This window comes from Burkholderia sp. HAN2018 (assembly GCF_024704855.1).
Lineage (GTDB): Bacteria > Pseudomonadota > Gammaproteobacteria > Burkholderiales > Burkholderiaceae > Burkholderia > Burkholderia cepacia.
The window spans coordinates 1-46,162 of the sequence record NZ_QOBB01000053.1 but is presented as its reverse complement, the minus strand read 5'-3'; the positions used below and the strand labels follow the sequence as shown (position 1 = coordinate 46,162).

At 64.5% G+C, this 46,162-nt stretch carries 43 protein-coding genes and 1 pseudogene; 19 read left to right on the top strand and 25 right to left on the bottom strand.

What is annotated here, in order from left to right:
- Together DPV74_RS16210 and DPV74_RS16205 are read left to right on the top strand one after the other, a co-directional pair.
- A pseudogene (locus tag DPV74_RS16210) lies at positions 1 to 922 on the top strand (RND transporter); the annotation flags it as partial.
- Complete coding sequence (locus DPV74_RS16205; RefSeq protein WP_059693247.1) at positions 915 to 1,874, top strand: VacJ family lipoprotein; 960 nt, start codon at positions 915 to 917, stop codon at positions 1,872 to 1,874. The pseudogene DPV74_RS16210 and the gene DPV74_RS16205, both read left to right, overlap by 8 nt.
- 138 nt (positions 1,875 to 2,012) lie before the next feature.
- Here DPV74_RS16205 and DPV74_RS16200 read toward each other — a convergent pair whose 3' ends face one another.
- The 5 genes from DPV74_RS16200 to DPV74_RS16180 all read right to left on the bottom strand — a co-directional run bounded on the left by DPV74_RS16200 (position 2,013) and on the right by DPV74_RS16180 (position 7,417).
- Positions 2,013 to 2,696, bottom strand: coding sequence for a phosphorylase (locus DPV74_RS16200; RefSeq protein WP_119337568.1), 684 nt, complete (start codon positions 2,694 to 2,696; stop codon positions 2,013 to 2,015).
- Between the two features lie 24 nt (positions 2,697 to 2,720).
- Positions 2,721 to 4,694 (bottom strand): squalene--hopene cyclase, encoded by a 1,974-nt coding sequence (gene shc, locus DPV74_RS16195; RefSeq protein WP_021161397.1) that lies wholly within the window; start codon positions 4,692 to 4,694, stop codon positions 2,721 to 2,723.
- A gap of 15 nt (positions 4,695 to 4,709) precedes the next feature.
- Positions 4,710 to 5,963, bottom strand: a complete 1,254-nt coding sequence (gene hpnE / locus DPV74_RS16190) for a hydroxysqualene dehydroxylase HpnE (RefSeq protein WP_060083902.1) — start codon at positions 5,961 to 5,963, stop codon at positions 4,710 to 4,712.
- Positions 5,964 to 5,976: 13 nt separating this feature from the next.
- A complete protein-coding gene (hpnD, locus tag DPV74_RS16185) occupies positions 5,977 to 6,825 on the bottom strand; it encodes a presqualene diphosphate synthase HpnD (RefSeq protein WP_119337567.1) in 849 nt (282 codons plus the stop codon).
- 259 nt (positions 6,826 to 7,084) lie between these two features.
- Entirely contained in the window at positions 7,085 to 7,417 is a 333-nt protein-coding gene (locus tag DPV74_RS16180; RefSeq protein ID WP_027790205.1) for a hypothetical protein, read from the bottom strand.
- 175 nt (positions 7,418 to 7,592) lie between these two features.
- Between DPV74_RS16180 and DPV74_RS16175 the strand changes: the two genes are divergently transcribed.
- Positions 7,593 to 8,477 (top strand): alpha/beta fold hydrolase, encoded by an 885-nt coding sequence (locus tag DPV74_RS16175; protein ID WP_060194173.1) that lies wholly within the window; start codon positions 7,593 to 7,595, stop codon positions 8,475 to 8,477.
- Between the two features lie 56 nt (positions 8,478 to 8,533).
- Here DPV74_RS16175 and DPV74_RS16170 read toward each other — a convergent pair whose 3' ends face one another.
- Genes DPV74_RS16170 through DPV74_RS16160 form a run of 3 tightly spaced genes read right to left on the bottom strand, consistent with a single transcriptional unit; the run spans position 8,534 to position 10,456 of the window.
- A complete protein-coding gene (locus DPV74_RS16170; RefSeq protein ID WP_060083904.1) occupies positions 8,534 to 9,472 on the bottom strand; it encodes a GGDEF domain-containing protein in 939 nt (312 codons plus the stop codon).
- Complete coding sequence (locus tag DPV74_RS16165) at positions 9,469 to 10,095, bottom strand: chemotaxis protein CheC (RefSeq protein WP_021161391.1); 627 nt, start codon at positions 10,093 to 10,095, stop codon at positions 9,469 to 9,471. The genes DPV74_RS16170 and DPV74_RS16165 overlap by 4 nt, the downstream gene beginning before the upstream one ends.
- The gene (locus DPV74_RS16160) at positions 10,088 to 10,456 is read right to left on the bottom strand and encodes a response regulator (protein ID WP_021161390.1); all 369 of its coding nucleotides are present in this window, start codon (positions 10,454 to 10,456) and stop codon (positions 10,088 to 10,090) included. The genes DPV74_RS16165 and DPV74_RS16160 overlap by 8 nt, the downstream gene beginning before the upstream one ends.
- Positions 10,457 to 10,927: 471 nt before the next feature.
- Here DPV74_RS16160 and DPV74_RS16155 point away from each other — a divergent pair, with 471 nt between their 5' ends.
- On the top strand, positions 10,928 to 13,186 hold the full coding sequence (locus DPV74_RS16155; RefSeq protein WP_059693255.1) for a hybrid sensor histidine kinase/response regulator: 2,259 nt from the start codon (positions 10,928 to 10,930) through the stop codon (positions 13,184 to 13,186).
- A 45-nt stretch (positions 13,187 to 13,231) separates the two neighbouring features.
- On the opposite strand, the gene DPV74_RS16150 is transcribed toward DPV74_RS16155, so the two are convergent.
- Positions 13,232 to 13,786: an NADPH-dependent FMN reductase gene (locus DPV74_RS16150; protein WP_011353625.1), complete on the bottom strand. Its 555-nt coding sequence runs from the start codon at positions 13,784 to 13,786 to the stop codon at positions 13,232 to 13,234.
- 366 nt (positions 13,787 to 14,152) lie between these two features.
- On the opposite strand from DPV74_RS16150, the gene DPV74_RS16145 reads away from it, so the two are divergent.
- Both DPV74_RS16145 and DPV74_RS16140 read left to right on the top strand, forming a co-directional pair.
- On the top strand, positions 14,153 to 14,752 hold the full coding sequence (locus DPV74_RS16145; protein WP_042976293.1) for an RNA polymerase factor sigma-70: 600 nt from the start codon (positions 14,153 to 14,155) through the stop codon (positions 14,750 to 14,752).
- On the top strand, positions 14,730 to 14,945 hold the full coding sequence (locus tag DPV74_RS16140; RefSeq protein WP_059495285.1) for a zf-HC2 domain-containing protein: 216 nt from the start codon (positions 14,730 to 14,732) through the stop codon (positions 14,943 to 14,945). The genes DPV74_RS16145 and DPV74_RS16140 overlap by 23 nt, the downstream gene beginning before the upstream one ends.
- Positions 14,946 to 15,067: 122 nt before the next feature.
- Here DPV74_RS16140 and arsC read toward each other — a convergent pair whose 3' ends face one another.
- Positions 15,068 to 15,427: an arsenate reductase (glutaredoxin) gene (gene arsC / locus DPV74_RS16135; protein WP_059523093.1), complete on the bottom strand. Its 360-nt coding sequence runs from the start codon at positions 15,425 to 15,427 to the stop codon at positions 15,068 to 15,070.
- Positions 15,428 to 16,436: 1,009 nt separating this feature from the next.
- On the opposite strand from arsC, the gene parA reads away from it, so the two are divergent.
- Positions 16,437 to 17,099: a ParA family partition ATPase gene (parA, locus tag DPV74_RS16130; protein ID WP_027790199.1), complete on the top strand. Its 663-nt coding sequence runs from the start codon at positions 16,437 to 16,439 to the stop codon at positions 17,097 to 17,099.
- A 23-nt stretch (positions 17,100 to 17,122) separates the two neighbouring features.
- Positions 17,123 to 18,184 carry a ParB/RepB/Spo0J family partition protein gene (locus DPV74_RS16125; RefSeq protein ID WP_021163724.1) on the top strand — a complete coding sequence of 354 codons (1,062 nt, stop codon included), beginning with the start codon at positions 17,123 to 17,125 and terminating at the stop codon, positions 18,182 to 18,184.
- Positions 18,185 to 18,274: 90 nt separating this feature from the next.
- Here the strand turns inward: DPV74_RS16125 and DPV74_RS16120 are convergent, their stop codons facing one another.
- A complete protein-coding gene (locus DPV74_RS16120) occupies positions 18,275 to 19,642 on the bottom strand; it encodes a replication initiation protein (protein WP_021163723.1) in 1,368 nt (455 codons plus the stop codon).
- Positions 19,643 to 21,464: 1,822 nt separating this feature from the next.
- Between DPV74_RS16120 and DPV74_RS16115 the strand changes: the two genes are divergently transcribed.
- Positions 21,465 to 22,646: a DNA-binding protein gene (locus DPV74_RS16115; protein WP_060083907.1), complete on the top strand. Its 1,182-nt coding sequence runs from the start codon at positions 21,465 to 21,467 to the stop codon at positions 22,644 to 22,646.
- Positions 22,647 to 22,782: 136 nt separating this feature from the next.
- Here the strand turns inward: DPV74_RS16115 and DPV74_RS16110 are convergent, their stop codons facing one another.
- From DPV74_RS16110 to DPV74_RS16100, 3 genes are all read right to left on the bottom strand, one after another.
- On the bottom strand, positions 22,783 to 23,808 hold the full coding sequence (locus DPV74_RS16110) for a tyrosine-type recombinase/integrase (RefSeq protein WP_060083908.1): 1,026 nt from the start codon (positions 23,806 to 23,808) through the stop codon (positions 22,783 to 22,785).
- A 108-nt stretch (positions 23,809 to 23,916) separates the two neighbouring features.
- A complete protein-coding gene (locus tag DPV74_RS16105) occupies positions 23,917 to 24,294 on the bottom strand; it encodes a DUF2471 family protein (RefSeq protein ID WP_021163720.1) in 378 nt (125 codons plus the stop codon).
- Positions 24,295 to 24,434: 140 nt separating this feature from the next.
- Complete coding sequence (locus DPV74_RS16100) at positions 24,435 to 25,046, bottom strand: helix-turn-helix domain-containing protein (protein WP_021163719.1); 612 nt, start codon at positions 25,044 to 25,046, stop codon at positions 24,435 to 24,437.
- Between the two features lie 161 nt (positions 25,047 to 25,207).
- Between DPV74_RS16100 and DPV74_RS16095 the strand changes: the two genes are divergently transcribed.
- On the top strand, positions 25,208 to 26,407 hold the full coding sequence (locus DPV74_RS16095) for a glycine C-acetyltransferase (RefSeq protein ID WP_021163718.1): 1,200 nt from the start codon (positions 25,208 to 25,210) through the stop codon (positions 26,405 to 26,407).
- A gap of 13 nt (positions 26,408 to 26,420) precedes the next feature.
- Positions 26,421 to 27,449: an L-threonine 3-dehydrogenase gene (gene tdh / locus DPV74_RS16090; RefSeq protein WP_021163717.1), complete on the top strand. Its 1,029-nt coding sequence runs from the start codon at positions 26,421 to 26,423 to the stop codon at positions 27,447 to 27,449.
- 396 nt (positions 27,450 to 27,845) lie between these two features.
- Here the strand turns inward: tdh and DPV74_RS16085 are convergent, their stop codons facing one another.
- The gene (locus DPV74_RS16085) at positions 27,846 to 28,262 is read right to left on the bottom strand and encodes a hypothetical protein (protein WP_027790195.1); all 417 of its coding nucleotides are present in this window, start codon (positions 28,260 to 28,262) and stop codon (positions 27,846 to 27,848) included.
- Complete coding sequence (locus tag DPV74_RS16080; protein ID WP_119337565.1) at positions 28,259 to 28,897, bottom strand: GNAT family N-acetyltransferase; 639 nt, start codon at positions 28,895 to 28,897, stop codon at positions 28,259 to 28,261. Before DPV74_RS16080 ends, DPV74_RS16085 begins: the two co-directional genes overlap by 4 nt.
- A gap of 183 nt (positions 28,898 to 29,080) precedes the next feature.
- Between DPV74_RS16080 and DPV74_RS16075 the strand changes: the two genes are divergently transcribed.
- Both DPV74_RS16075 and DPV74_RS16070 read left to right on the top strand, forming a co-directional pair.
- Positions 29,081 to 29,686: a TetR/AcrR family transcriptional regulator gene (locus DPV74_RS16075; RefSeq protein WP_059495295.1), complete on the top strand. Its 606-nt coding sequence runs from the start codon at positions 29,081 to 29,083 to the stop codon at positions 29,684 to 29,686.
- A gap of 63 nt (positions 29,687 to 29,749) precedes the next feature.
- Positions 29,750 to 30,229, top strand: coding sequence for a nuclear transport factor 2 family protein (locus DPV74_RS16070; RefSeq protein WP_119337564.1), 480 nt, complete (start codon positions 29,750 to 29,752; stop codon positions 30,227 to 30,229).
- Positions 30,230 to 30,726: 497 nt separating this feature from the next.
- On the opposite strand, the gene DPV74_RS16065 is transcribed toward DPV74_RS16070, so the two are convergent.
- On the bottom strand, positions 30,727 to 31,812 hold the full coding sequence (locus DPV74_RS16065) for a tartrate dehydrogenase (RefSeq protein ID WP_060194179.1): 1,086 nt from the start codon (positions 31,810 to 31,812) through the stop codon (positions 30,727 to 30,729).
- Between the two features lie 117 nt (positions 31,813 to 31,929).
- On the opposite strand from DPV74_RS16065, the gene DPV74_RS16060 reads away from it, so the two are divergent.
- Complete coding sequence (locus DPV74_RS16060) at positions 31,930 to 32,853, top strand: LysR substrate-binding domain-containing protein (RefSeq protein WP_059693273.1); 924 nt, start codon at positions 31,930 to 31,932, stop codon at positions 32,851 to 32,853.
- Between the two features lie 158 nt (positions 32,854 to 33,011).
- Here DPV74_RS16060 and argC read toward each other — a convergent pair whose 3' ends face one another.
- Entirely contained in the window at positions 33,012 to 33,959 is a 948-nt protein-coding gene (gene argC / locus DPV74_RS16055; protein WP_119337563.1) for an N-acetyl-gamma-glutamyl-phosphate reductase, read from the bottom strand.
- Positions 33,960 to 34,079: 120 nt separating this feature from the next.
- On the opposite strand from argC, the gene DPV74_RS16050 reads away from it, so the two are divergent.
- Positions 34,080 to 34,964, top strand: coding sequence for a LysR family transcriptional regulator (locus DPV74_RS16050; RefSeq protein ID WP_059693277.1), 885 nt, complete (start codon positions 34,080 to 34,082; stop codon positions 34,962 to 34,964).
- A 75-nt stretch (positions 34,965 to 35,039) separates the two neighbouring features.
- Here the strand turns inward: DPV74_RS16050 and DPV74_RS16045 are convergent, their stop codons facing one another.
- Genes DPV74_RS16045 through DPV74_RS16030 form a run of 4 tightly spaced genes read right to left on the bottom strand, consistent with a single transcriptional unit; the run spans position 35,040 to position 38,357 of the window.
- The gene (locus DPV74_RS16045; RefSeq protein ID WP_027790187.1) at positions 35,040 to 35,504 is read right to left on the bottom strand and encodes a hypothetical protein; all 465 of its coding nucleotides are present in this window, start codon (positions 35,502 to 35,504) and stop codon (positions 35,040 to 35,042) included.
- Between the two features lie 60 nt (positions 35,505 to 35,564).
- On the bottom strand, positions 35,565 to 36,782 hold the full coding sequence (locus DPV74_RS16040; protein ID WP_027790186.1) for a patatin-like phospholipase family protein: 1,218 nt from the start codon (positions 36,780 to 36,782) through the stop codon (positions 35,565 to 35,567).
- Positions 36,779 to 37,564 carry a 3-hydroxybutyrate dehydrogenase gene (locus DPV74_RS16035; protein ID WP_048021178.1) on the bottom strand — a complete coding sequence of 262 codons (786 nt, stop codon included), beginning with the start codon at positions 37,562 to 37,564 and terminating at the stop codon, positions 36,779 to 36,781. The genes DPV74_RS16040 and DPV74_RS16035 overlap by 4 nt, the downstream gene beginning before the upstream one ends.
- Before the next feature lie 52 nt (positions 37,565 to 37,616).
- Positions 37,617 to 38,357 (bottom strand): acetoacetate decarboxylase, encoded by a 741-nt coding sequence (locus DPV74_RS16030; RefSeq protein WP_021157498.1) that lies wholly within the window; start codon positions 38,355 to 38,357, stop codon positions 37,617 to 37,619.
- A gap of 443 nt (positions 38,358 to 38,800) precedes the next feature.
- Between DPV74_RS16030 and DPV74_RS16025 the strand changes: the two genes are divergently transcribed.
- On the top strand, positions 38,801 to 39,382 hold the full coding sequence (locus DPV74_RS16025; RefSeq protein ID WP_021157499.1) for an undecaprenyl-diphosphatase: 582 nt from the start codon (positions 38,801 to 38,803) through the stop codon (positions 39,380 to 39,382).
- 25 nt (positions 39,383 to 39,407) lie between these two features.
- On the opposite strand, the gene DPV74_RS16020 is transcribed toward DPV74_RS16025, so the two are convergent.
- From DPV74_RS16020 to DPV74_RS16010, 3 genes are all read right to left on the bottom strand, one after another.
- On the bottom strand, positions 39,408 to 39,632 hold the full coding sequence (locus DPV74_RS16020) for a hypothetical protein (protein WP_027790184.1): 225 nt from the start codon (positions 39,630 to 39,632) through the stop codon (positions 39,408 to 39,410).
- 167 nt (positions 39,633 to 39,799) lie between these two features.
- Entirely contained in the window at positions 39,800 to 40,621 is an 822-nt protein-coding gene (locus tag DPV74_RS16015; protein ID WP_119337562.1) for a siderophore-interacting protein, read from the bottom strand.
- Between the two features lie 37 nt (positions 40,622 to 40,658).
- On the bottom strand, positions 40,659 to 41,372 hold the full coding sequence (locus DPV74_RS16010; protein ID WP_027790182.1) for a PadR family transcriptional regulator: 714 nt from the start codon (positions 41,370 to 41,372) through the stop codon (positions 40,659 to 40,661).
- 504 nt (positions 41,373 to 41,876) lie between these two features.
- Here DPV74_RS16010 and DPV74_RS16005 point away from each other — a divergent pair.
- The 3 genes from DPV74_RS16005 (at position 41,877) to DPV74_RS15995 (ending at position 46,075) form a co-directional block, all read left to right on the top strand.
- Entirely contained in the window at positions 41,877 to 43,583 is a 1,707-nt protein-coding gene (locus DPV74_RS16005) for a DDE-type integrase/transposase/recombinase (RefSeq protein WP_162923057.1), read from the top strand.
- On the top strand, positions 43,576 to 44,598 hold the full coding sequence (locus tag DPV74_RS16000) for a TniB family NTP-binding protein (protein WP_119337560.1): 1,023 nt from the start codon (positions 43,576 to 43,578) through the stop codon (positions 44,596 to 44,598). The genes DPV74_RS16005 and DPV74_RS16000 overlap by 8 nt, the downstream gene beginning before the upstream one ends.
- 523 nt (positions 44,599 to 45,121) lie before the next feature.
- Positions 45,122 to 46,075: a hypothetical protein gene (locus tag DPV74_RS15995; RefSeq protein ID WP_240439988.1), complete on the top strand. Its 954-nt coding sequence runs from the start codon at positions 45,122 to 45,124 to the stop codon at positions 46,073 to 46,075.
- Positions 46,076 to 46,162: the final 87 nt, after the last annotated feature.

Genomic DNA, 46,162 nt, shown 5'->3' with positions numbered 1-46,162 from the left:
CGCGCTTGCCGCGCAGCGCGTCGCCGCGCTCAAGCGCGTGTCGGACCTGCTGAGCTACGCGGCCGAAGATCATCCGGGCCCGGGCGCGGCCGCCGCGCAGCACCTGTCGGCCTCGCTCGCGAAACTCGCCGCCGCGGACGCCGCGACGCGCGACCGCGCCGAGCGTGCGTTCTCCGACACGCTGCGCATCGCGCTCAACCAGCTCGCCTCGCTGCTGCAGCCGCAGGACATCACGCGCGAATCGCTGCCGCCGCAGCTCGTGCGCGACTGGGTCGCACCGGACGGCCACGCACTCGTGCAGATTTCGCCGAAGGTGCCGAAGGGCGTCGACCCGAACGACGACACGATGCTGCGCCGCTTCGCGAAGACCGTGAAGGCCGCGGAGCCGGGCGCGACCGGCGGGCCGATCTCGATCCTGCATTCGGCCGACACGATCATCAACGCGTTCCTGCATGCGGCACTGTGGTCGATCATCTCGATCACGATCCTGCTGTGGGTCACGCTGCGCCGCTTCGGCGACGTGCTGCGCACGCTGGTGCCGCTGCTCGTGTCGGGCATCGTGACGCTCGAACTGTGCGTCGTGCTCGGCATGTCGCTCAACTTCGCGAACATCATCGCGCTGCCGCTGATGCTCGGCGTCGGCGTCGCGTTCAAGGTGTATTTCGTGATGGCGTGGCGCGGGGGGCAAACCGGGCTGCTGCACTCGAGCCTCACGCACGCCGTCCTGTTCAGCGCCGCGACGACGGCGACCGCATTCGGCAGCCTGTGGCTGTCGCACCACCCGGGCACGTCGAGCATGGGCAAGCTGCTCGCGCTGGCCCTGACCTGCACGCTGATCGGCGCCGTGGTGTTCCAGCCCGTCCTGATGGGCAAACCGCGCGTCAAACGCGCCAAGAACCAATCGCAAGGAATCAATGAATAAGGTGCGAATCATTGCGGCGACCGTTGCCGCCAGCGCAGTGCTGACCGGCTGCGCGACGGGACCGAACCGCAACCCCAACGACCCGCTCGAGCCGATGAACCGGGCGATGTACAAGTTCAACGACACCGTCGACACGAACATCGCCCAGCCGATCGCGAAGGGTTACCAGAAGGTCACGCCGACGCCCGTGCGCACCGCGATCAGCAACTTCTTCTCGAACCTCGGCGACCTCGGCAACATCGCGAACAACCTGCTGCAGTTGCGCATCACCGACGCGACGCAGGACTTGATGCGCGTCGCGATGAACTCGCTGTTCGGCGTCGCCGGCCTGATCGACATCGCGACGCCGGCCGGGCTGCCGAAGCATCACCAGGATTTCGGCCTGACGATGGCGCGCTGGGGCGTGCCGTCGGGCCCGTACCTCGTGCTGCCCGTGTTCGGGCCGAGCACGTTCCGCGACGGCGTCGGCCGCGCGGTGGACGTGCGCTTCAACCTGCTCAACTACATCGAGCCGGCCGCGCGCAACCCGATGTACATCGCGCAGTTCATCAGCGCGCGCTCGGACCTGCTCGGCGCGACCGACCTGCTGAAGCAGGCCGCGCTCGATCCGTATTCGTTCGTGCGCGACGCGTACCTGCAGCAGCGCAAGTCGCTGACGTATCGCAGCCAGTCGTCGTCCGCGACGCTGCCGACCTACAACGAACCGGGTGAATCGGGCGCCGTGCCGGCCGCGACGCCTGCCGTGCCGGGGTTGCCGAACTACGAGGATCCGGGCGAGTCGGGCGGTACACCGGGCGCTGCGCCGAACAATGCACCGGCCGCGCCGGGGCTGCCGCAGTACGACGATCCGGGTGCGGACGGTGCGATGCCGGCGAGCACGCCGGCTGCTGCGCCTGCCGCGGCATCGGCAACCGCGCCGGCAACGCCTGCGAGCAGTCCGGCCGCGCAGTAACGCTGCAACGGTTACCGCCGCAAGGAAAAAGAGCGCTGCAGTTCAAATCTGCAGCGCTCTTTTTTTGTCCGCGATTTGTCCGCGAGAACCGGAAGGAAAGCCGGGAAGGGAGGGGGTGAGAAAAGCGGCGAACGCCGCTCAGACGATCCGCATCGCGCCCGCACGCTCGAATGCGTGCCGCGCCTGGATCAGCGTCGTGCGCGCCGCGCGCGCGTCGCTGGCCACCTGCAGCAGCGGGCCGAGCTGCGACGGCTGCTTCAGCAGCTCACGCAGGATCGGCAGGATTGCCGTGCTGCCGTCGTCGCGCAGGCCGGCCGTCGCCGCGCTGGGCAACGTGCGCCACGCCGGATCGACGATCGCGCGGCACACCGCGAACGGCACACCGCGCGCCGCCGCGAAGGCCGCCGCGATATGCGACTCCATGTCGACGGCGAGCGCGCCCTTCGCGCGATGCAGCGACGTCTTTTCCTGTTCGCTGACGACCGGTGCGCTCACCGCCGCGATCGTGCCGCGCGTGACGCGCGCCCACACCGGCGTGTCGTGCAGCGCGGCGACGAGCCGCGTGCTCCAGCGCGTATCGGTTTCGACGCGACCGAACGGCCCGTCGATCGCGTTCGCGATCACGAGCGCGCCGGGCGCCAGGTCGGGCGCGAGCCCGCCCGCGGTGCCGAAGCTCACGATGCCCGCGCAACCGCGCGCGGTCGCCTCGGTCAGCGCGCGTTCGAGCCGGTCGGCGCGCGCGGCGAAGACCGCTTCGACGCCGTCGCCGCGCGCAATGCGCGCCTCGAACGCCATCCCCGTCACGGCGATGACGGGCAGCATGCCGGTGGATTGCGTCGCCACGCGTTACAGCCCGAACGTGACGCGCGTCGTGTTGTCGCGCTTCAGGTTGCGATAGCGCGCGAGCGCCCACAGCGGGAAGAACTTGCGATAGCCGTGGTAGCGCAGGTAGAACACGCGCGGAAAACCCGTCGCCGTGAAGCGCGCCTCGTCCCACAGGCCTTCTTCGTTCTGGTTGGCGATCAGGTAGTCGACACCGCGCGCCACCGCCGGGTTGTTCACCTCGCCGGCCGCCATCAGGCCGAGCAGCGCCCAGGCCGTCTGCGACGCCGTGCTCGGCGCCTGTTCGAAGCCGCGATAGTTCAGCTTGTAGCTGTCGCCGTCCTCGCCCCAGCCGCCGTCCTTGTTCTGGATCGACAGCAGCCACTGCGCGCCGCGCTTCATGCGCGGATCGTCCGGCGTCAGGCCGGCCGCGTTCAGCGAGCACAGTGCCGTCCACGTGCCGTACACGTAATTCATCCCCCAGCGGCCGTACCAGCTGCCGTCCGGTTCCTGCTCCTTGAGCATGTAGTCGAGCGCGCGGCGCGCCGGCTCGCTGTTCAGCGGCGTCTCGCCGAGCTGCGCCAGCATCGACAGGCAGCGGCCCGACACGTCGGCCGTCGGCGGATCGAGCAGCGCGCCGTGATCCGAGAACGGGATGTTGTTCAGGTAGTACTGCGTGTTTTCCGGTTCGAACGCGCCCCAGCCGCCGTCGCTGCTCTGCATCCCGACGACCCACTCTCGCGCGCGTGCGATCGAATCGCGATACGCGTCGTTCTGCCGGAGTTTCTGCGCGCGATCCATCGCCACCGCGACCACCGCCGTATCGTCGACGTCCGGGTAGTGCGCGTTCGCGTACTGGAAAGCCCAGCCGCCGGGCCGCACGTGCGGGCGGCGCGAGATCCAGTCGCCGCGTACATCGAGGATCTGCAGCGGGCGCAGCCATTCGAGGCCGCGCAGCACGGCTTCCTCGGCACGCGCGTCGCCCGTCTCGAGCAGCGCATGTGCGGCGAGCGACGTGTCCCACACCGGCGACAGGCACGGCTGGCAATACGCTTCGTCGTCGTGCACGACGAGCAGCTTCTCGATCGACTTGCGTGCGATCGCGCGGTTCGGATGATCTTCCGCGTAGCCGAGCACGTCGTACATCATCACCGCGTTGGCCATCGCCGGATAGATCGCGCCGAGGCCGTCCTCGCCGTTCAGGCGCTCGTCGACGAACGAGACGGCCTGGCGGATCGCGCGTTCGCGCGTGTAGTTCGGGAACAGGCCGTCAGCCGCGCGCAGCGCATGGTCGACCACGCGGAAGAACGCGAACCAGCCGGGGCTCTGGTGACCCTGGCGCGGCAGCAGGCCGGCGTTGACGGGCGGATCGATGAACAGCTCGTCGATGCGCACGCCGCGCGGGTTCTTCGCGAGCGGGCGCTTCGCGTTCAGCACGAGCAGCGGCACGATCACGGTGCGCGCCCAGTACGACACCTTCGACAGGTGGAACGGGAACCACTGCGGCAGCAGCATGATCTCGACCGGCATCATCGGCACCGCGCGCCACGGAATCGCGCCGTACAGCGCGAGCTGGATGCGCGTGAACACGTTCGACATCTCGGCGCCGCCCATCGCGTGGATCGCGCGGCGCGCACGCTGCATGTGCTCGGCGTTCTCGTCGTCGCCGATCACCTTCAGCGCGAAATACGCCTTCACGCTCGCGCTGATGTTCGGCGCGCCGTCGGTGAACAGCGGCCAGCCGCCGTCGGCCTGCTGGATGCGGCGCAGATACTTGCCGATCTTCTGTTCGAGCTCGACGTTCGGCGTCTCGCCGAGATAGTGGACGAGCAGCACGTATTCGGCGGGAATCGTCGAATCGGCTTCGAGTTCGTAGACCCAGTGGCCGTCCGCGTTCTGCGCGGCCAGCAGCGCGTCGGTCGCACGCGCGACGGCCGCATCGACGCCGGCCGGCACGGTGCCGGCGGACAAGGTAGCCATTTCGGTGAGATCGTTCATCGGTCCCTCTGTTGCTTACTGTGTCTGGAGCACGTCCGCGGCCAGCTGGCCGGAGCGGATCGCGCCCTCGATCGTGGCGGGCAAGCCGGTGGCAATCCAGTCGCCCGCCAGCACGAGATTGGTCCAGCGCGTACGCACGGCCGGACGCTTCATTTCCTGCGACGGCACCGCCGCAAAGCCCGCGCGCGGCTCGACGACGAGCTGCCACGCGGGGATGGTTTCCGGGTTCGCGCCCGTCACGCGCGCGACGTCTTCCCAGATGCGCCGCGCAAGCGTGTCGCGCGGCGTGTCGAGCCAGCGGCCGGCGTCGCGGATCGTCGCCGCGAGCTGGCCGCCGCCGGTGCGCACCGCATCGACGACACCGTTCACGACCGCCGTCTGCAACGGCGTGCCGGCCGGCGCCTCGATCGCGAAGTACGCGGTCACGACCGCGCTGAACGTGTCGGGTGCGGTGAGCTCGGGCACGAGCGGCTGCGCGACCTCGGGCGGCACGGCCAGCACGACGGCGTCGCCCGGTGCGAGATCGATCCGCTCGCCGCCGACCGAGATCGCATCGACCGCATTGCCGTGCGCGCCGAATTCGAGCGCGTCGAGCCGCGAGTTCAGCCGGATCTGCGCGCCGCCGTGCTGCAGCATCCGCAGCGCCGGTTCGACGAATGCGCTGCCGAGACCATCGCGCGCGACGAGCGGACGGCAGCCGGGGCCGCCCGCGGCAAACGTGCCGCACAGCGCCGCACGCGCGAGTTCGGCGCTCGCATGGCGCGGCTCGACGTTCAGCACACCGAGGAAATACGGCCGCAGCCAACGTTCCCACAGCATGCCGTCGCATCGCATCGTCTGTGCGAGTGAGCGGCCCATGCGCGCGAACGCGAGCGGGGCGAGCGCCAGGTAGTCGAGCGGCGTCGTGCCCGGCGCACGCGACGCGGCATCGAACAGCCACGACGGCCAGCGCCCGTCGCCGAAGCGCAGCGTCCAGCGCTGCTGCGACGCGACGTCGACGACCGGGAATTCAGGCAGCGCGGGCCCCGCGAGCCGGTCGGCCGCGCCGATCGCGCGCAGGTAGCGCTGCGTCGCGGGCTGTCCCGCGAACACCGTGTGCAGCCCGCTGTCGAGCGTCGTGTTCAGCGTCCCGTCGAACCATGAGCGGCAGCGGCCGCCCGCATGCGCGTGCGCGTCGTGCAGCACGATGCGCCGCCCGCGGCGTTGCAGCTCGACCGCGGCCGACAGGCCGGCAAGGCCGGCGCCGATCACGTGGACGGTCCTGGGCATCGACTCGGTCGACTCAGAACAGCGCGTAGCGCGCGGCGATCATCAGCATGCGCGCCTTCGGCTTGCGCAGCGGCGCGCGCGGGAAGGCGAAGCCGCGTGCGATCGCGGCTTCGAGAATGCAGCGATACGCCCCCGACATGATGCGCGGCGCCTTCACCTGCGCACGCGGGCACGTATCCATCACCGCGTCGGCCTGGCGGAAATGCTCGAGCGCGCGCTCGACGAGCGTCGCGCACACGCGCGGCAGCGCCGGATCGCGCACGATCGTCGCCGGGTCGGTAATCGCGATGCCTTCGCGCGCGAGCAGCTCGCGCGGCAGGTAGCAGCGGTTGATCGCCGCATCGTCGTCGATGTCGCGCAGGATGTTGGTCAGTTGCAGCGCGCGGCCGAGGTGATGCGACAGCTTGATCCCTTCGGCTTCAGGCATCCCGAAAATCCTCACCGACAGACGGCCGGCCGCGCTCGCCACGCGATCGCAGAAGAGGTCGAGCGTCGGCTCGTCGGGCGCGCAGATGTCTTCGACCGCATCCATCGCCATCCCGTCGATCATCGCGTGGAAATCGTCGCGCTGCAGGTTGAATGCACGGATCTCGCGGTCGAGCGCGGCGAGATAGCGCGGCGGGCGGCCGGCGTAGCATGCGTCGATGTCGGCGCGCCAGCGATCGAGGCCCGCATTGCGCTCGGCGCGCGGCAGGTCGCTGTCGGCGATGTCGTCGACCGCGCGGCAAAACGCATAGACCTGGAACATCGCATCGCGCTGCACGGCCGGCAGGATGCGCATCGCAAGATAGAAAGAACTGCCCGATGTGACGGCAGCGGCGTCGGTTTCTTGTTCGTCCACGACGGAATTGGAAACGGCCAAGACAAGCTCCACGGAGACACCCACGCGGGGCGATTGAAGAAGCCATGCCCGGCTGGGATGGTCAGGGCGTCAAATGCGTGCGAGATATGCGAACGATCGACGCAGACAGGCACAAATTACCGGCCGGAAGCCGGAATTGGGCGAAAGTATAGCAATCTTTGAAGTTCGATGGCGGACACTCGCCGCATGCGGCGGCATGCCGGAGGCCGTTGGCCGGCAAGGGCGCCCGGCCCGGGCAGGAACCTGCACCGGCGGTGCGTCAGCCGTAGACGATGTCGCGCTGCAGGTCGAGCGCAATGAGCCCCATTTCGCGCGTGAGCTGCAACATCGAGCGACGCTCGAGGCGCGAGCCCATGAAACTCGTCACGTGGCCGTCGGGCTCCGCGGTGAACTGGAACACCGCGCCGCCCGTGCCGAACCACGCACCCGGCACGTCGGGCGATTCCTGCCAGTCGATCTGCGCGAAAACACGCGCGATGCCCGCGCGTATCAGGTCGCCCGGACCGATCGGCGGCGCGATGTCGCCCAGGTCGTCGAGCGAATAGGGGCCGGGTTTGTTCGGCTTCCGATAGAAGAGATAGTCGACGTTCATGGGGCGCAATCGCGGGCAAAGCAACAAATTAGCGCGCTTCGGGATAAATTCATATCGGATACGGACGAAATGTGGCCTGTACGAGACAAGAGGGACAGATCGAAAGCGGCCCGTCTGGGTGCGCGCGGGTTCGTCTAAGATGACACCTTTCTCAAAATCTGAAGACCCGGACACCATGGAGACGAACGCAAGCGCCACCCCGCAGTCCGATCATCCCGTTTTCGTGCTCGTGCACGGCGCCTGGCACGGCGCGTGGTGCTATGCGCACGTTGCGGCCGCGCTGGCCGAGCGCGGCCACCTGTCGATCGCGCGCGACCTGCCCGCGCACGGCATCAACGCCCGCTTTCCGGCTTCCTACTTCTCCCGCCCGCTCGACAAGGATGCGTTCGGCGCCGAGCCGTCGCCGGTCGCGAACACGACGCTCGACGATTACGCGACGCAGGTCATGCAGGCGGTCGACGACGCGTACGCGCTCGGCCACGGCAAGGTCGTGCTCGTCGGGCACAGCATGGGCGGCCTCGCGATCACGGCGGCTGCCGAACGCGCGCCCGGGAAAATCGCGAAGATCGTCTATCTCTCGGCCTTCATGCCCGCGTCGGGCGTGCCGGGCCTCGACTACGTGCGCGCGCCCGAGAACAAGGGTGAGCTGCTCGGCCCGCTGATGCTGGCGAGCCCGCGCGTCGCCGGTGCGCTGCGCATCGATCCGCGCAGCGGTGACACCGCATATCGCGAGCTCGCGAAGCGCGCGCTGTACGACGACGTGCCGCAGGCCGACTTCGAAGCCGTCGCGAACCTGATGACCTGCGACGTGCCGGCCGCGCCGTTCGCGACCGCGATCCCGACGACGGCCGCGCGCTGGGGCGCGATCGACCGCCACTACATCAAGTGCCTGCAGGATCGCGTGATCCTGCCCGCGCTGCAGCAGCGCTTCATCGACGAAGCCGACGCGTTCGCGCCCGGCAACCCGACCCACGTGCACCAGCTCGACAGCAGCCATTCGCCGTTCATGTCGCAGCCGGCCGTCCTGGCCGGCGTGCTGGCCGACATCGCGAAAAGCTGAGCACGGCACGCGCGGGGCGCATTCGCTCCGCGCGCAGCAGGGCGGTGCGGGTGCGCCTACGCGTAGGCCACCGAGCGGTCGCGCCCGAGGCGCTTCGCGCGATAAAGCGCGGCGTCGGCCTCGTTGACGAGCACGTCGCAAGTCGACGCGCCCGCCTTTGCACACGCGCCACCGACACTCGCCGTCACCGGCACGCTGACGCCCTCGGCATCGACCGGCACACTGCCGATCGCATCGCGCACCTTGTCGGCCACGAGCATCGCCTCGTCGAGATTCGTGCACGGCAGCAGCAGCGCGAATTCCTCGCCACCGAAGCGGCCGAACGTATCCTGCGCACGCACGATCGACGCGACGCGGCGCGCCGTCTCGCGCAGCACGGCGTCGCCGGCCGCATGCCCGAAACGGTCGTTGATCGTCTTGAAGTGGTCGAGGTCGAACAGCAGCACCGACATGTCGCCGCCGTAGCGCTGCCAGCGCGCGAATTCGTCGCCGAGCCGCGCCTCGAAGAAGCGCCGGTTCGCGATGCCGGTCAGGCCGTCTCGATTCGCGTGTTCGCGCAGCTTCGCGACCGCTTCCTCGCGCTCACGCTGCATCACGCTCACGTGCGTGACGTCCGAGATCGTCACGCACACCGCCTCGACGTCGCGGCCGCGCGTGAGCGGCATGAACGTGCAGTCCTGCTGCATGTAGTCGACGCCGCCCGTGATCGGCCGGTCGTGCTCGAAGCGGAACAGGTAGGGCCGCTGCTCCCACGAGCTGAACGCGAAGCTGCCGAGCTGGAACACGCTCTCGAGCTTGCGCGACAGCCACGCGCGCGGCAGGTCGGGAAAACAGTCGAACAGGTTGCGGCCGATCACGTCGGCGGCCGGGATACCGCTGTGGTCCTGCATGAAGCGATTCCACATCAGTACGGTCATCGCGCGGTCGAGCACGAACAGGCCGAAGCCCACCCGCTCGATCACGAGATCGCTCAGCGACGGGGTAGCGGCCGTCATAGCGCGGACAGCAACGCGTCGAGCGCGTCGCCCATCAGCCGGATCGAATCCTCGGCCATCAGCATCACGAAGTGAGCCCGGAACGCGTGGTCCTCGAGCCCGAAGTTCACCTCGAGCAGCAATGCCACGCTCCATGCCAGCTCGGTCGGCTGGAAGACATCGTCGAACGACACGTTCGCGCCGAGCAGCCCCGGCGGAAAGAACACCGGCTTGCGCCCGAGCTCGTCGAGGATCGATGCGACGCAGGCGCCCATGAGCACGTTCGCGACGTCGAACACGACTTCGTCGGGTGTCGCCATCCCGCCGTACACGCCTTCGCCGAACGTGCGGTCGACGACCGACATGAGCCGCGCGATGCTCGCGGTACGGCACAGCACGATCGCCTCGCCCTTGATGTCGGAACGGAAGCCCTGGCGCACGGCGGTCACGTTGTCGTAGATGCCCGTCATCTCGCGCAGCGCATCGCCCGCGTCGGTCGCTTTCACGACCCGCACGCGCGGCACCGACAGTTCGATGAAGCGCCCGAGCAACAACGCGAGCCGTGCGGCGGCACGGCCCATTGCGAGGTTGGCGATCTCCTGCAACGCGTCGCGTTGCTCCGCCGTGAACACCGAGTCAGGCATACAACCCATACTCCTTGAGAATGGGCAGCAATGCCTCCGACGTCACGGGCTTGGCAACGAATGCGATCGCGCCCAATTCGCGCACGCGTGCTTGCGCCTGCGGCTGGATATCGGCGGATACCACGATCACGAACGTGTTCAGATCTTCGTGGCGCAGTGTCTCCAGCACCTGATATCCGCTCATGTCGGGCATCGTCAGGTCCAGAAACATTACGGAAGCTTTGCCGTCACGATACAGCGCCAAGGCCTCTCGACCATTCGCGGCATACGCGACATCGACGTCCCAGCCTCCCGGCAGCGCCTTTGTCAGAAGTTTGCGAGCGAGCAGCGAATCGTCGGCAATTACAATCGGCAAAGGCATGGGGCGATGCGGTATACGGAATGGTCTCTCTCGCGTTAACGACCGCGCGGCGCACTTCTTGAGGCGCCGATGCGTTCGGGCGCGGGCAGCCGCCTTGCAACCGCGCGCGGGCGCCGCAACGCGGGCGCGCGCGACGCGCCGCGCGGCGAATCCCGGCGGGCGCAGATATCTGTCATAGGGAAAGCAAGGCGCGATTCTCGGAGTAAACCGGAGGCGATGCAACTCGCCATATTCACCATTTCGGACAGAATCGGTCCGAACATGCGCCATTCCGAAAACAGCCGCGACCATTTTCGAGATAAGCACGCAAAATTTTTCCTTGTGTACGTTTGCGCTGCCGGATTCGTCGCGTTTTCAATCTGACGAATTCCCCCTGTCGAAATCGACAGGATTACTTGCGTCCGGGGCCGTTCGGCGGGCCGTCGCAACTCGTTTATGATGGCAGGCACCTTCGCCTCACCCGCTTCCTCGATGACGTCCGACCGGCCCGCCGATTCCCACGCTCCCGCCTCCACGCCCGCCGACGACTGGCAGGACGACGGCAACTATGCGTCCGGTGCGCCCGAGCACGATTTCGCGGTGCGACGCGTGACGCTGATCGTGCTGCTCGTCGCGGCGATCGTGCTGCCCTGCATCTACGTCGTGGTGATGGCGTACAACGACCTGAAGACGCGCGAGGCCGCCGCGAGCGACGTGACGATGCGCACCGTGCGGGTTGCCGAGGAGCACGCGCTCAAGGTGTTCGACCTGAGCGAGACGCTCGATGCGCGCATCGTCGATCTCGTGCAGGACATGGACGATGCGACCGTGCGCAACAGGGAGTCCGACATCCACGAAGCGCTGAACACGATCGGCGGCGGCTATCCGCAGGTGGCTGCCGTGTCGATCTTCGGCGCGAGCGGGATGCTGCTCGCGAACAGCCTCTACTATCCGGCGCCCTATGCGTCGATCGCGAACCGCGACGATTTCGCCGGCATTCGCGACGGCAAGGTGATCGAACACATCTCGCGGCTGATGATGGGGCCGCTCAAGCTCGAGAACATTCCCGTGTTCAACACGGGCGTCGCGCGTCGCCATAGCGACGGTTCGTTCGCCGGAATGGTGTCGATCGCGCTGAAGTCGTCGTATTTCAACGCGTTCTACCGCGACCTGCTCGGCGGCGCCAGCACGCCGATGACGATGGCGCTCGCGCGCTCGGACGGCGCGGTGATCGCGTCGTATCCGCCGCCGCCGGCACTCGCGCACACCGACCGCGCCGTCACGTTCGGCGACGCACGCAACGATCCGCGCGCCGGTGTCGTGCGGGTGCGCCACGACGGCGCGAGCAGCGAGATCGTCGCGTATCGCCAGGTCGGCAGCTATCCCGTCTACGTGACGTGCTCGTATCGCACGTCGGCGATCTGGCGTGAATGGTACGAACACCTGAGCGTGCTGTTCCTCTCGATGTTCGCGCCGTCGGTCGCGCTGTGGTCGGTGATCTGGCTGTCGCTCAAGCGGCTGAAGGCGGAAGAGGAGGCGTGGGACCGCTGGCAGGCCGAAGCGTCGATGCGCCGTTCGATCGAATCGGCGTACCGGCAGTCGCGCAAGATGCAGGCGCTCGGCAATCTCGTCGGCAGCGTCGCGCACGATTTCAACAACCTGCTGATGATCATCTCGAGCAACGTGCAGATCGTGCGGCGGCGCGGGGTCCAGCATCTCGACAAGGAGCTCGGCGCGATCGAACGCGCGCTGAAGAACGGGCAGTCGCTCACGCGCCAGCTCCTCGGCGTCGCACGCAAGCAGCCGCTGCACAACGAGACGATCGACGTCGGGCAATGGGTCGGCACATGCCGCGAACTGCTGAAGACGTCGCTCGGTTCGAAATCGTCGCTGGTCGTCGCGATCGAGCCCGGTGTGTGGCCGATCCGCGTCGACGTCGCCGAGCTCGAACTCGCGGTGATCAACCTCGCGGTCAACGCTCGCGACGCGATGGCGGCCGGCGGCCGCTTCACGGTCGGCGCGCGCAACGTGACGCTGCGCCGCGAGGACGGCTTTCCGCTGACCGGCGATTTCGTGCAGATCTCGCTCGACGATACGGGTTCAGGCATGGCGCCCGACGTGCTCGCCCGCGCGTTCGAGCCGCTGTTCACGACGAAGGCCCAGGGGATGGGGACGGGGCTCGGCCTGCCGCAGGTATTCGCGTTCTGCGAACGCTCGGGTGGCCTCGCGACGATCGACAGCGCGGTCGGTGCCGGCACGTCGGTACGCCTCTACCTGCCGCGCGCGCGCGCCGAGGATGTCGTCGCACGGCCGCCGGCGGTCGCGCACGACGCGGGCACGGGCGCGCTCGCCGGCCTGCACGTGCTGCTCGTCGAGGACAACAGCGAAGTCGCGGCCGGCACCGAAGCGCTGCTGTCGCTGCTCGGGCACCGCGTGACCTACGCGCCCACCGCCGACGACGCGTTGCGCCTGATCGAAGGCGCGGCCGCGAACGACGCGTTCGACCTCGTGATTTCGGATATCCACATGCCGGGCAGCCTGAACGGCATCGACCTCGCCGAAGCGGTCGAGAAGCGGCCGGAGAAACTGCCCGTGATTCTCGTCACGGGTTACGCGGAGGAACTCGACCGCACGCGCACCGTCAACGTCCGCGTGCTGTCGAAGCCGTTCGACATCGCGCTGCTCGACGAGATCCTGCTGGGCATCCGCGAAGCGCGCGACGCACGGCACGCGCGACACGCCGGCACGTGACCCGCTAAGTGCGGGCCGGCGCCGGCGGCATGAACGGGGCGACGCTCAGGCCGACTTCAGCAAGCGCACCCAGCCCGTGTAGCGATCGACGAAACCCTGCAGGAACTTGCGGGTGTCTTCGCTGACGATCTGGCCCTGATCGTCGATGCGTGCCGGATCGTGCTTGATGAACATCTCGGGCTGCCCGAGCGTCTTCACGTCGAGGTACGCGAGCACGTTGCGCAGGTGCTGCTGCGCGAGCGCGGTGCCCGTCGCACCCGGCGACGTGCCGAGCACCGCACCCGGCTTGCCCGACCACGAATTGGAACCCCACGGGCGCGAGCCCCAGTCGAGCGCATTCTTCAGCACGCCCGGAATCGAGCGGTTGTACTCCGGCGTGAAGAACAGCAGCGCATCGGCGGCTTCGATCGACTGCTTGAAGCGCTTCGCGACTTCCGGGAAATCCGCGTCGTAGTCCTGGCTGTACAGCGGCAGTTCGCCGATCTCGACGAACTCGAACGAGAAATCGGCGGGGGCGAGCGAGATCACGGCGTGCGCGAGCGCGCGGTTCCACGAAGCGCGACGCAGGCTGCCGACGACCACAGCGATGCGATAGGACATGACATTCTCCTTCCGGTGAGTGAGGAATCGGATCGATTGCTTCCGAACGAGCGACAAAGGTCTGTTTATAGGCAAGCCAGCCCGCGAACCGCCCCACGGGGCCGGCCGGCCGACTTTCCACAAGGTTTTCCACAGAAATTGTGGATAACTTGACCGTTATGATCTGACGTTACAAATTGCCCGCCGCGTGTCGAGGTCGGACACGCGACACAGGGTTCGGCAAGCATAGCGCAGCGCGTCGACCGGTTTCGTGAATTCGTGACGGAACATGCATTGCAGGCGGGCACCGCGCCCAGTAAGCTGCTCGCACCGCGACGCGCCCGCTTGGTGGCGCACGCGATTGCCTCGAGACACCGCAACCCAGACATGCCGTCCGAATACGACGATCCCGCCTATCTCGCGCAACTGCGGCGCGACCTGCTGCGCTTCGCGCGACTCCAGCTCCGCGATGCCGACGCGGCCGAAGACGCCGTGCAGGAAGCGCTCGCCGCCGCGTGGTCGCACGCGGGCGATTTCGCCGGGCTGTCGGCCCACAAGACCTGGGTGTTCGGCATCCTGCGCAACAAGCTGATCGACGTGCTGCGCGCGCGGCAGCGCACGGTGAGCTTGTCGGCGCTCGATGCCGAGCTCGACGGCGAATCGGTGCTCGATCGCGAGCTGTTCAAGGAAAACGGGCACTGGGCCGCGCATGCGAAGCCGCGACCGTGGCCGCGCCCGGAAACGCTGTTGCAGCAGCAGCAGTTCTGGACGCTGTTCCAGACCTGCCTCGACCACCTGCCGGAGCAGATCGGGCGCGTGTTCATGATGCGCGAATTCCTCGACGTCGAGATTACGGACATCTGCAGCGAATTGACGCTGACGACGAATCATTGCAGCGTGCTGCTGTATCGGGCGCGCACGCGCCTGCGAACCTGCCTCAGTGAAAAAGGACTGACGACCGAAGATGCTGCCGGGGAAATGTACTGACGTGACGCGACTGCTGTCGGATGCGCTGGACCGGCATCTGACCCTGCATGAGCGCCTGCAGGTGCGTGTACACCTGCCGACCTGCAGTGGCTGCAGGGCCTATCGCGGTCAGATCGCACTGCTGCGGACAGCCGCGAAAGCGGCGGCGGGGCGGGGGCCGGACGACGACGATGGGTCGTCCGGGGAAGGCTAGGGTCGGCTCGCTTGGCTGCGATCGCCCGGGTGGTGGTCGCATGGTGTCCGGCGATCGGATCTGCTTCGAATGCCGATGTTTGCAGCGGGCCGATGCAATCAGAAAAATACGGCGGGCAAGAATTATTCGAACAGCGCCTGCACCGATTCGGGCGGCCGGCCGATGGCGGCCTTGCCGCGATAAACGACGATGGGCCGCTGCAGAAGAATCGGATGAGCGGCAATCGCCGCGTAGGCTTGTGCGTCGGTCAGATCGGCGCGGGCCAGATTCAGCGTCTTGTACGGTTCCTCTCCGTCGCGCAGCATGTCTCGAACCGGGCGGCCAAGCTGCCGATGCAGTGCTTCCAGTTCCTCTACCGTCGGTGGCGTCTTCAGGTACTCGACGACATTCAGAGGCGCACCGGTGGTATTCAGCGACTCGATCAAAGCAAGCGTCTCGCGCGACTTCGAGCATCGGGGGTTGTGGTAGATCGTGATCATCATTCAAGCCTGGAGGGTAGAGCCCCGTATTGTAGCCAGTCTGCATCGGGTGTCTGGGCGGGGAGGTTGGCGCGGGATCGCGGGATTTCGAGTGGATTCGCTGCCTCGCGGAAGTAGATGGATGAGGTTGTGCGACGGACCATGAGAAGGGAGTGCTGTTCGGGATGCACTTCACGGCGTTGCGTTGATGTGTTTATGCGCATAAAGGTGAGCGATGTTCTGTCACGGGATGACAGATCGAGGTGCCGCACGCCAGATCAATACGATGGGAGGCTCCGACCGGAAAGGAGGCGGGCGGGTGCGTTGTACGTCGGTTGGTTTATGCGCATAAAGCGGGCGGTTGCCGGGCGAGGCAGCTCTCGATTCGCGGCGTGGTGACAGTGGAAACGTCCTCACGTGGATGCGATTGCTACGTCGACATGCCCGCTGGTCAATCGCCGCGCACTGGATTCCGGAGCAGTCGGGGTGTGATCTTTCGCCGCTCGCCGCTCGCCGCTCGCCGCTCGCCATCGCCATCGCCATCGCCATCGGCCGCAGTTTATGCGCATAAACGAGACGCCCAAAGGCAGCGAGGTGTGCCGACGTACACGGGTTCAGCGGCATGCCTCAACGCGGTGTACCGGGCCAGGACATACCGCTAACACTCCACTCTCAGAGGTGCAGTTCCCCCCGGTCACGCGGCCGACAGCCGCGGTTTCAGCGGAGTTTATGCGCACAAACTCTCCAGCTCTCAGCCCCAACCGCCTCATCGAACGAAAGGGCAGCACACCACGATCCCGCGGCAACTCGCTACTCACACCAGCGACGCCACACTGGATGACTCAAACCCCGCCCCGTTCATCGACGTTGCAGGCATCCGCCACACGATCCAGTCGGGTCACTCGCCATCTCCGGTTCGTTTATGCGCATAAACCGATAGCCCGAATGGCCAATGCGTAGTTGTCGAACGACAATTTCATTGAAATTCAAATATCGTCCTGTAGAATTCCAACGACCAAAATAGGAGTGAAAATTGGCCGCGGAAATCATTGCAGTCACTCAACAAAAAGGTGGCGTCGGCAAAAGCACGATTGCCATGCACCTCGGTGCCGCGTTCCATGAAAAAGGGAAGCGCGTCCTCGTCATCGACGCAGACCGTCAAAACACGCTGGTTCACTGGTCGAGCGCATCCGGCGACAGCGAAAACGGCATCCCGTTTCCGGTCGTCAACCTTGCCGAAGCCGATGGCCAAATCCATCGCGAGATCAAGAAGTTCATCAACGACTACGACATCATCGTCGTGGACTGCCCGCCGTCGATCACCGAGAAAGTGTCGGGTGTCGTCCTGCTGGCCGCATCGATTGCCGTGATTCCGACGTCGTCGTCGCCGGCTGATTACTGGTCGAGCGTTGGGCTGGTCAAACTGATCCAGCAGGCGCAGGTCATGAACGAAGACCTCCGCGCAGTCTTCCTGCTGAACAAGACCGAAGAGAAGCGCATGCTGACCCGCGAGCTCAAGCGCGCGCTCGAGGAACTCGGCTTCCCGTTGCTGAAAACGCAGATCCCGACCCGGGAGGCGTACAAGCAGGCGATGGCGCTCGGTCAGACCGTGCTGCAGATGAACGATCGTGGCGGCAAGCTGGCCGCCACGGAAATTCGCGCATGCGCCGACGAAATCGTCGCCATGCTGCCCTGACTTTATGCGCACAAAGGAGTCACATGAAACCCTCCCAATTTGCCAAAGGATTCCAAGCGCGCCCGGATATCACGACGAGCGAGAAGCGCACGGCGCTCGATCGACTCAATGCGATCGACGGCATCGTCAAGTCCGAGACCCCCACCCCGGCGCCGACCAAATCCGCGAAGAAAGACACCGCGCCGCAGCCCGCTCCCGAGCTCACGCTCGATCCGTCGATCGATGAATCGGCGCAATATCGTGCGTGGCGTCTAGAGAACCGCTATGCGCCCGGGCAGGTGATCGAGCTGTCGCTGAAGGCGATCAAGCATAGCCCGTTCAATCCGCGGCACTTCTATCTGAAATCGTCGATTGCCGAACTCGCGGTCAACCTCGCGAAGCAAGGGCAACAGCAGGCGATCCACGTGATTCCGGATTACGACAATCCGGGCACGTATTTCGTCAGCGATGGCGGCCGCCGCGTGCGGGCGCTGAAGGAAGCCAACAAGGAATCGGTCAAGGCGATCGTGATCGACGTGCCGATCGGCATCCAGAGCTACAAGCTCGGCTACGATCTCAACGTCCAGCGCGATTCGCAGACGGTGTTCGACAACGCCGTCGTATGGCGCCGCTTCCTCGACGACAAGCATTTCCAGAGCCAGAAGGAACTCTCCGAGCACCTCGGCCTCGACGAATCGACGGTGGCCGTCGCCCTGTCGATCGGCAAACTGCCGGAAGCGATCATGCAGGAAATGGTCGCGCGCCCCGATCGCTTCGGTTCAAACATGGCGTATCAGGTCGGCCGCTATCACAATGCGCGCGGCACCGAGGCCACGCTGCGGCTGATCAACAAGATCGTGTCGGACGATCTCAGCACGCGCCAGGTGTCGGACATCGTCAAGGGCCGCGTCGCGGCGCAGGAAACGCCGAAGGCTGCCGGCCGTCAGCGCTATGCGCAGCGTCTCGAGATCAAGCTTGGCGGCAAGTCGGTCGGCGACCTGAAGTCGTATGGCGAAGATCGCATCGAACTGCGCCTGCGCGGCCTCCCGAAGGACAAGCGCGACGCGATCCTCGAGCAGCTCGAGCGGATGCTGTTGTCGGAGTGACGGAAACGGCCGGTTGGGCCTGGTGAAGATGCCGGGCCCGCCAACCGAGGGCGGGGCCGGCGGCGGCCCGTCAGCGGGCCTGAGCGGGCCTCAGGCGGCCCGCGACTGGTTCAGCGTGAACGACAGCAGGTCGCCGTCCGTCGGCTCGCCCCAGGTCTTCTGAGCCAGCCAGTCGAAAAAGGCCGTCTCGGCCAGCTTGGAATCGAGGCCGCGCTTGCGCCAGTCGTCGCGCAGATGGGTGCCCATCGTCGGCAGCGCCTCCGACTCGAACGACTCGCGCGCCACTTCGCGCTCGGCGTCGCCCTGCTCTTCGTACAGCACCTTCGCTTCCTTGCGGCGGAACGCAGCGAACTCGCTCAACAGGCGTGCCTTCAGATCGTCCGGCTGGGCCGCCGCAATCTTCGCAGGCGGCGTGCCGGCAGGCAGCGCGTCGACCGATTCGACCGGCGGCGCATAACCCTTCTTCAGCGCATCCTTGAACAACGCCGGCGCGCTGCGCACCGGCGGCAGCGTCGTGCTGCGCATCCGCTGCTCGGTCATCTGCAGCGCGGCACGAATGCGGTTTTCCTCGCTGTCCGCATAGAGCGTCTGCGCTTCCTTCAGCGGGATCCCGATCTTCACCATCCGGTCGACCAGCGTGCTGTCGAACACGTTCGGATGTTCGTCGAGCGCGAGCATCGGCTGCTTGCGCTCGGTCACACGGAACTGGATCTCCGCGACCCGACGCCCTTCACGGTGTTCGATCAGCTCGACGAAGATGTTGGTGACCGCGTTGACTTCCGCGATCGCGGGACGCAGATAGTCGCGCTTGAAGTACTTGTACTCGCGCTTCGCTTCGTCGCCGGCTTCCGTGTCGGGCGTGCCCGACAGGATCGGCCGCCACCACTCCCACGGCTCACGCATCGTCAGGTGGCTCGGGTTCGTCAGGTAGCGCACGCAGATTTCGTACAGCGCGAGGCCGGCGCTGCTGCGCAGCTGGCTCTGGAACTGCAGGCTCAGGCGCGCGTACTGGACCGGGTCGAGCAGCTTTTTCTTGATCTTCGGCGCGAACGAGAATTCGACCCACACGCGGCGGGTCGCCGGATCCTCGAGAATTTCGGCGTCGGCGATCAGCGTCGAGATCCCCCACTTGCGTCCCGGCTTCTGGCTCGACGTCCCCGTGCTCCATTCGACCTGCACCGACACCATGCGGCGCAGGTGTTCCTTCACCAGCGCGGTGTCGTTCGAATCGAAAGCGGAGTTGGCGACGATGTCCGAGAGCAGCGCGCGATATGTATCGCCCGAGTCGTCGGCCTGCTGCGCCACGGCCAGCAGGACATTGAACAGCTTGCGAGTGAGGAGCGTGATCTTGCCGCTCTTCGGCTGAATTGCGATCGCCTCGACGGCCTTACGCAATTCGGCTGAACTGGCACTCACCACATCCACATCGGTTTTCTTGGCGCGCTTCGTCGTGGCCATACGTCGGGTCGGAGGAGAAGTTTTCCGGAAGGATAGCGTCTGCGGTGAAGTGCGTCCAGAACGACATGCTCACCATAGCGGGTGAAGTGCGCGTGTAAAACGGCACTCACCCCAGGCGCTCCCGAAAATCCTCACCGGTCCGGATTTGCAGCGTTCCGGACTCGTCCAGACGTGCTGCGGGATGCGCCGATTCACAGAATTTCACCTGTGCCCGGAACGTGCGAAATGCACTCCCGTATCGGCTCACCTTTCGATTTGTCGTAATTTTACGACTGCGCTGCCGTGAGTTCGGCACAGGGTTGCGATCCCACCTCATCGCACTTCCCGATACGACCCGTTCAGGCCTGTATGCATGTACAGACGCGACTCTCCGGGCGATCGTGATCGGGTTCGCCGCCCCGGAAGACGCCCGCCAAACCGGCCCGCGGGACCCGAACGAACCTGCTGTGTCGGCCCGGGCGCGCATTGTACAGCGCACAAACCGTATCGGGTCCCGAAAAAACTCACCTTGAGCACAGCATGTTCATTCATCTGACTGCCGACGAATGCCCGGCACGCGCGGGATCCGCCATCAGAGCCTCCCGAAAACGCTCACCTTACCGAAAAATCGCTGTGCCACTTCTGGCACGGAAATGGCTCCCGAAAAACCTCACCGTAACCGACGCGGTATCAAAAACCTCAATGCCTTCCGATACTTATGCACAGAAGGCATTTGGCTGTGCGCCACCGACATCCCCCGAAAAGCCTCACCTTTCGACGGAAATCCTTCATACGACAACGGTATGTCGCCCCCCGGAAAATCTCACCTGTGCCAAAAAGAGGCACAGCAAAAACGAGATTTCTTCCAGTCCTGGCGGGCTTTTCGGCCAATTCGGCCGTCCACGGATCCCGAAAACACTCACCTTTGACCATTTTTCGGGCAAATTCCATTCCCGGAAAGGCTCACCTGTGGCCCGAATCACAGTCTGTGATCCATGCCCCGAAAAAGCTCACCTCAGCGGGATCCGGGCAGGAAAACCCGGATTTCCCTCCCGAAAAACCTCACCTTTAGTGCATCACAGGCCCACGAGAGCACTTTTGCTGTGCAAAATGGCGTCCCTTTCCCGGAAACCCTCACACCAAACACCCGTGGAGTCCCGTGAAACCTCACCTTTCACAGAAACTGCCTAAAAGATGGGCAGAATCGGGGCACAAAGAAGGTCCCGCAAATTCTCACCCATGTCTGCACAGGCAGAAAACTGTGCAGTCAGGCACAGCGCGGGTTCTGTGGCTGTGAGGCCCCGAAAAGCCTCACCTTTGGGAAATCTCGTGTTTCACTGTGATCCCGAATCCGCTCACGACCTTTCCCGCAACGGCTCACGCAGCTCCCTGAACCCCATCACTTCAGCTCCCGCAGAAGATCACCTTGGCTCCCGTAAAACTTCACCTTGTCGGCCTGAAAGCCTTGCAGCATAAGGCTGTGCCGTGGCGTTAACGTTTTTAACTAAGGGTTCAAGGGTGTTTACTTCTAATACTCTCAAGACATCGGCTGCAGAGTTTTCCACAGACACCCCAACCCCTGAACACCGACAGGTAACCGGAGCCGTTGTCATGTGAAACAAATGCCGAAATTCGGGATCGACAGAAAAACGCTTGCACGACAAGGACTTGGCTAACTTTCTTCGCTTTGTTTCACGGAATTCTGGACCACAGTCGCCCAGATCGGCTCACAGATCCGATTTCTGTGCGAAGCGACGTAAATTCACAACGCTGAGCCGAAACAAGTATCGATAAGTACGTATTTCGTTATGATTGCCACACTTCGATGTCTGTGAGCACAGCGATGACCCTCGACGAAATACGCCAAACCATTCGAGACGAACTGGAATCGCTGCGTGCAAGAGGTGCGCGACGGCAGGAATTGTCGCTGCATGCATGCAAGCGGTTGTTCTTCGATCTTGGCATCCGGCCGTCGGCTGCCAACGTCCGCGATCTCACCCAGACCGGCAGCGCCAGCGATATCCCGAAAGACATCGACCATTTCTGGGAGCGCATCCGTTCCGCCTCCAAGGTCAGGCTCGACGGTGCCGCAATTCCGAAAGCCGTCGAGGAAAAAGCCGGCGCGTTGCTCGGGGCACTCTATGAAGAAGCGTTGAAAGCCGCGCGAGACAGCCTCGATGGCGATCGCGAACAGGTCCGCGCCGGCGTGGCCGACGCCGAACAACGGTTGCGCGACGCAATCGTCCGCCAGGAGACGCTCGAAGGCGCGCTCGCACGTGGCGAAGCGAAAAACGAGCAATTGCAGGCGCGCGTGACCGAGCTCGAAGTCCAGCTCGCATCGCAAACGACGCACGGTTCAGCAAGCGAAGCGACGTTACTCACCACAGTCGCTCGACTGGAGAAGGAGCTGGCTGCGGCGGCCGGCCGTATCGAAGCCGAGCAGGCGCAGAACGCCACGCTGCGCGACCGCATCGATGCGCTTCAAGCCGAACTTCAGCAGCGCACCGAGCACTACGCGCAGCAAATCAAGGACGCGGTGGCCGAAGCCGAACGCCGCGTCAAGCCGATGCTGGTCGAGCTGGATTCGTTGCGCAGCACGGCGTCGACCTACCAGAACGGCTTACGCGACGTTCAGCGCAAGGAATTCGATTTCCTGCAGCAATTGAGTGCGGCCAAGGCGCGCGCAGACCGGCTCGAAGAACAGTTGCGCAGCCAGGGAGATGAACTGGAACGCGCGACGCGCGATGTGAGTTTGCTGCGCGCGAGCCGCGGAATGAATCCGGAAATCGCCGCGCTGATCCGCCGCCTGGCTGATGCCGGGCAACTGGATGCGGAGGCGTTTGCCGCGATCGGCACCTCACTGGATCAAGAGACTCCGGTACCGGCCCATTGTCCGCATTGCGACGGTGAGCCCGAGCTGTCACACGGAAAAGAGGGTTTTGAAGTGGCCTGCCCCGAGTGCGAACACGCTTCGGGCGCATGGCCATCCCGATTGGAAGCCGTTGCCCGCTTTGTGCGCACGTGACGCAATGGGCGGCGGCACTGCACAGGTGAGACGATCCGGGGAGCTTGAGGTGAGGTTTTTCGGGAGCGATTGAACGGTGAGGCTGTGCCGCACAAGGCTGCTCACGGATCGCTTGGCGTGAGCAGCTGTTGGGGGATCAGTGAGTTTCGTCGATGCCCGACGCGTCACCGTCGGCATTGTTGTCGGCCAGACCGTCGCGCCAGTTCTTCCATGCGCGATGCAGGCGGTTCGACGAGATCGGTCGCATGAAGCCCAGCCATTTGCCGACTCGTTCGGGCGGCACGTCGTGTTCGAACAGTTCGGCCGCGTAGGTATTACGCAGGGTTTGCGGGCTGGCGCGTGCGGTGCGTGACGACGTGAGCCCGGCGGATTCGACGATCGCATCGATGGCGCGCAGCATCGTCGCCTTGTGCATCGGCCGCCCGGCATGGGATGCGGGGAACACGAGTTCACCGGGAATCTCCTGGCGCTTGCGTTCGGTGAGCCACGCTTCGAGCAGGGCGATCGCGAACGACGCCAGATGGGTTTCGCGCGCGAAATCAGGGTGCGTCGACTCGATCTGCAGCGAGGTTCCAGCCGTGTTGATGCAACTAATTGTAAGTGCACGAGCTTCGCCGGTTTTAATGCCGGCGCCGAGAAACGCGGCAACGAGCGCGCGGTCGCGCCGCTCTTTCCAGTACGCGGAACCGGATACGCCGATCGGCGAAAACAGGTACGTGAGCAACGTCGCGCGCTCGGCCGGCGTGAGGAAACCGGTAGGTTCGTTGTCGCGAGCCTTGCGCCAGTTCGCTTCGCCATCCTGAGCAATGAACCGGGCCGGGTTGGTCGACGCGTATTCGGTGCGCCGGATATGGTCGAGCACGCGCTCGATCAGCCGAAGATAGCGCATTCGCTGGGTTTTCCGGATCGGGAGTTCGCCGACGAAATTCGCGATGGTTGCCGTATCGACCGTCGCCAGATTCTTCTGGTGCGTACGCAGCCACGTGAGAAACGCGCCCCATTGCGCGCGATAGACGTCGGCCGATGAGCGACGATAGTCCTGCATGGCGAGCCATGCATCGAATGCAGCTTCGGGAGAGAGGATCCAGTCGGACGCGCCGCGGTCGAACAGATCCATTTCTTCCGGGCGTGCCGGTATGTCGGGAGAGGCGGGAAGGGACATGTGATTTTTTCCGTTAGTTGCGTGTATGGTAGCCCTTTCCGCAACGTCTCGGGCATCAAGAGGCAAGGGGCAGGACAAGGCCGCCACGCGTGGCGGCCTGGGGGGCAGTCAGTCGCCCCACGCCTTGGACGGGCGGTGAGCCCGCTCGCGAGGCGCGGTGTCGTTCGAGGTTGACGCGGCTTCGTATGCCAGAACCGCGAACGAAAATACGGCGGGTAGCGCGTTCGAGCGCCCGAAGTCGATCGGATCGTCCGTTTCGGGAAACGTCATGTCCGACGGCCGTTCGAACAATTGACGCATGCCGGCCTCGTGCCGGCTGGCAAAGCCGAGATCGGCAAGCGCCTCGGCTTCGATCGCATGCAGCAGGCGCCACGTCAGCGGGACGCGCTGGCGGATATAACGCCCGGCGATATGGCGAACGATCAGCTCGAGGTCGTGCGCGGCAGCCTTGAAGCTGAGCGCGGCCAAATCTTGTTCTTCTGTCATTGCAGGCTCCTGTCGACCGGGCAGGCGCCTCGGTGCGCCGGCTCCAGCCCATGCATGGCGGAATGTCCGTATACTGTACAAACATACAGTATTTTCCGCAACTGGCCTGCAATCGGCCTTTCGGCCGGCTATCCGCGCCGTCAGCGGTGTATCACGATCAGCAGTGCCCGCGCCTCGGCCTTGCCGGGATTGCGGATCGCGTGCGGCTCGTCGGCCGGGTAGCGCGCGGTGTCGCCTACCTTCAGGCGCCGGCTTGCCGCCGCGGCTTCGATTTCCATCGCGCCCTGCAGCACGGTGAGGTGCTCGCGCGTGCCGGGCTCGTGGGCGTTCGATATCAGTGCGCCGCCGCCCGGCAGCGTCAGCTCGTACCACTCGAACTTGCCGGCGAGGTCGATCGGGCCCCACACGCGCAACTGGTATCGGCCGTCATGGCCGGCGAGTGTCGGAATGTCGTGCGGGCCGTCGACGCGGATAGTCTCGGGCGCCTTCGGTTGCGAGAACAGCTCGTCGAGCGTGATGCCGAGTGCGTTCGTCAGCCGCCACGCCACGGCGATCGTCGGGTTGGCCTTGTCGCGTTCGATCTCGGAGAGCATCGATTTCGATACGCCGGCTGCGCGCGACAGGTCGTCGAGTGTCAGCTTGCGTTCGTTGCGCAGCCGCTGGATCTGCTCGCCGACACGCGGCGGCGTGGCGGCCGGCGGTTGCGGTGCGGCGCTGGCAGGCGTGCGCCGCGAACCGGAGGAACTTGCCATTTGGATTCCGTTCGCTTAGAGTTGTTCGATATTTCGAATTCTAGTTCGGAATATCGGATAAATGCGGTCAACCGAACGACCGACTATAACAGTAGCAGGCCGTTGCGCCGCCGCCACGAGTGGCGCGTTGCGAAATGCGAAACCCTGTCAGGAGCTTTGCGATGCGTGATGCCTTTCTCGCCCAGGTGCGCGGGACGCTGGACCAGATCCGCGCGGACGGTTTTTACAAGACCGAGCGCGAGATCGCGAGTCCTCAGGCGGCAGCCGTGCGGCTCGCCGGCGGTGCCGGCGTGCTCAATTTCTGCGCGAACAACTACCTGGGCCTGGCGAACGATCCGCGCCTGATCGACGCGGCGAAGGCCGGCCTCGACCAGGACGGCTTCGGCATGGCATCGGTGCGCTTCATCTGCGGCACGCAAACCGTGCACAAGCAACTGGAAAGCGCGCTGGCCGCCTTTCTCGGCACCGAGGACAGCATCCTCTATTCGAGCTGCTTCGATGCGAACGGCGGGCTGTTCGAGACGCTGCTCGACGAGAACGACGCGGTGATCAGCGACGAGCTGAACCACGCGAGCATCATCGACGGCATCCGCCTCTGCAAGGCGAAGCGTTTCCGCTACAAGAACAACGACCTGTCCGACCTCGAGGCGAAGCTGAAGGAAGCCGATGCAGCGGGCGCGCGCCACAAGCTGATCGCGACCGACGGCGTGTTCTCGATGGACGGCATCATCGCCGACCTGAAAGGCATCTGCGATCTCGCCGATCGCTACGGCGCGCTCGTGATGGTCGACGATTCGCATGCGGTCGGCTTCATCGGCACGCACGGCCGCGGCACGCCCGAGCACTGCGGCGTCGAGGGCCGCGTCGACATCATCACGGGTACGCTCGGCAAGGCGCTCGGCGGCGCATCGGGCGGCTATGTCGCCGCGCGTCGCGAAGTCGTCGAGCTGCTGCGCCAGCGCTCGCGCCCGTATCTCTTCTCGAACACGCTTACGCCGAGCATCGCCGCGGCATCGCTGAAGGTGCTGGAACTGCTCGGCAGCGACGAAGGCGCGAAGCTGCGCGAGCGCGTGCGCGAGAACGGCGCGCGGTTTCGCAAGCAGATGACCGAAGCCGGTTTCACGCTCGTGCCGGGTGCGCATCCGATCATCCCGGTGATGCTCGGCGATGCGCAGCTCGCGACGAACATGGCCGACAAGCTGCTCGGCGAAGGCGTCTACGTGATCGGCTTCTCGTTCCCCGTCGTGCCGCGCGGCCGCGCCCGCATCCGCACGCAGATGAGCGCCGCGCATACGCCTGAACAGATCGACCAGACGGTCGCCGCGTTCGTGCGCGTCGGCAAGTCGCTCGGCGTGATCTGACGGAGGCGTGACCATGAAAGCACTGGCAAAGCTCGAACGCGGCCCCGGCCTCACGCTTACGCGCGTGAAGCGTCCCGAAGTCGGCCACAACGACGTGCTGATCAAGATCCGCCGCACGGCGATCTGCGGCACCGACATCCATATCTGGAAGTGGGACGACTGGGCGCAGAAGACGATTCCCGTGCCGATGCACGTCGGTCACGAATATGTCGGCGAGATCGTCGAGATGGGGCAGGAAGTGCGCGGCTTCGCGATCGGCGATCGCGTGTCCGGCGAAGGCCACATCACGTGCGGCTTCTGCCGCAACTGTCGCGCGGGGCGCCGGCATCTGTGCCGCAACACGGTCGGCGTCGGCGTGAACCGCGAAGGCGCGTTCGCCGAGTATCTGGCGATTCCGGCATTCAACGCGTTCAAGATCCCGCCCGAGATCTCCGACGATCTCGCGTCGATCTTCGATCCGTTCGGCAACGCGACGCATACGGCGCTGTCGTTCAACCTCGTCGGCGAAGACGTGCTGATCACCGGCGCGGGCCCGATCGGCATCATGGCTGTAGCGATCGCGAAGCACGTCGGCGCGCGCAACGTTGTCATCACCGACATCAACGACTACCGGCTGGAACTCGCGCGCAAGATGGGCGCGACGCGTGCGGTCAACGTCGCGCGCGAGTCGTTGCGCGACGTGATGACCGACCTGCACATGACCGAAGGCTTCGACGTCGGCCTCGAAATGTCGGGTGTGCCGAGCGCGTTCACGAGCATGCTCGAGGCGATGAACCACGGCGGCAAGGTCGCGCTGCTCGGCATTCCGCCCGCGCAGACGGCGATCGACTGGAACCAGGTGATCTTCAAGGGGCTCGAGATCAAGGGCATCTACGGCCGCGAGATGTTCGAGACCTGGTACAAGATGGTCGCGATGCTGCAAAGCGGCCTCGACCTGTCGCCGATCATCACGCATCGCTTCGCGGCCGACGATTACGAGAAAGGCTTTGCCGCGATGCTGTCCGGCGAGAGCGGCAAGGTGATTCTCGACTGGACGGCCTGAGTGCCGCGGGGCAGTGCTGCGTGTTCGCCGCCTGCCCCGCTTTCGTTTACGTCTGCGTTTCCGAGGCCGAAACGCGCGAGTCCAGGCTCAAGGTGAGATTATTCGGGAGCTGTGTTGGCGCGCCGAATCGCGACACGATTGCGCATCGGTGAACTGCGGTAGCACGTTCATTTCACCTGACGGAAGCCGCGTCGCTTTCCGCCCTCACGCCGTCTGGCACCTGCTCTCCCCTTCCAGACACTTCCCCGCTTGCCTTGCCGCGCGATCGCTCGTCATGCAACCGCATGCGATGTCGTGCCGAACCGTGGCGTCAACCGTGAGCCCGCGCGCATCGTTGCGACTCACTCATGCGTGAAACCATTCGATATCGATCGACGTCGATCGGTGCGCCGACGGCTACTTGATCCGTTCACCGTTCAACCCGCGCGGATCGAGCTGAAGACTCAACACGACGAGCCAGCGTTTCGGACACTGCGGTGCAACGTCGACCGGGCCGCCGTGCACTCCGGGCGCGGTGACGAACCCGTGTTGTGCCGCGTATTGATATGCGCGCAACGCATCCGCTTGCAGCCAGAAGCTGACCAGCGCGCACGTCACGAAACGGAACAGCAGCACCGCTGCGGCATCCGGCGCGAAACCGGCCACGACCAGCAGGCTGTCGAACACGAATGCCAGCACGTGCGCGACCGCGATCGTGACGATCGTCAGCTTCAACACGCCACGCAGCCGCAGTGCAGCGCGCACGCGTGCCTGCCGGACGGCGAGCCGGGTGCGATCGTCGCCGCCTTCGCGCTTCGGCATGTCGTGTTTCACGACGCGGCACCGACAGGTCGTGCAATGTCGATCTGCGTCGTATCACCGGCAACGATGCGACCGCTCGTGACGCAGACCGATTTGCACAGGATCGTGCTGTCGTAGTTGTGCCCCGGAAAGCGCATCACGTCGACCGGTTGAAATCCTTCGCGACGATAGAAATCGATGAGCCGGACCGCCGCGTAAGGTGCGTCGAGCGCCAGGTGCGTCGCGCCGCGCGCGGCGGCCCGCCGTTGCGCGAATGCGAGCAGCGATCGGCCGATGCCGCGATCCTGCCAGACGGGATCGACGGCCAGCTGGCCGAGCGTCGCGACGTGCCGGCTGCGGTATGGATCGCAGCGGGAATCGGGATCGTGCGAACGCATCGTCATCGTCGCGACCAGGTGCGCGTTGCCGAGCGCAACGAAGCACTCGCCGGTGAGTACGCGTTCGCGTGTCGCCGAGGCCGGCTGATCGACGCACGGGCAGTTGAAGCCCAGTGCGCCGAGCGGTGCGAAGGCGCGATGCAGCAGCGCGGTCAACGTGTCGTACGAATCGTTGCGCGGGTCGAAGCGCCGCACGACGATGCGGCCATCGAGCCGCTTGGCATAAGCCGCATAGGCGCGCGCGGGGCGCGCGGATTCCGGTCGCTGCATGATGTCCTTTCGCCCAGACAGGGTGACCGAAGTGTAGTGAGCGTCGCGCGTCCGCTTCAAGAAAAAATGTCGTAAACGCGGCGGACTTGCATCGCGCGGCCAGGTTGCGATTCAGCCCTCCCGCCAGCAGGGCTTTTTCATCCGGGTGTTGACGGTGGAGAACGATCGTTCTACCGTAAACCCATGAACACACATCACGACCCTTCCGGCGAACCGGGCGTTCGCGACCGGCTGCTCGATGCAGCCGAAGCGCTGATCTACTCGGGCGGCATCCATGCAACCGGTGTCGATGCGATCGTCAAGCGATCCGGCGCGGCGCGAAAGAGCTTTTATTCGCATTTCGAATCGAAAGAGGCGCTGGTGCTGGCCGCGCTCGAACGTCGCGACGAGCGCTGGATGCGCTGGTTCGTCGACGCGACGCTGGCGCGTGGCAAGGCACCGCGCGTTCAGTTGCTCGGCATGTTCGACGTACTGCGCGACTGGTTCGGGCAACCCGACTTTCACGGTTGCGCGTTCCTCAACGCATCGGGCGAGATCCCCGATGCCGACGATCCGGTGCGCGTCGTCGCACGCGCGCACAAGGCGCGCTTGCTGGCGTTCGTGCGTGAGCGGTTCGATGCGTATGCCGATGAAACCGGCATCGAGCGCCGCGGGCTCGCGCGCGTCGCGCGTCAGTGGCTCGTGCTGATCGACGGCGCAATCGGCGTGGCGCTCGTCAGCGGTGATGCAAACGCCGCGCGCGATGCGCGCGCGACGGCCGAACTGCTGCTCGACGCGGTATCACGGTAGTCGAAGCAGCGAATCCGAACCGGCCGCGGTCGTCCGTGGCCAGAACCTGAACAGGAGCAACCCATGTCCGCTTCCCTCGAAGTCCGTCCGCCCGTTCCGCCCTTCACGCTCGAAACGGCGCGCCAGAAAGTGCGCGCCGCCGAGGACGCGTGGAACACGCGCGACCCGAAGCGCGTGTCGCTGGCCTATACGCCGCAAAGCCGATGGCGCAATCGTGCGGAATTCGTGACCGGCCGCGACGAGATCGTCGGGCTGCTGCAGCGCAAGTGGGCGCGCGAGCTCGACTACCGGCTGATCAAGGAGCTGTGGGCATTCGACGGCAATCGCATCGCGGTGCGCTTTGCGTACGAATGGCATGACGATGCCGGCAACTGGTTCCGTTCGTACGGCAACGAAAACTGGGAGTTCGACGAAAACGGGCTGATGGCGCATCGTCACGCGAGTATCAACGACCTGCCGATTCGCGAGCAGGATCGTCTCTATCACTGGCCGCTCGGTCGTCGTCCGGACGATCATCCCGGGCTGTCCGATCTCGGCCTGTGACGCGCGTGTCGACTCGACGAACCGGCGAACGCATCGCCGGGCTTCAACGGTGAGGAAATTCGGGAGTCGATGCGCTGAAGGTGAGGTTTTTCGGGACGAGGGGAAATGTCGCGTCGGACTGTGTGCTTCGAGCCGTTCGACGCGGCATCGTCCCGGGCAAAGCGGACATGTCATGCACGTAGGGATCTCGTGATGCGCGTATCGGTTTGCAACGGTGTGCTTCACCACGCGATGCATCTCACTGATCGATCGGGGCCGGTAGCGGTTTGACGATCGGTGTGCACGCGTGTGGCGTGCAACTCACCGATTGTATCGACGTCGACGCCTGATAGCGCGTGCCGTGCGCGTTGCGGTGCGACGTTGCTCACCGCTCGACTTCACCAGGCAGGCGCAGGAATTCGCACGCGTGCGCAAACGCATGGCGTGCAACTTACCGCATATCGATGCGTGCAGCCTTTGCCCGGCGCGTGTGATTGCGATTGCGCCGGGCCTGATCGTCAGCCCGCGATGCGCGCGGCGATCGCCTCGCCCACTTCCTGTGTCCTCGCGTTGCCGCCGAGATCGCGCGTATGCGGCCCCGTGCGCAGCACGTCCTCGATCGCGGCGACGATCGCATCGTGCGCTTCGCGTTCGCGGCCTGCGCCGTTGCCGAGGAAGTCGAGCATCAGGGCCGCCGACCAGATCATCGCGACCGGGTTCGCGATGTATTGCCCCGTGATGTCGGGCGCGGAGCCGTGCACGGGTTCGAACAGCGACGGAAACGTGCGGTCGGGGTTCAGGTTCGCCGACGGCGCGATGCCGATCGTGCCCGTACACGCGGGCCCGAGATCCGACAGGATGTCGCCGAACAGGTTCGACGCGACGACGACGTCGAAGCGGTCCGGCTGCAGCACGAAACGCGCGCACAGGATGTCGATGTGCTGCTTGTCGACGGCGATGTCGGGATAGCGTTCGGCCATCTCGGCCGTGCGCGCGTCCCACCACGGCATGCTGATCGCGATGCCGTTGCTCTTGGTCGCGACGGTGAGGCGCTTCGCGCGCCGCTGCGCGAGTTCGAACGCGAATTTCAGCACGCGCTCGGTGCCGTGACGCGTGAAGATCGCCTGCTGCATCACGATCTCGCGATCGGTGCCTTCGAACATCGTGCCGCCGACCGACGAATACTCGCCCTCGGTGTTTTCGCGCACGATCATGAAGTCGATGTCGCCCGCGCGGCGGCCGGCGAGCGGCGACGGCACGCCGTCGAACAGGCGCGCGGGCCGCAGGTTGATGTACTGGTCGAATTCGCGGCGGAATTTCAGCAGCGAGCCCCACAGCGAAACGTGATCGGGCACCGTCGCGGGCCAGCCGACCGCGCCGAACAGGATTGCGTCCATGTCCGAGAGCTGCGCCTTCCAGTCGTCCGGCATCATCTTGCCGTGCTGTGCGTAGTAGTCGCAGCTCGCCCAGTCGATCTGGACGAAGTCGAAGCGGATGCCGAAGCGCGCGGTCACGGCGTCGAGTGCGCGCAGGCCCTCGGGCATCACTTCACGGCCGATGCCGTCGCCGGGGATCACGGCAATTCTGTAGGTCCTGTCGGTCATGCAAAGCTCCTTGGCTGGTGGGCTGGCCGCGGGGAGAGGCAGCGGCGCGTCACGTCATTCTATTTATTTCCATCTGGATTAAAATCGCGCGAAAGGTTAATCGACTTTCCACGAATCGTGAACAAATCGCCGAATCTCGACGACCTGCGCGTGTTCAGCCTGGTCGTCCGCCTGACCAGCTTCAGCGCGGCCGCCGAGCAGCTCGCGGTGTCGCCGGCCTATGTCAGCAAGCGCATCGCGTTGCTCGAGGCGCAGCTCGGCACGCGCCTGCTGCATCGCTCGACGCGCCGCGTGACGGTCACGGAAGCAGGCGAGCGCGTGTTCGCGCGCGCCGAGAAGATTCTCGACGACGTCGATCATCTCGTCGAGGACGTGTCGACCACGCGCACGGTGCCGCGCGGCACGCTGCGCATTTCGAGCAGCTTCGGCTTCGGCCGGCACATCGTCGCGCCGGCGCTGCTCGACTTCTCGGCACGCTATCCGCAACTGAACGTGCGGCTCGATCTGTTCGACCGGCTCGTCGACGTCGCGGGCGAAGGCTACGACCTCGACGTGCGCATCGGCGACGAGATCGCCGATCACCTGATCGCGCGCCGCCTTGCCGCGAACTACCGTGTGCTGTGTGCGTCGCCCGACTATCTCGCCCGGCGCGGTACACCGCGCTCGCTCGCGGATCTCGCATCGCACGACTGTCTTGCCATCAAGGAGCGCGATCACCCGTTCGGCGTGTGGCGGCTGAACGTGCGCGGTGAAACGGCCACGGTGAAGGTTGGCGGCGCGCTGTCGACGAACCATGGCGAGGTCGCCGTGCAATGGGCGCTGGCCGGGCGCGGCATCGTGCTGCGTTCGATCTGGGAAGCCGCGCCGCTGATCGAACGCGGTGCACTGTGTCGCGTGCTGCCGGACGCAATCCAGCCCGCGAACATCTGGGCCGTGTATCCGGAGCGCGTCGCGGCGTCGGCGAAAGTGCGCGTGTGCGTGGATTTTCTGATGGAGACGCTGGCCGGTTTGAATGCCGCGGCGGGTGACGATACGGCCTGAAACCGGCTAAAGGTGAGCTTTTACGGGGGCATGTGCGCAGCATCGGCAGGCCCCGTTTCCGGCTCGCAACCGCGTCGCGAGCCGGTCGCGTCGAACGGGTATCAACACATCGCGGTCGCGAGGTGCTCGGCCTGCCGACGCTGGTGCCCGCACACGGCTTACGCCGCTTTTGCCGCGCCTGCCGCCCCGAGCATCAGGTCGAGATTCTGCACGGCTGCGCCGGATGCGCCTTTGCCGAGATTGTCGAACACGGCGGACAGCAGCACCTGGCCGTGCTCGGCATTGACGAACACGCCGAGCCGCATGTCATTGGTGCCGTTCAGCGCTTGCGGATCGAGATGCGTGATTGCGTGCGTGTCCGCGAGCGGCGTGACGTCGACGTGGCGCGACTCGGCGTAATGGTGCGCGAGACACGCATGCAGTTGCTCACCGGTCACACCGGCAGGGAGCAGCCGCAACTCGATCGGCACGGTGAGCACGATGCCTTGCCGATAGGCACCGTAAGCCGGCACGAACAACGGACGGTTCGCCAGACCGGCATGCAGCTGGATCTCGGGCGGATGCTTGTGCGCGAGGGCGAGGCCGTAGACCTGGAGCGGTTTCGCGCGTGAAGCGTCGTCCGATTCGAATGCGTCGACGGCAGCCCGCCCGCCACCCGAGTATCCGGACACGGCATGGATGCTCACCGGGTAGTCGCGCGGCAGCAGCCCGGCCTGTAGCAGCGGCCGCAGCAGCCCGACCGCGCCGGTCGGGTAGCAGCCCGGATTGGTGACACGCCGTGCGTGTGCAATTCCCCGTGCCTGCCCGTCGGCCATCTCGGGAAAGCCGTAGACCCATTCCGGCTGCGTGCGATGGGCCGAACTCGCGTCGATCACGCGTACCGCCGGATTCCGGATGAAGCCGACCGCTTCGCGTGCGGCCGCGTCGGGCAGGCACAGGATCGCGATGTCGGCTGCGTTGATCGCTTCGGCGCGCCGTACGGGATCCTTGCGCTCGGCCTCCGGCAGCGCGACGAGCCGCAGGTCGGTGCGCCCGCGCAGGCGCTCGTGGATCTGCAATCCGGTCGTCCCTTGATCGCCGTCGATGTAGACAGTGGGCTGGCTCATGGTGGTCGCGTTCCTTCGGTTCGGTCGTCGGGAAAGCCGTATCGTCCACCGAGCGCCTAGAATAGGAAAAGTTGAATTTACTGACCATCAGATTCAGTTTTCTTGAACGAGAGGTGGAGAATGCGGGAGATCAGCCTGGACCGCCTGCGCACGCTGGTCGCCATCGCGGACCAAGGATCCTTTGTCGCCGCGGCGCAACTGCTTCACCTCGCGCCGCCGACCGTCAGCCTTCACATTGCCGAACTGGAGAACCGCATCGGCGCGCCGTTACTGTCCCGCACGCGTGGAAACGTGCGGCCGTCGCCTATCGGTGAAGTGCTGGTGGAGCGTGCGCGCCGCCTGCTGGCCGAGGTCGAATCCACGCTGGACGATGTGCAGCGACAGGTGCAGGGGTTGACCGGACGCGTACGCCTCGGCGCATCGACCGGGGCGATCGCGCACCTGCTGCCGCAGGCGGTGGCCCGCTTGCGCGAGCAGCATCCGGATATCGATGTCCAGATCGCGGTGCTCACGTCGCACGACACGCTGGCGCGCATCGCACAGGGCACGCTCGACGTCGGGCTGGTGGCGCTGCCGCAGACGGCGGTCGCGGGGCTGTCGATCCGCGCGTGGCGGCGCGATCCGGTGATGGCGTTTCTGCCGGCGGACTGGCCGCTTCCGGCGCGCGTGACGCCCGGCTATCTGGCCGCCCGCCCGCTGATTCTCAACGATGCGACCACCCGCCTGTCACGGCTGACGACGGAATGGTTCGCGCTCGGCGGCCACCGGCCGGAGCCGCGGATCGAACTCAACTACAACGATGCGATCAAGAGCCTGGTCGCCGCGGGCTACGGCGCGACGCTGCTGCCGCACGAGGCGGGCGCCCCGCTACCCGATGCGCGCATCGTCATGCGGGCGTTGCGCCCGGCGTTGTGGCGTGAATTGGGTATCGCCCATCGGGCGGGGCCGGTCGAGCGGGCGACACAGCATGTACTCGATGCGTTGTGGGCGCTCGGCGCGCGATAGCGCACCGGCATGCGGGCCAGGCGGCGCGGCGGTTCATGCGTGCATGCCGTGCCCGTGCATTCACGGCATGCCGTCTCAAAGCCGGTTGTCCTTCGCGAGCGTCAGCACGCGCGCCCAGCGTTGCGCGTCGCGCTTGTCCATCATCGGCAGCGTCCATTCGCTGCGCACGCCATCGCGCACGTGCACGACGAGGTGCCAGCGGCCACCGATCGGCGCGGCCTGGCAGCCGTCGAGCTGCGACAGCGTATAGCGGCCGTCCGCGCCGTCGTGCGACAGCCACAGCAGCCCCTGCGTTGCGGACACGCGCAGCTCGCCCCACGCGCGGTGCACGACGTGGGTCCAGCCTTCTTCCTTCGTATTCGGTGCGATGTCGCGGTGGCGCTTGATCCACCAGGCGACCAGCGCGATCAGGATCGCGGCGGCGAGCACGGCGGCCGCGATCGCGACCGGCTGGCCGAACTGCGCGGCGATGACGTGAAACAGGTGAACCGCGCCCCATCCGGCAGCGATGAGCGCGAACAGTGCAATGAAAATCGGCATGTCTGATCGGAGAAGAGGACGGATCGGCGCATGCATCGCGCCGATCCGTCGCGCACGGCATTACCGTTTGCGGTGAATGTCGTGCGTCACGAAGCCCGCGTCGTTGTTGGGCAGCGCGAGGCCGTCCTTGACTGCGAGCGTCTTGCGGATGTCGTCGAGACCCGCGGACCAGTGGTCACGCATCGTCGACAGACCGAACTGATAGTCCTTGTAGTGATGCTCGTACGCCTTCTGCTGGTAGATCAGGTGCTGGATGTTGTACTTCTTGCTGGACGACATCGCATCGGCCTCGACGCACCAGGGATCCGCCTTGCGCTGCTCTTCCGGCACCTGCTCGAGCACGTGGCGCAGCACGTTGCGGTAGCGCTGTTCGCGCTGCAGCGTGTCGGTCACGAAGCGCGTGCGGCTCGAATACTGCACGTCCTTCGTGCGCTCGGCGACGTCGGCCATCGTGCGCGGCAGCGGCCCGCGCGCGCTCCACAGGTCGACCTGGAACGCGAGCGTGTCGCGGCGCGGCCGTGCGCGGAGCACTTCCATCAGCGGCGTGTTCGACACGACACCGCCGTCCCAGTAGTACTCGCCGTCGATCTCGACCGGCGGGAACGCGGGCGGCAGCGCGCCGGACGCCATGAAATGCTCGGGTGCCAGACGGATGCGCGAGTTGTCGAAGTACACGAAGTTGCCGGTGCCGACGTTGACCGCGCCGACCGACACGCGCGTTTCGCCCGAATTGATCCGGTCGAAATCGCACAGCTTCAGCAGCGTCGCGCGCAATTGCGACGTGTCGTACCAGCTGATCTTCTCCGGATGATCCGACACGCCCGGCAGCGGCGGCGGAAAGCGCGGCACGAAGAAGCCCTGCTGGCCCTGCATCATCGCGCTCGCGGCCTGCGACGCGGTGAAGAACGTACGAACCTGGTCGATGCTGTTGAACAGCGCGAACTCGAATGCGGCCGGAACCGTCGGGAAGAACGCCGGCTTGCAGATCGTTTCCCAGAACTCGCGCAGCCGCTCGACGCGATGCTCGGGCGCATTGCCCGCGATCAGCGCGGTGTTGAGCGCGCCGATCGAGATGCCCGCGATCCAGTCGAGCGGGATGCCCGCCTCGTGCAGCCCTTCGAACACGCCGGCCTGGTACGCGCCGAGCGCGCCGCCGCCTTGCAGCACGAGCGCGATCGTTTCGTACGGCAGCGTGCGCGCGGCGGCCGGTGCGCCGGCCTCGTGATGCAGGTCCGCCGCATCGACGGCCTGCTTTTCGGTGCGGGCGTGCGGCTTCATTGCATGAACCAGCCGTGGCTGACGATGAACGACTGGCCCGTGAGCGCGGCGCTCGGGAACGCCGACAGGAACAGCACCGTCTGCGCGACGTCCTGCACCGTCGTGAACACGCCGTCGACCGTATTGCCGAGCATCACCTTCTTCACCACTTCCTCTTCGCTGATCCCGAGCTCCTTCGCCTGCTCCGGAATCTGCTTGTCGACCAGCGGCGTGCGCACGAAGCCCGGACACACGACGTGCGAGCGCACGTTGTGCTTCGCGCCTTCCTTCGCCAGCACGCGGGCCAGGCCGAGCAGCCCGTGCTTGGCCGTCACGTACGCCGACTTCAGCGGCGACGCTTCGTGCGAGTGCACCGAACCCATGTAGATCACGACACCGCCGCGATCGTCCTTGTACATGTGCTTGAGCGCGGCCTTGGTCGTCAGGAATGCGCCGTCGACGTGGATCGCCTGCATCTTCTTCCAGTCGGAGAACGAGTAGTTCTCGATCGGGTTGACGATCTGGATGCCCGCGTTCGACACGAGGATGTCGACCGAGCCGAACGTTTCGGCCACCTTGTCGATACCGCTGTTCACGGCTTCCTCGTTCGTCACGTCCATCGCGACGCCGATCGCCTTGCCGCCCGCCTTGACGATCTCGTCGGCAACGGCGTTCGCGCCGTCCTGGTTCAGGTCGGCGATCGCGACGGCCGCGCCCGCTTTCGCGAGCTCGAGTGCGATTTCCTTGCCGATGCCGCTCGCCGCGCCCGTGACGACTGCGGTCTTGCCATTCAGGTTGCTCATGTTCGAATTCCCGTGGTGAAAGGTTTGACAGGGAGAAAGGACTGCGGACGTGTTACTGAGCCAGGTAATCGTAGACGACTTCGCCGAGGCCCAGTGTCAAATCCGCGACGATGTGCCGGGCTTCGACGATTTCGAGCACGGGCAGGTCGGCGACCGGCGCGAGCGCGTGCGGCGCCAGCTCGAGCGATGCGGGGCCCGTCCACGCGCCCTTCATCTTGATGTCCTGCATGTAGTAGCGGACCAGTTCGCAGACGCGCGCGGTGCCGTCGACGTGCGGGATGATCTTCAGCAGGAAATTGGGGCCGGCAAGACGCTTCGTCTGCTCGTCGATGTCGAGTTCCTTGTGCTTGTAGCCCATCGTGCCGGTCGCGACGCGCACCTTGCCGTAGTCGAGCGTGCCGAGGAGGTGGTCGGTGTTCACGTGCAGCGTGGGCGATGCGAGTTTCTTCGGGAAGCCCCACAGTTCGCGGCCGCCGGCGATCGGCGGGTGATCGTCGAGATACATCGCGAGCGTATAGCCGCCCGGCTGGCCGTTGTACTCGACGGGAATGACCTGGCCGCTTTCGGTGTAATCGCCGAAGCCGGTCGAATCGGCCATGCGGATGAATTCGTAATGCACGAGCGGCTCGGTGACCTGCAGCGGCTCGGGGACGATTTCGCGGAGACGGTCCGGATCGGTGCGATACGTGATGATCAGGAACTCACGATCGACGAAACGGTAAGGGCCCATCGGGAAGGCAGGGCTGGTCAACGGCATCGCAAACGCTTTCGATCGGACATCGCTGGGTTTCATGCGGACTCCTTGTTGTTGATCGCTTCGTGGATGAGTGCTCGTAAGCTCGTAATCCTATGCCTGTGCGTTGCCGTTGTGCGATGCCGCATATGGAATTAATTGTTGCCGATTTCGTAGAATTCGACGCGTAAATATTGAGATGAATGATGCAAACGGTCCGGACAGGCCCCGGCGCCCCGATGTTCGCATGCATCGATGACGTCACGATGTGAAAAAGGTGAGTCTTTACGGGACGGCAGGTGAGCCTTTCCGGGAGGCGGTTGCGCGGGAATGTGACAATTGTGTGAACTTGTGCTGCAGTGCAAGCTCTAAGTGCGTTCGCCGCGGCGGGCTTCGTCGCGTGCGTGCGCCGCATTAAGCATCGCTTAAGCGGGAGCGCCCTAGCATCGTTCGTATCAGGCCGGGCAACCGGCCGAGTTTTTACGCCTCACGCAACCGGATTCATGCAGACCCTCAATCTCACCCTTTTTTCCGCCATCAACGCCGGGGTTGCGCCGCAGCCGGGCGTTGCCCGCCTCGCCATCTTCGCCGCCGACTGGCTCGTCTATGCGCTGCCCGCGATGCTGCTGCTGACCTGGATCTTCGGCGCGCGCACGACGCGGCGCCAGGCGATCGAAGCCGGCGTCGGCGTATGCGTGGCGATCGCGCTCGCGCAGGTCATCGGACATTTCTGGTTCTCGCCGCGTCCGTTCATGGCCGGCGTCGGCACGCAACTGATTCCGCATGCGCCGGACAGCTCGTTTCCGAGCGACCACATGACGTTCGCGTGGAGCATGGCAGTCGGGTTGATGCTCGGCGGCACGACCCGGCTCACCGGGTTCGTGATGGCCGCGTTGGCCGCGGCGATTGCATGGGGGCGTATCTATGCGGGCGTGCACTGGCCGTTCGACATGGCGGGCGGCGTGCTGGTCGGCACGGCCGGCGCGCTGGCCGCGCACCTGTACGGACAACGCGCGACCGCGCTGCTCGAACGGCTCGGCGATTCGGTGCATGCAGTCGTGATGGGGCGCCGGCACGCGCCGTAAGCGGGGGGGATCGGGCCGGACGCCGTCAGCCGGGTGTCCTGGCCGATTCAGCCGATGCGGATGGCCCGCCGCCCGCATCGTGCAGTTCGGGCGTATCGGCCGGATGTTGCGCGGCGTCGCGGTCGAGCGCGCTTTCCTTCAGGATCGCGCACATCGCGACGAACAGCGCGAGTACCACCGCGGCAAGGCCGCAATAGCCGGCGATCTTCAGGTTGCGAAGGAAAGGCGAAGCGGGGCTTTCTTTTGTCATGACCGGACGCTCCTGGACGGGCTGCGACGGCTGTCGCCCGACAGCGGCGTCGCACACACAGATATATACCAGTCGCGATAGCGGTGCCAAGCCCGCTGGTGCGCCGACGCGACGATTGTGTCATCCGCCGGTCAACCGGGTACGCCTTTGACGGCTACCCGCATCCGTCAGTCTTCCAGGGTTTCGTGCACGGCCGCCGCGCCGCGCTTCCAGTAGGCCGCCGCGCGGATGCGCGATTTGTCGACGCCGCGCTCGCCGGTCAGGTGCTGGCGTATCGCGCGTATCGACAGCGCTTCGCCTGCCGCCCACACGTAGCCGTCGCCGGACGGCGGCAGCGGCAGGTCGCGCACGGCATTCAGCAGCACGTCGCCGTTCGCGGCGTCGGCTTCGGCGCGGAAGCGCCAGATTTCATGCACGTCGGCGCGCGTGTCGAACGCGATCTGCGCGGTGCGATCGGCGACTTCCATCACGACGGCCGCGCGCGCACCGGCCGGCAATTCCTCGAGGCGCCGCGCGACCGCCGGCAGCGCCGTATCGTCGCCGATCAGCAGGTGCCAGTCGAAACCGGTCGGGACGACGAACGAACCGCGCGGGCCGCCGATGCCGAGCCATTGGCCGACGCGTGCCTGTGCGGCCCACTGCGACGCAGGGCCCGGGTGGTTCAGCACGAATTCCAGATCGAGTTCGCGGGCGGCGCGGTCGAAGCGGCGCGGCGTGAAGTCGCGCGCGACCGGCCTCGGTTCGCCTTCCGGAAACTCCGGACCGTTCGCGCCGAGCGTCGGCATCGCAGGCCGTTCGGCGCCGGGCGGCGGGAAAAATACCTTCACGTGATCGTCGAACGACGCGGATTCGAAATCCGCGAGATCGGGGCCGCCGAGCGTGACGCGCAGCAGGTGCGGCGTCACGGCGTGCACGCGCAGGACCTGCAGCAAGCGGAACTTGAGGGTGTGGCGCACGCGGGTCACGGTGCGCTCGGATGTGTTCTGCATCAATCCGTTCTCCTGAGGTTTGACGGGGCGGCGCGGATCACGCGCCGGTGCCGCCTTCGATTTCGGCCGTCGCACGGCGCAAGATGGCCGCGACGCGGCGCTGTTCATCCGGGCCGGCTGCGCTCTTGTGCAGCAACGCGCGCTTGAGTGCGAGGCGCGCCTCGACGAACTCCGGCAGCCAGCCTGCTTGCGTTTCGTCCTGCGTTTCGTTGCCCGCCGATTCCCCGGCGAACGCACGGCGCATGAATTCCATCTTGCGCGCGAGGTGCGTGAGGCGTGCGAACAGCGTATCGACCCGTTCGCGCTGGGCGTCGAGATGGGTGCGGCCGGCGTCGGTCAGTGCATAACGCTTGCGGTTGCCTTCCGCCTGCGACGCGACGAAGCCGACTTCTTCGAGATACGTGAGCGCCGGATACACCATGCCGGGGCTCGGGCTGTAGAAACCGTTCGAACGCGTGTCGAGCGCCTTGATCAGCTCGTAGCCGTGGCTCGGTTGCTCGGCGACGAGCGCAAGCAACAGCAACTGGAGATCGTCGGAGCTGAACTGGCGGCCGCGTGGCATGCCGTCGTCGCCGAAATCGCCAAAGCCGCCGCGCCCGCCACGGCCGCCGAACGGGCCGCCGCCACCGAACGGATCGTGGCCGCGGCGGTGGCGGCCAATCGCGTACCAGAGACCGGTGAACCAGTCAGGGCGGGCATGCGCACCATGACCGTCGCTTCGGGCATGGCCGCGGGAAGGGTTGTGTCGCATGATCGTGTCCTATATGTCGGAAAACATATCTAAAGATATATATCGAAAGATAGACCGTCAAGGGGATTTATTGGGGGATGGATGGCGGGGACTGGTGAAAAGGTGACTGTAGGTTCTCAATGATAGTGAGCTTTTTCTCACATATTGAATGGGGAAATCGATAGATATGCTCTATGGTGATCGTGGTTCTTCCAGGCCGTAGAGCATGTTTGCAGACGTTGTCGCGTCACGAACGTCCGTTAGACGATGGCTCGCCGAGCGCGATATCACACGCGCCAACGGGTCCAATTTTCATTCCGACTGTTTCCATGGCCGACGGAACGGTCTCTTTCACGGATGTCGTTGATGTCCTTCTCGACGCTTTTCACAACCACATGCTCACCGAGGTGATGCTGTGCAAAGGCCATCAGACCAACCAATCGCTCGGGAATCTCGTTGGGCGAGGTCTTGTCGAAGTCGTTCAGGGAGCAGCATCGGCAGCGAGCCGAGTATCGTCATACGTACATGAGAGAGCTAGTCGACGGCTTTACCAACACGGATGCGTGGATACAAGCTCAGGTCGATAAGGTTGCTGCCGAGATCGGAGACAAGCACCCTCCTGCCGTAGCGACCATCAAGCGATGGTGGATTCGCTTTCGAGATACTCAAAGTGTGAACACGTTGGTCGACAAGCGTATCGAAAACGGGCGCCGATCGGACAACGCAGTTCGTAGGCTGTTCGAGGAAGCGGTCGATGAAATTTATCTAGATTCGCAGAAGAAATCCGCCCAAGACGTCTATCGGACTCTCAAAAAAAAGTGCAAACACTACAGCGAGACCAGGCCAACCGGCGAGTCGCTTAGGTGCCCGTCTCGTGCCTCGGTATATCGGTGGCTAACGCAGCTTGAGCAAAACATAGTTGATACCGCACGCCTAGGAAAACGTGAAGGAGATAGGAAGAGCAGATGGGTGCGCGGGATGGCTAGGGCCGATTACCCACTTCATCGCGTGGAGATTGACCACACGCCGCTGGATGTCGTGGTGCTTGATATCGTCACCCGATTGCCTTTGGGTAGGCCTTGGCTCACAGTTGCGATCGACCGCTACAGTCGCGTCGTGCTTGGCTTCTACATCAGCTTTAGAGCGCCATCCGCTCACTCGGTGTTGCAATGCCTCAAGCGAGCGATTCTGCCTAAGCTCGACTGGGAAAGTGTCGTGCCGCTGCACTGTTCCCATCCTGGACATGGCATTCCTGTCTTGATTGCTGTTGACAACGGGATGGACCTTCATGCCGAGGCGGTCCAAATGGTGTGCGGTGAGCTGGGAATCACGATGCTCTATTGTCCTGCTGGGCAACCGGAATTCAAGGGCGCCGTGGAGCGGATGATCGGAACCATTCAACGGTCCGTCATGCATAAGTTGCCGGGCACAGTGTTCTCGAGCATCGACGAACGTGGCGACTACCCGTCGGAAGAGCTGGCCGCGATCGACCTTGATACGTTGACGCGCATCCTCGTCAAATGGATTGCGGACGAGTATCACCAGACTCCTCACCGTGGTCTGCAGATGATGACGCCGGTTGAGAAATGGACGGCCGGGCTCCCTGATATCCAGATTGAACTGCCGGCCTACCCGCAGCAGCTCGAGGTAATCACGGGTATTCCTGAGCGGCGTCCCGTTTGGCACTACGGTGTCGAGCTTGATGGACTGCTGTACAACAACGAACAACTGCAGTTCCTTCGCAACAAAAGCCGTTACAGAAGACTGAAGGTGCAACTGAAGAGGTACGAAGGTGATGTTAGCTACGTACATGTTTTCGATGACGATGCAAAGGAGTACTTCAAGGTATCGGTAATCGATAGATTTGCTGCATACACAAATAAATTAACGCTCCATCAGCATCTTCTGATCAAGCAGCGGGCGAGACAACTGCACGGAGATAAGTGGAATGACGAGCACCTCATAAATGTGAAGGACGAGATTCAGGCGATGGTCAGCGAAGCTATTCAGCGGAAGAATCGGCGTGGTCTAAAGCAGGCCGCCGCTATTGCGCTCGTCGACAGTGAGGCAGTCTTCGCGCCTCGGCCATCGACTCATATCCGGCAAGAATCTTCGCTTGTCACTGCACCCGATCCAAACGGTACGACGAGAGCGGATCACTTTGACATCGACGATCTGGTCGAGCTGGAAAGTTGCCCGAGTCCTCTGTACGAAGGGGTGAATCATGCGTGAATTGAATCGATGCAGTACCGCCGACACGGTTTCCTACCTTGCAACACTTGGGCTTGGGAGGCACGTTCCCGAGGAACACGATCTTGGCTTTTCCATACGATCGGAAATCATTCACTACGGGCAGTTTCGAACTGCGATCCAGAAGATCGCATTGCGGCATCGGCGATGGCGCACCGCTCGAACAGCGGTCGGTATGTTCCTTTCGGGACACAGCGGAACGGGCAAGACGACGTTGTTGCGATTCTATGAATCCAATTTTCCGCGCAAGGAAGATGCTGAGGGACCCACCATTCCGGTGCTATATGTAGGGACACCCTCCAGGCCGACGATAAAGAACCTCTCGCAGGCAATTCTCGATGAAATTGGCGACAACGTTCCGCGCGGATCCGCGGAGGACAAGACCAAGCACATCTGTGCGCTGTTCGAGCGGTGCGGGGTCGAGGTGTTGATCATTGACGAGTTCCAACATTTCGTAGAGTACGGCAACAAACGCGAGGCGCGTTTGGCAAGCGATTGGCTGAAGAAATTGATGGACGACACGAAAGTTTGCGTGATCCTTGGTGGTCTGCCGAACGGTGTTAGCGTCATCCGAGACAATATCCAGCTTGCTCGGCGCTTCTCGGCACAGCACGAGGTGAGGCGTTTTGATTGGCGGAACCGCGATGACTGCAAGGAGTTCGCGAGCATCCTCAAGCATATGCATTCACGTATTCCTGTACCGTGCGTTCCACTTCACGCACCCGAGTTCGCGAATCGCATGTACATCGCCAGTGCCGGGATCCTCGACTACGTTGCGAAGCTGATCGACGGCGCAATGAGCGTTGCATTCAGGCAGCGTAGAAAGCAGCTCGATATGGAGGCGTTCGGGGAGGCGTTCTCAGAGGAGGTTTGGTCAGAAGGCCCGAAGATCCTCAATCCGTTCAATCCACGTGCAAAGCTTCGCGACCTTGTCGAGCCGGGAGAGCCCTTCGCCGTGTTGCGTGAGGACATCGAGAAATATGTTCCCAAAAAATAACGTTGTCGCACGCGGGTGCCTTGTTAAGGAAACTGCCGCGCATGCCGTGGAACCCGTGCGATTGCTGTTTCACCCCGTGATTCAGTCGGGGGAAGGGGCAGCGGCATTTCTCTTCCGTATTGCTCGAAGCAACGGCACTACTGCGTCTAAGCTGAAGCGACTTCGTATTGCATTCGATCCCTCGGTCTTCGAGGTGGCGCTTTCATGGGATCGAGTGCAGCCACCACTGGAGGTTCGACAGTATGTGGAGTACTTGTCCGAACTACGGGGAGCCGCACCGAGGGCGTGGATGACTACGGCCTCCAGGTGTTGCGCTCTATGTCTACGTGAGCAGCAACACTGGTCTGCAGAATGGGAGCTCCGTCAGTACTTGGTATGCAGGAAGCACAAGTGCTGGCTGATGGATCGATGTGCCAAATGCAACGAGAGGATTTCTTCGAATAGGGCGACGTTGCAACGATGCCATTGCGGCGCCGTCTTTGCAGATGCTTCGGTAACCTCAGCACCTTCGGAGTACGTGGAGTTGTCGGCTTTGGTTGCTAGTAAGCTTCAAAAGCGGCGCTCGGAGACCGAAACATTCCATGCTCTTGAATTGAAGGCGATGAGTGAATTGATCATGCAATTCACAAGGCGAGATGTCTCTGAGCAGCCGACTTCAACGAGGAGAATGGCACTGCTTGATGATATGAAAACTGCAGTTCAGATGCTCGAACCTGCGGCTAGTGTTTTTGCTGCTTGGCCATCCGGCTACTTGACATATCTCAGCGCATTACATCAAAGAGTAGGCGATGCAGAGATGTCGATCCGGACGGCCTTTTCGAGCATCTATTTGTATATATGTTCGAATAAAACAGTCGATGGATTTGAACCAATGGTGGGTCATTTCCAGCAGTACCTAATTGAACACTGGCCGTGGCCTGTGCTGGATCGAGGCAACGAATTGCTTGGCTCGATTGCGCATAGATTGAATTGGATTTGGGCAGCAAATGCCGCGCGCTTTCTCAACGTAAAGGAAAGCAAGGTTAGGGAGTTCATGAGTAAGCGACTGATCGAGGGTAAATCGTGGCCGTTGACGAAGAGTCGTGTGCTGACGGCCGTGCGACGAGATGAACTACCGAGGATGCGGCAGTTGCTGGATGATCAGGCGACATCGCGAGAGCTGCGATCTATCGGTATATCGGCCCGTCGTCGGTTGGTTTTGGCGCCGTTGCTATTCCCAGAAGCTAAGTACAAGGGTATTGGTATTGGATGGCAGGTGTCACAGGCGAGAATCCGGGAAATTTTGGCGTTCGCTGCCGGTCGGCCAATTGTGGATACCGAAAGCAGCTCGCAGATCGCGCTTGGTCGAATACTGCGATCGTGTGCCTGGCGTAACGAAATGGTGGAACGCTTGTTTCGACTGATTCTCCGCGGTGAGGTAAGGTGGAGCAGCCCCCTGAAACGCCGGACACAGTCACCCACTTACAATAACGGGTAGGCATAAGACTGTGTTTTTGACTAACACCAGGCAGGAAGTGATGGAAGTGTTGACGGGCCCGGAGCGCCGGCGGCGCTGGACGGCGGA

Coding starts and splice junctions, on each gene's coding strand:
- DPV74_RS16005 (WP_162923057.1), top strand. CDS start 41,877: ATGAGAGAGCTAGTCGACGGCTTTACCAACACGGATGCGTGGATACAA.
- DPV74_RS16015 (WP_119337562.1), bottom strand. CDS start 40,621: ATGCAGAACACATCCGAGCGCACCGTGACCCGCGTGCGCCACACCCTC.
- DPV74_RS16150 (WP_011353625.1), bottom strand. CDS start 13,786: ATGTCCTATCGCATCGCTGTGGTCGTCGGCAGCCTGCGTCGCGCTTCG.
- DPV74_RS16140 (WP_059495285.1), top strand. CDS start 14,730: ATGCTGCCGGGGAAATGTACTGACGTGACGCGACTGCTGTCGGATGCG.
- DPV74_RS16045 (WP_027790187.1), bottom strand. CDS start 35,504: ATGCCGATTTTCATTGCACTGTTCGCGCTCATCGCTGCCGGATGGGGC.
- DPV74_RS16075 (WP_059495295.1), top strand. CDS start 29,081: ATGAACACACATCACGACCCTTCCGGCGAACCGGGCGTTCGCGACCGG.
- DPV74_RS16070 (WP_119337564.1), top strand. CDS start 29,750: ATGTCCGCTTCCCTCGAAGTCCGTCCGCCCGTTCCGCCCTTCACGCTC.
- hpnE (WP_060083902.1), bottom strand. CDS start 5,963: ATGCCCAGGACCGTCCACGTGATCGGCGCCGGCCTTGCCGGCCTGTCG.
- DPV74_RS16065 (WP_060194179.1), bottom strand. CDS start 31,812: ATGACCGACAGGACCTACAGAATTGCCGTGATCCCCGGCGACGGCATC.
- DPV74_RS16155 (WP_059693255.1), top strand. CDS start 10,928: ATGACGTCCGACCGGCCCGCCGATTCCCACGCTCCCGCCTCCACGCCC.
- DPV74_RS16080 (WP_119337565.1), bottom strand. CDS start 28,897: ATGCAGCGACCGGAATCCGCGCGCCCCGCGCGCGCCTATGCGGCTTAT.
- tdh (WP_021163717.1), top strand. CDS start 26,421: ATGAAAGCACTGGCAAAGCTCGAACGCGGCCCCGGCCTCACGCTTACG.
- DPV74_RS16125 (WP_021163724.1), top strand. CDS start 17,123: ATGAAACCCTCCCAATTTGCCAAAGGATTCCAAGCGCGCCCGGATATC.
- DPV74_RS16030 (WP_021157498.1), bottom strand. CDS start 38,357: ATGAAACCCAGCGATGTCCGATCGAAAGCGTTTGCGATGCCGTTGACC.
- DPV74_RS16120 (WP_021163723.1), bottom strand. CDS start 19,642: ATGGCCACGACGAAGCGCGCCAAGAAAACCGATGTGGATGTGGTGAGT.
- DPV74_RS16180 (WP_027790205.1), bottom strand. CDS start 7,417: ATGAACGTCGACTATCTCTTCTATCGGAAGCCGAACAAACCCGGCCCC.
- DPV74_RS16000 (WP_119337560.1), top strand. CDS start 43,576: ATGCGTGAATTGAATCGATGCAGTACCGCCGACACGGTTTCCTACCTT.
- DPV74_RS16165 (WP_021161391.1), bottom strand. CDS start 10,095: ATGCCTGACTCGGTGTTCACGGCGGAGCAACGCGACGCGTTGCAGGAG.
- DPV74_RS16110 (WP_060083908.1), bottom strand. CDS start 23,808: ATGTCCCTTCCCGCCTCTCCCGACATACCGGCACGCCCGGAAGAAATG.
- DPV74_RS16020 (WP_027790184.1), bottom strand. CDS start 39,632: ATGACAAAAGAAAGCCCCGCTTCGCCTTTCCTTCGCAACCTGAAGATC.
- DPV74_RS16050 (WP_059693277.1), top strand. CDS start 34,080: ATGCGGGAGATCAGCCTGGACCGCCTGCGCACGCTGGTCGCCATCGCG.
- DPV74_RS16200 (WP_119337568.1), bottom strand. CDS start 2,696: ATGCTGCCCGTCATCGCCGTGACGGGGATGGCGTTCGAGGCGCGCATT.
- DPV74_RS16035 (WP_048021178.1), bottom strand. CDS start 37,564: ATGAGCAACCTGAATGGCAAGACCGCAGTCGTCACGGGCGCGGCGAGC.
- shc (WP_021161397.1), bottom strand. CDS start 4,694: ATGAACGATCTCACCGAAATGGCTACCTTGTCCGCCGGCACCGTGCCG.
- DPV74_RS16175 (WP_060194173.1), top strand. CDS start 7,593: ATGGAGACGAACGCAAGCGCCACCCCGCAGTCCGATCATCCCGTTTTC.
- DPV74_RS16145 (WP_042976293.1), top strand. CDS start 14,153: ATGCCGTCCGAATACGACGATCCCGCCTATCTCGCGCAACTGCGGCGC.
- DPV74_RS16025 (WP_021157499.1), top strand. CDS start 38,801: ATGCAGACCCTCAATCTCACCCTTTTTTCCGCCATCAACGCCGGGGTT.
- DPV74_RS16170 (WP_060083904.1), bottom strand. CDS start 9,472: ATGACGGCCGCTACCCCGTCGCTGAGCGATCTCGTGATCGAGCGGGTG.
- argC (WP_119337563.1), bottom strand. CDS start 33,959: ATGAGCCAGCCCACTGTCTACATCGACGGCGATCAAGGGACGACCGGA.
- DPV74_RS16010 (WP_027790182.1), bottom strand. CDS start 41,372: ATGCGACACAACCCTTCCCGCGGCCATGCCCGAAGCGACGGTCATGGT.
- DPV74_RS16160 (WP_021161390.1), bottom strand. CDS start 10,456: ATGCCTTTGCCGATTGTAATTGCCGACGATTCGCTGCTCGCTCGCAAA.
- arsC (WP_059523093.1), bottom strand. CDS start 15,427: ATGATGATCACGATCTACCACAACCCCCGATGCTCGAAGTCGCGCGAG.
- DPV74_RS16095 (WP_021163718.1), top strand. CDS start 25,208: ATGCGTGATGCCTTTCTCGCCCAGGTGCGCGGGACGCTGGACCAGATC.
- DPV74_RS16115 (WP_060083907.1), top strand. CDS start 21,465: ATGACCCTCGACGAAATACGCCAAACCATTCGAGACGAACTGGAATCG.
- DPV74_RS16105 (WP_021163720.1), bottom strand. CDS start 24,294: ATGACAGAAGAACAAGATTTGGCCGCGCTCAGCTTCAAGGCTGCCGCG.
- DPV74_RS16205 (WP_059693247.1), top strand. CDS start 915: ATGAATAAGGTGCGAATCATTGCGGCGACCGTTGCCGCCAGCGCAGTG.
- DPV74_RS16100 (WP_021163719.1), bottom strand. CDS start 25,046: ATGGCAAGTTCCTCCGGTTCGCGGCGCACGCCTGCCAGCGCCGCACCG.
- DPV74_RS16040 (WP_027790186.1), bottom strand. CDS start 36,782: ATGAAGCCGCACGCCCGCACCGAAAAGCAGGCCGTCGATGCGGCGGAC.